This window comes from Apilactobacillus ozensis DSM 23829 = JCM 17196 (assembly GCF_001435995.1).
In the GTDB taxonomy this organism is placed as follows: domain Bacteria; phylum Bacillota; class Bacilli; order Lactobacillales; family Lactobacillaceae; genus Apilactobacillus; species Apilactobacillus ozensis.
This window is the reverse complement of sequence record NZ_AYYQ01000002.1, coordinates 1-57,671: the sequence shown is the minus strand read 5'-3', so window position 1 is coordinate 57,671 and position 57,671 is coordinate 1. Positions and strand designations below refer to the sequence as shown.

Annotated in this window: 54 protein-coding genes (1 of these 54 running past the window's edge); 20 read left to right on the top strand and 34 right to left on the bottom strand. The window is 31.3% G+C overall.

All coding sequences use genetic code 11. The features are described 5' to 3' along the window. A protein-coding gene (locus FD06_RS00915) for an LTA synthase family protein (RefSeq protein WP_082605237.1) crosses the window boundary here: on the top strand, positions 1 to 1,066 show its 3' portion. The gene continues 1,061 nt to the left of window position 1, outside the view; 1,066 of the gene's 2,127 nt are visible here — the last part of the coding sequence; the start codon falls outside the window, past its left edge; the stop codon is at positions 1,064 to 1,066. A 107-nt stretch (positions 1,067 to 1,173) separates the two neighbouring features. Next, positions 1,174 to 1,911 carry a potassium channel family protein gene (locus FD06_RS00910; protein ID WP_056965611.1) on the top strand — a complete coding sequence of 246 codons (738 nt, stop codon included), beginning with the start codon at positions 1,174 to 1,176 and terminating at the stop codon, positions 1,909 to 1,911. Positions 1,912 to 1,914: 3 nt separating this feature from the next. Here the strand turns inward: FD06_RS00910 and FD06_RS00905 are convergent, their stop codons facing one another. Continuing rightward, positions 1,915 to 2,907, bottom strand: coding sequence for an NAD(P)/FAD-dependent oxidoreductase (locus tag FD06_RS00905; RefSeq protein ID WP_056965610.1), 993 nt, complete (start codon positions 2,905 to 2,907; stop codon positions 1,915 to 1,917). Positions 2,908 to 2,987: 80 nt separating this feature from the next. On the opposite strand from FD06_RS00905, the gene FD06_RS00900 reads away from it, so the two are divergent. Together FD06_RS00900 and FD06_RS00895 are read left to right on the top strand one after the other, a co-directional pair. Next, the gene (locus FD06_RS00900) at positions 2,988 to 3,761 is read left to right on the top strand and encodes an alpha/beta hydrolase (RefSeq protein WP_054657485.1); all 774 of its coding nucleotides are present in this window, start codon (positions 2,988 to 2,990) and stop codon (positions 3,759 to 3,761) included. Positions 3,762 to 3,880: 119 nt separating this feature from the next. Then, complete coding sequence (locus tag FD06_RS00895) at positions 3,881 to 4,843, top strand: nucleoside hydrolase (protein WP_056965609.1); 963 nt, start codon at positions 3,881 to 3,883, stop codon at positions 4,841 to 4,843. Between the two features lie 42 nt (positions 4,844 to 4,885). Here the strand turns inward: FD06_RS00895 and FD06_RS00890 are convergent, their stop codons facing one another. Both FD06_RS00890 and spx read right to left on the bottom strand, forming a co-directional pair. Next, positions 4,886 to 5,686: a Cof-type HAD-IIB family hydrolase gene (locus tag FD06_RS00890; protein ID WP_056965608.1), complete on the bottom strand. Its 801-nt coding sequence runs from the start codon at positions 5,684 to 5,686 to the stop codon at positions 4,886 to 4,888. Positions 5,687 to 5,785: 99 nt separating this feature from the next. Further along, positions 5,786 to 6,184 (bottom strand): transcriptional regulator Spx, encoded by a 399-nt coding sequence (gene spx / locus FD06_RS00885; RefSeq protein WP_056965607.1) that lies wholly within the window; start codon positions 6,182 to 6,184, stop codon positions 5,786 to 5,788. Between the two features lie 232 nt (positions 6,185 to 6,416). Here spx and FD06_RS00880 point away from each other — a divergent pair, with 232 nt between their 5' ends. Next, a complete protein-coding gene (locus FD06_RS00880) occupies positions 6,417 to 7,961 on the top strand; it encodes a bifunctional metallophosphatase/5'-nucleotidase (protein WP_056965606.1) in 1,545 nt (514 codons plus the stop codon). A gap of 27 nt (positions 7,962 to 7,988) precedes the next feature. On the opposite strand, the gene rny is transcribed toward FD06_RS00880, so the two are convergent. The 3 genes from rny to FD06_RS00865 all read right to left on the bottom strand — a co-directional run bounded on the left by rny (position 7,989) and on the right by FD06_RS00865 (position 12,033). Continuing rightward, positions 7,989 to 9,566, bottom strand: a complete 1,578-nt coding sequence (gene rny, locus FD06_RS00875) for a ribonuclease Y (protein WP_237757213.1) — start codon at positions 9,564 to 9,566, stop codon at positions 7,989 to 7,991. Between the two features lie 80 nt (positions 9,567 to 9,646). Next, on the bottom strand, positions 9,647 to 10,609 hold the full coding sequence (locus FD06_RS00870; RefSeq protein WP_420834742.1) for an alpha/beta hydrolase: 963 nt from the start codon (positions 10,607 to 10,609) through the stop codon (positions 9,647 to 9,649). 95 nt (positions 10,610 to 10,704) lie between these two features. Next, on the bottom strand, positions 10,705 to 12,033 hold the full coding sequence (locus FD06_RS00865; protein WP_056965604.1) for an ammonium transporter: 1,329 nt from the start codon (positions 12,031 to 12,033) through the stop codon (positions 10,705 to 10,707). Between the two features lie 190 nt (positions 12,034 to 12,223). Here FD06_RS00865 and FD06_RS00860 point away from each other — a divergent pair, with 190 nt between their 5' ends. After that, a complete protein-coding gene (locus FD06_RS00860; RefSeq protein WP_056965603.1) occupies positions 12,224 to 13,069 on the top strand; it encodes a hypothetical protein in 846 nt (281 codons plus the stop codon). A 208-nt stretch (positions 13,070 to 13,277) separates the two neighbouring features. Here FD06_RS00860 and FD06_RS00855 read toward each other — a convergent pair whose 3' ends face one another. Together FD06_RS00855 and FD06_RS00850 are read right to left on the bottom strand one after the other, a co-directional pair. After that, positions 13,278 to 13,751, bottom strand: coding sequence for a hypothetical protein (locus FD06_RS00855; protein WP_056965602.1), 474 nt, complete (start codon positions 13,749 to 13,751; stop codon positions 13,278 to 13,280). Positions 13,752 to 13,774: 23 nt separating this feature from the next. Continuing rightward, positions 13,775 to 14,179, bottom strand: coding sequence for a hypothetical protein (locus tag FD06_RS00850; protein ID WP_056965601.1), 405 nt, complete (start codon positions 14,177 to 14,179; stop codon positions 13,775 to 13,777). A 91-nt stretch (positions 14,180 to 14,270) separates the two neighbouring features. Between FD06_RS00850 and FD06_RS00845 the strand changes: the two genes are divergently transcribed. Then, positions 14,271 to 15,146 carry an RluA family pseudouridine synthase gene (locus tag FD06_RS00845; protein ID WP_054657493.1) on the top strand — a complete coding sequence of 292 codons (876 nt, stop codon included), beginning with the start codon at positions 14,271 to 14,273 and terminating at the stop codon, positions 15,144 to 15,146. A gap of 19 nt (positions 15,147 to 15,165) precedes the next feature. Here the strand turns inward: FD06_RS00845 and rpiA are convergent, their stop codons facing one another. Beyond that, positions 15,166 to 15,864 (bottom strand): ribose-5-phosphate isomerase RpiA, encoded by a 699-nt coding sequence (gene rpiA / locus FD06_RS00840; RefSeq protein ID WP_056965600.1) that lies wholly within the window; start codon positions 15,862 to 15,864, stop codon positions 15,166 to 15,168. Between the two features lie 197 nt (positions 15,865 to 16,061). On the opposite strand from rpiA, the gene rbsK reads away from it, so the two are divergent. Both rbsK and rbsD read left to right on the top strand, forming a co-directional pair. Beyond that, complete coding sequence (gene rbsK, locus FD06_RS00835; protein WP_056965599.1) at positions 16,062 to 17,036, top strand: ribokinase; 975 nt, start codon at positions 16,062 to 16,064, stop codon at positions 17,034 to 17,036. Next, positions 17,008 to 17,430 (top strand): D-ribose pyranase, encoded by a 423-nt coding sequence (gene rbsD / locus FD06_RS00830; protein WP_054657495.1) that lies wholly within the window; start codon positions 17,008 to 17,010, stop codon positions 17,428 to 17,430. The genes rbsK and rbsD overlap by 29 nt, the downstream gene beginning before the upstream one ends. A gap of 128 nt (positions 17,431 to 17,558) precedes the next feature. Here rbsD and FD06_RS00825 read toward each other — a convergent pair whose 3' ends face one another. Both FD06_RS00825 and FD06_RS00820 read right to left on the bottom strand, forming a co-directional pair. After that, entirely contained in the window at positions 17,559 to 19,949 is a 2,391-nt protein-coding gene (locus FD06_RS00825) for a phosphoketolase family protein (RefSeq protein WP_056965598.1), read from the bottom strand. Between the two features lie 238 nt (positions 19,950 to 20,187). Further along, positions 20,188 to 20,916, bottom strand: a complete 729-nt coding sequence (locus FD06_RS00820) for a GntR family transcriptional regulator (RefSeq protein WP_056965597.1) — start codon at positions 20,914 to 20,916, stop codon at positions 20,188 to 20,190. 122 nt (positions 20,917 to 21,038) lie between these two features. Between FD06_RS00820 and FD06_RS00815 the strand changes: the two genes are divergently transcribed. After that, positions 21,039 to 21,542, top strand: a complete 504-nt coding sequence (locus FD06_RS00815; protein ID WP_056965596.1) for an aminoacyl-tRNA deacylase — start codon at positions 21,039 to 21,041, stop codon at positions 21,540 to 21,542. Here the strand turns inward: FD06_RS00815 and FD06_RS00810 are convergent, their stop codons facing one another. The 3 genes from FD06_RS00810 to FD06_RS00800 form a co-directional block, all read right to left on the bottom strand. Further along, on the bottom strand, positions 21,543 to 22,184 hold the full coding sequence (locus tag FD06_RS00810; protein ID WP_054657497.1) for an HD domain-containing protein: 642 nt from the start codon (positions 22,182 to 22,184) through the stop codon (positions 21,543 to 21,545). 65 nt (positions 22,185 to 22,249) lie between these two features. Beyond that, positions 22,250 to 24,268 (bottom strand): copper-translocating P-type ATPase, encoded by a 2,019-nt coding sequence (locus FD06_RS00805; RefSeq protein ID WP_420834743.1) that lies wholly within the window; start codon positions 24,266 to 24,268, stop codon positions 22,250 to 22,252. Positions 24,269 to 24,342: 74 nt separating this feature from the next. After that, positions 24,343 to 24,780, bottom strand: coding sequence for a CopY/TcrY family copper transport repressor (locus FD06_RS00800; protein WP_056965595.1), 438 nt, complete (start codon positions 24,778 to 24,780; stop codon positions 24,343 to 24,345). Between the two features lie 174 nt (positions 24,781 to 24,954). Here FD06_RS00800 and FD06_RS00795 point away from each other — a divergent pair, with 174 nt between their 5' ends. Further along, a complete protein-coding gene (locus FD06_RS00795) occupies positions 24,955 to 25,788 on the top strand; it encodes a phage integrase N-terminal SAM-like domain-containing protein (RefSeq protein ID WP_056965594.1) in 834 nt (277 codons plus the stop codon). 29 nt (positions 25,789 to 25,817) lie between these two features. On the opposite strand, the gene FD06_RS00790 is transcribed toward FD06_RS00795, so the two are convergent. Continuing rightward, positions 25,818 to 26,315: a DUF1836 domain-containing protein gene (locus FD06_RS00790; RefSeq protein WP_056965593.1), complete on the bottom strand. Its 498-nt coding sequence runs from the start codon at positions 26,313 to 26,315 to the stop codon at positions 25,818 to 25,820. Between the two features lie 40 nt (positions 26,316 to 26,355). Next, positions 26,356 to 28,695, bottom strand: a complete 2,340-nt coding sequence (locus FD06_RS00785) for an HAD-IC family P-type ATPase (protein WP_237757212.1) — start codon at positions 28,693 to 28,695, stop codon at positions 26,356 to 26,358. A gap of 119 nt (positions 28,696 to 28,814) precedes the next feature. Between FD06_RS00785 and FD06_RS00780 the strand changes: the two genes are divergently transcribed. From FD06_RS00780 to FD06_RS00770, 3 genes are all read left to right on the top strand, one after another. Next, entirely contained in the window at positions 28,815 to 29,657 is an 843-nt protein-coding gene (locus FD06_RS00780) for an aldo/keto reductase (RefSeq protein ID WP_056965591.1), read from the top strand. Positions 29,658 to 29,832: 175 nt separating this feature from the next. Beyond that, a complete protein-coding gene (locus FD06_RS00775; RefSeq protein ID WP_056965590.1) occupies positions 29,833 to 30,276 on the top strand; it encodes a hypothetical protein in 444 nt (147 codons plus the stop codon). A gap of 29 nt (positions 30,277 to 30,305) precedes the next feature. After that, positions 30,306 to 30,764, top strand: coding sequence for an FUSC family protein (locus tag FD06_RS00770; RefSeq protein ID WP_082605233.1), 459 nt, complete (start codon positions 30,306 to 30,308; stop codon positions 30,762 to 30,764). A gap of 14 nt (positions 30,765 to 30,778) precedes the next feature. Here the strand turns inward: FD06_RS00770 and FD06_RS07475 are convergent, their stop codons facing one another. The 4 genes from FD06_RS07475 to FD06_RS00750 all read right to left on the bottom strand — a co-directional run bounded on the left by FD06_RS07475 (position 30,779) and on the right by FD06_RS00750 (position 36,227). Then, a complete protein-coding gene (locus tag FD06_RS07475; protein WP_082605232.1) occupies positions 30,779 to 31,381 on the bottom strand; it encodes a helix-turn-helix domain-containing protein in 603 nt (200 codons plus the stop codon). A 129-nt stretch (positions 31,382 to 31,510) separates the two neighbouring features. Then, complete coding sequence (locus tag FD06_RS00760) at positions 31,511 to 32,485, bottom strand: S66 family peptidase (RefSeq protein ID WP_056965588.1); 975 nt, start codon at positions 32,483 to 32,485, stop codon at positions 31,511 to 31,513. Positions 32,486 to 32,489: 4 nt separating this feature from the next. Then, on the bottom strand, positions 32,490 to 33,479 hold the full coding sequence (locus FD06_RS00755) for a D-2-hydroxyacid dehydrogenase (protein ID WP_054657505.1): 990 nt from the start codon (positions 33,477 to 33,479) through the stop codon (positions 32,490 to 32,492). A 153-nt stretch (positions 33,480 to 33,632) separates the two neighbouring features. Beyond that, a complete protein-coding gene (locus FD06_RS00750) occupies positions 33,633 to 36,227 on the bottom strand; it encodes a lectin-like domain-containing protein (protein WP_056965587.1) in 2,595 nt (864 codons plus the stop codon). 286 nt (positions 36,228 to 36,513) lie between these two features. Between FD06_RS00750 and FD06_RS00745 the strand changes: the two genes are divergently transcribed. Further along, complete coding sequence (locus FD06_RS00745) at positions 36,514 to 37,464, top strand: YdcF family protein (protein WP_156403064.1); 951 nt, start codon at positions 36,514 to 36,516, stop codon at positions 37,462 to 37,464. A 40-nt stretch (positions 37,465 to 37,504) separates the two neighbouring features. Here the strand turns inward: FD06_RS00745 and FD06_RS00740 are convergent, their stop codons facing one another. The 3 genes from FD06_RS00740 to FD06_RS00730 all read right to left on the bottom strand — a co-directional run bounded on the left by FD06_RS00740 (position 37,505) and on the right by FD06_RS00730 (position 41,082). Continuing rightward, on the bottom strand, positions 37,505 to 37,894 hold the full coding sequence (locus FD06_RS00740) for a DUF1093 domain-containing protein (protein WP_054657515.1): 390 nt from the start codon (positions 37,892 to 37,894) through the stop codon (positions 37,505 to 37,507). A gap of 21 nt (positions 37,895 to 37,915) precedes the next feature. After that, on the bottom strand, positions 37,916 to 40,573 hold the full coding sequence (locus FD06_RS00735) for an HAD-IC family P-type ATPase (protein WP_056965585.1): 2,658 nt from the start codon (positions 40,571 to 40,573) through the stop codon (positions 37,916 to 37,918). A gap of 227 nt (positions 40,574 to 40,800) precedes the next feature. After that, a complete protein-coding gene (locus tag FD06_RS00730) occupies positions 40,801 to 41,082 on the bottom strand; it encodes an ArsR/SmtB family transcription factor (protein WP_056965584.1) in 282 nt (93 codons plus the stop codon). Positions 41,083 to 41,221: 139 nt separating this feature from the next. Here FD06_RS00730 and FD06_RS00725 point away from each other — a divergent pair, with 139 nt between their 5' ends. Then, positions 41,222 to 42,118: a metal ABC transporter solute-binding protein, Zn/Mn family gene (locus tag FD06_RS00725; protein WP_056965583.1), complete on the top strand. Its 897-nt coding sequence runs from the start codon at positions 41,222 to 41,224 to the stop codon at positions 42,116 to 42,118. Positions 42,119 to 42,149: 31 nt separating this feature from the next. On the opposite strand, the gene FD06_RS00720 is transcribed toward FD06_RS00725, so the two are convergent. The 7 genes from FD06_RS00720 to FD06_RS00690 form a co-directional block, all read right to left on the bottom strand. Next, entirely contained in the window at positions 42,150 to 42,536 is a 387-nt protein-coding gene (locus FD06_RS00720) for an Hsp20/alpha crystallin family protein (protein WP_056965582.1), read from the bottom strand. A gap of 19 nt (positions 42,537 to 42,555) precedes the next feature. Beyond that, positions 42,556 to 42,966, bottom strand: coding sequence for an Hsp20/alpha crystallin family protein (locus FD06_RS00715; protein ID WP_054657525.1), 411 nt, complete (start codon positions 42,964 to 42,966; stop codon positions 42,556 to 42,558). A gap of 122 nt (positions 42,967 to 43,088) precedes the next feature. Beyond that, positions 43,089 to 44,390: a GH25 family lysozyme gene (locus tag FD06_RS00710; RefSeq protein ID WP_054657527.1), complete on the bottom strand. Its 1,302-nt coding sequence runs from the start codon at positions 44,388 to 44,390 to the stop codon at positions 43,089 to 43,091. Between the two features lie 87 nt (positions 44,391 to 44,477). Next, positions 44,478 to 45,791, bottom strand: a complete 1,314-nt coding sequence (locus FD06_RS00705; RefSeq protein ID WP_056965581.1) for a sensor histidine kinase — start codon at positions 45,789 to 45,791, stop codon at positions 44,478 to 44,480. Further along, the gene (locus FD06_RS00700) at positions 45,791 to 46,480 is read right to left on the bottom strand and encodes a response regulator transcription factor (RefSeq protein ID WP_056965580.1); all 690 of its coding nucleotides are present in this window, start codon (positions 46,478 to 46,480) and stop codon (positions 45,791 to 45,793) included. Before FD06_RS00700 ends, FD06_RS00705 begins: the two co-directional genes overlap by 1 nt. A gap of 92 nt (positions 46,481 to 46,572) precedes the next feature. After that, complete coding sequence (locus tag FD06_RS00695) at positions 46,573 to 47,124, bottom strand: DNA-3-methyladenine glycosylase I (RefSeq protein WP_054657529.1); 552 nt, start codon at positions 47,122 to 47,124, stop codon at positions 46,573 to 46,575. Between the two features lie 66 nt (positions 47,125 to 47,190). After that, on the bottom strand, positions 47,191 to 47,544 hold the full coding sequence (locus tag FD06_RS00690; RefSeq protein WP_056965579.1) for a hypothetical protein: 354 nt from the start codon (positions 47,542 to 47,544) through the stop codon (positions 47,191 to 47,193). 185 nt (positions 47,545 to 47,729) lie between these two features. On the opposite strand from FD06_RS00690, the gene FD06_RS00685 reads away from it, so the two are divergent. Both FD06_RS00685 and nrdI read left to right on the top strand, forming a co-directional pair. Then, positions 47,730 to 49,070 carry a hemolysin family protein gene (locus FD06_RS00685; RefSeq protein ID WP_420834741.1) on the top strand — a complete coding sequence of 447 codons (1,341 nt, stop codon included), beginning with the start codon at positions 47,730 to 47,732 and terminating at the stop codon, positions 49,068 to 49,070. 56 nt (positions 49,071 to 49,126) lie between these two features. Continuing rightward, on the top strand, positions 49,127 to 49,588 hold the full coding sequence (nrdI, locus tag FD06_RS00680; RefSeq protein WP_056965578.1) for a class Ib ribonucleoside-diphosphate reductase assembly flavoprotein NrdI: 462 nt from the start codon (positions 49,127 to 49,129) through the stop codon (positions 49,586 to 49,588). Positions 49,589 to 49,600: 12 nt separating this feature from the next. On the opposite strand, the gene FD06_RS00675 is transcribed toward nrdI, so the two are convergent. The 3 genes from FD06_RS00675 to FD06_RS00665 form a co-directional block, all read right to left on the bottom strand. Continuing rightward, complete coding sequence (locus FD06_RS00675; RefSeq protein ID WP_056965577.1) at positions 49,601 to 50,776, bottom strand: MDR family MFS transporter; 1,176 nt, start codon at positions 50,774 to 50,776, stop codon at positions 49,601 to 49,603. Positions 50,777 to 50,878: 102 nt separating this feature from the next. Continuing rightward, complete coding sequence (locus FD06_RS00670) at positions 50,879 to 51,607, bottom strand: hypothetical protein (RefSeq protein ID WP_056965576.1); 729 nt, start codon at positions 51,605 to 51,607, stop codon at positions 50,879 to 50,881. A gap of 88 nt (positions 51,608 to 51,695) precedes the next feature. Continuing rightward, positions 51,696 to 52,445: a restriction endonuclease gene (locus FD06_RS00665; protein ID WP_056965575.1), complete on the bottom strand. Its 750-nt coding sequence runs from the start codon at positions 52,443 to 52,445 to the stop codon at positions 51,696 to 51,698. Between the two features lie 286 nt (positions 52,446 to 52,731). Between FD06_RS00665 and zwf the strand changes: the two genes are divergently transcribed. Continuing rightward, a complete protein-coding gene (gene zwf / locus FD06_RS00660; RefSeq protein WP_054658821.1) occupies positions 52,732 to 54,210 on the top strand; it encodes a glucose-6-phosphate dehydrogenase in 1,479 nt (492 codons plus the stop codon). A gap of 89 nt (positions 54,211 to 54,299) precedes the next feature. Then, positions 54,300 to 55,739 (top strand): NADP-dependent phosphogluconate dehydrogenase, encoded by a 1,440-nt coding sequence (gene gndA / locus FD06_RS00655; protein WP_054658819.1) that lies wholly within the window; start codon positions 54,300 to 54,302, stop codon positions 55,737 to 55,739. Positions 55,740 to 56,351: 612 nt separating this feature from the next. On the opposite strand, the gene FD06_RS00650 is transcribed toward gndA, so the two are convergent. Continuing rightward, complete coding sequence (locus FD06_RS00650; protein WP_082605231.1) at positions 56,352 to 57,557, bottom strand: IS3 family transposase; 1,206 nt, start codon at positions 57,555 to 57,557, stop codon at positions 56,352 to 56,354. Between the last annotated feature and the right edge of the window lie 114 nt (positions 57,558 to 57,671).

Sequence of the window (57,671 nt, the reverse complement as noted above, 5' to 3'; positions counted from 1 at the left end):
TAGTTTTTGGAATCGTAATAATGTTTACAAAAACATGGGTTATCAATACTTTTTTGATGCTAGTTATTACGATGTTTCTGGCGATAAGTCCCTTGGATATGGCCTTAAAGATAAATTATTATTTAAAGATTCAATTAAGTATCTGCAAGAACTGCAACAACCTTTTTATGCTAAATATATTACCGTAACTAATCATTTCCCATATAGTTTGGATAGTGAGGATTCCAAATTTAAAGTACCTAATACTGGTAGTACTTCAACTGATAATTACTTTAAAACTGCCAATTATTTAGATCAAGCTGTTAAAGAATTTTATGCCTATCTCAAAAAATCGGGATTACTTAAAAATTCAATGATTATGTTATACGGTGACCACTACGGAATTTCCAATTCTGAGAATAATAACTTGGCTAATATATTAGGTAAAAATCCAGACGACTGGAATAATTTTGATAATGCTCAACTACAAAGAGTCCCATTAATGTTTAATATTCCCGGTATTAAAAATGGCCATGTTAGTCATACTTATGGCGGTGAAATTGATGTCTTACCTACATTGATGCATTTGTTAGGTATCAATACTAAAAACTATATTCAATTTGGAACCGACCTATTTTCCGACCAACATGATTCAGTGGTAGCATTTAGAGATCGTGACTGGGTTACCCCTGACTATACTGGAATTAATGGCAATATTTATAGCAATAAAACTGGCAAATTAATATCACCTAATAAGCAACAAGATAAAAAATTTAGTAAAATTCAAGATAAAGTAAATAATGAGTTAAGTTTATCGGATTCTTTAAATCAGGAAAACTTACTAAGATTTTACAAATTAAAGGACTTTACACCAGTCGATCCAAGAAAATACAATTATTCTAATGGATTATCTAAAGAACGCAAAATCGAAGATAAATTAGGTAAAAAATCGACTAGTTTAGTTTCAAAAAATGGTGATAAGTCTACCACTGGCTTGTACAAAACAGATGCTCCAGAGGCTAAACATCAAGTTACTGATTCTAATCGAATTAAAATTGTTAATCCAGATACTAATCAAGGTAAATAATAAAAAAACCAATAATATTTATTATATTATTGGTTTTTTTATTGCTTATTTATTAAAACAGGTCTATTTTTAATTGTTAGTATATAAATATTTAACAGGTGTGATATATGAAATATAAATCTGCATATAATTTAGAACTTTCATACGATATATCTATCGTAATAATCGCTTCATTATCATCAGTAATGGTCCTATTAGACTATTTAAAAGTTGTTGATATATATGAGAATCCCATTAAATGGATTTATTTTGGAATTTGGATTTTTTATATTATTGACTATTTAGTTAGGTTTGCGATTGCTAAAAATAAAAAACATTATTTGTTAGAAACCGCTTTAGATTTAATATCACTAATTCCAGGTCACCCTATTTTTGTATTTTTCAGGTTATATCGAATTATTAGAATAATTAGAAAATATAACTTACTTTGGAAAATAGGTATTGATGGCAAGTTCACGAGTGAAACACATCGATTTATATACGACACTGGATTCATATATTTATTTTCAGTCAGTATTTTAATTTTAATAATCAGTTCACTACTGTTCGCACATTTTGAGAATTACGACTTAGCAACTGCTTTATGGTGGTCAATTACAACTGCTACTACTGTCGGTTACGGTGATATTTCACCACATACGTTAGGTGGAAAATTAGTTGCTGCATTCCTAATGATTGGCGGAATTGGTTTTATTGGTTTGTTAACTTCTACGATTACTGATTTTTTCACTAATAGTGATAAAAATAATAAAGACTATAATGATCAAATGACCCAAATGATGACTCAAATTAATAATTTAACTAAAGAAGTTAAAAAATTAGAAAAAGAGATTAAACATAAATAGGAACTATTTAGACAACTGTGTACTATGAATGGGAACATTACTGTCTGGATACAAGTTTTGCATGATTCCATTGACTGCCAATGGGACTTCTCCCAAGCCAGTCGCAATAATAGTCTGTTTACCTTGATAGGTAGCTTGATCTCCAATCGCATAAATATTTTTTATGTTAGTAGCCATGGTTTCATCAACCACGAGTAGTCGATGGTTAGATTCCAAATTAATTTTCCAAGCTTGCATGGCTTTATTGTTTGCGATAAAGCCATAATTTACAATCATTTTATCAACATCAATGTTGATAAATTCATCATCAGTACGCATCTTTTTAGCCATTAATTCAATTTGACCATTGTCAATTTCTTCAACTTTTTTAATTAAATACGGTGTAATAAGTTCTACTGATGAATCTTTTAACGTACTAACCATTCGTTCTAAACCGCGAAATTCATTTCGACGATGTAATAAGTAAACTTTTTTAGCAACTTTTTCTAACATCAGAGCCTGGTCAATTGCTGAATCTCCGCCTCCTGCAACTAAAACTGTTTTATTTTTATAATCATCAAGGTTTTTAATGAAGTATTGAATTTGCTTATTCTCAAATTTATCAGCATTTTCAGCTAGCAGTTTACGTGGCTTAAAGGAACCATTACCTGTAGCAATAATTATTGCACGACTTTTAGTAATTTCCTTATCAGTTGTTATTTTAAATAAGTTATCAACCTTTTCCACATCATTGACGGTTGTATTTAATTTTATTTCCGGATTCATGGTCAATAATTGAGACTTTAAATTTTTAATTAACTCTCTTCCAGTAAGACCAGTAAAACCAGCTACATCTAAGATTGTCTTTTCCGGATACAAAGCATTAACTTGTCCACCCAATTCTGAGAGACTTTCAATTATCTGAAACTTAGCATTTCGAAGGCCTGAATAAAATCCGGCAAACATTCCAATTGGCCCTCCACCAATAATTGTAATATCATAAATATTTTCATTCATTTTGTTTATCTCCTTTTATTTGACTTTCATTTAAGATATTATTAGTCATATAATTATACTTTAGCAAAGGAAGTACAATAATGCACAATAAACGTAAAAAGATTCTAATTGGTTTGGTACTACTAGTAGAATTTATAGTTTTTATTACGAGCACTCTTTGGATATTTAGAGGAAGTGTCCTAAACGATTTAAAAGTAAAACAAACTTCTACCGCAACCATATTCATACCTGGATATGGTGGAAATGCTGTATCAACTAATGATTTTATTGAACAGTTCAACGAACATAAGGTAGCTAAAAGAACTTTAAGATTACACATCTCTAGTGATGGAAAAGTTTCTACGATTAAGCAGTATGCTAAAGTAGGCAATAATAATCCATTAGTACAACTACTATTTTCTGACAATACGCATCCCATCAAAGAAAGTTACCAAATGTCTAATGTGATGAAATACTTATATAAAAATTACCATATTAAATCTGTTAATTTAATTGGACACTCTTCCGGTGGACAAATTGCATATGAATATATGGTTAACCATCCAAATGAAAAAAATGTTCCTAAAGTAAATAAGTTTGTAAGTATTGCTAATGACTATCCCAAAAAAGATCCCCGTGTTAAAAATTTACCTAAAAATTTAGAGGTATTAAACATTGCTGGTGAGATTTATAACTTTGGAACTGACGCTGAAGAAGCAGTTGATATTGTAAAGCCAATGGGTAAATTAGTTGCCCCACATGTTAAGAGCTATAAGTTCCATTTATACAAAGCTGGACCACTATCTGCCGAACATTCTATGCTACATGAAAATCCAGAAATCGACAAGATAATTGCCGAATTTCTATTCAAATAAAAGGTCGTTTAAGGACGACCTTTTTTATTTTATACTTTAAGTTTTTCTAATTTAGCAATATAATACAGCTAACATGTTATTACATGTTCAAACATATTTATTTGGGGGTTCTTTGGATTATGGCAAATAAAAAGTTAATTTTAGACTTGGACACAGGAGTAGACGACGCAATGGCAATTGCTTATGCAGTCGCTGCTCCTAATGCTGATTTAGTAGGAATAGTTAGTTCCTATGGTAACGTTGTAGTAGAACAAGCTGCTAAAAACTCTTTGAAAATTTTAGAATTATTAGGCGCAACGGATGTACCTGTTTACATAGGTGAATCGCATTCGGAAATGACAGACCATTTTGATGTAATGCCCGTTTCCGCTCACATTCATGGTAAAAATGGTATCGGTGAAGTTGATTTGCCAGAACCACAAAGAAAACCTGAAAAAGAATCAGGAGTTGATTTCTTTATCGAAGCTGCTCGTAAATGGGGTAAGGATTTAACTATTATTCCTACCGGACCATTAACTAATTTGGCTGCAGCTTTGAAAAAAGACCCTGAAATAGCCGATTTAATTGGCAATGTAACTTTAATGGGTGGTGCTTTAACCGTACCTGGTAACGTGACACCATTTGCAGAAGCTAACATTCAACAAGATGCTGAAGCTGCTAACTATGTATTCACAAATAAATTACATGATACTATGGTTGGTTTAGATGTTACTTTAAGAACCCTACTAACTAAAAAAGAAACTCAGCAATGGAGAGATTTAGGCACTGCTGCTGGTGAAAAATTTGCCGATATTGTAGATTACTACATTAATATTTATGATGAAATGTATCCTGAACTTGGCGGTTGTTCATTACATGATCCATTAGCAGTTGGAATTGCATGTGATCCATCATTTGCCACTACCTTAGATATTGATATGGTTGTAAATTCTGACAAAGAAAAATATGGCCGTACAATTGGTGATACTGCAAGATTAAGTGATGCTAATCCTTCCGTAAGTGTGGCTATTCAAGTTGAAAAAGACAGATATCTAGCTACATTCATGGAATACTTAACTACCCTATTCAAAAATAATAAATAAAAACAACACAAAAAGATGTCTAGTGTAAGCTAGACATCTTTTTTATTTAAAATATTTTTCTAAATAGTAAGCCACCCCATCTTGATCATGATCAAGTGTAGTATCATTACCTATTTTTTTGATATTATCTTTGGCATTATCCATCACTACCCCCAGTTTAGCCGCTTGTAGCATTTCTATATCATTTTCAGCATCGCCGAAGGTCATTAAATTATTAAAATCTAAATCTAATTTACGCAAAAGATGTTCCAGTCCATTTGCTTTATTTACACTTGGCTTTAAAAATTCCATAATTTGAGGCTGTGAACGGACAATGTGGTAATTATTTTTAATATCATCAGGCATTGTACTTCTTACACTATCTAATTTTTCAGCACTTGCTGACATAATAGCCTTACTGTATTTTTGATTAGGTAGTTCCTCAAATTTAGCGTTAACAAATTTTAAATTAGCATTCAAAACTTCTTTATAATCAGATTTCACTAAATCAGTTAATGAATAAACTTGTTTAAAATCTAATACATCTAATGGTAAATTATTAGCCTTCGCAAAATCGTGAATTAATTTAAAACCTTTTAACTTTAAACTATCTTGAAACAAAACCTCTTTGGTAGCATTTTTAATCACCATACCACCATTAAAAGTTACAGTATAATCATTGGGCCCTAATAAGTCTAATTGTTCAACATAACGCCAAACCGCATTGATTGGACGGCCTGTGCAAAGCACTACTTTAATTCCATTTGCATGGAGTTCTTTTAAAACTTTTTCATTACGCTCACTAATATTTTTATTTGAATTTAATAAAGTATTATCTAAATCCAAAGCAATTAATTTAATCAAATTACTCAACTCCCTAATGATAATTTTAAACTAAAAATAAAAAAAGCACTAACTAAACATAGTTAGCACTTCATTAAAAGTTCATTATTAAGTTTTAGATTAAGCTCCTAGCTGTGATTCTAGTTCGCGAAGTTCAGCTTCACGCACAGATCTAGGTAAGAATCGACGGATTTCTTCTTCATTGTATCCAATTTCCAAACGTTTATCATCAAAAATGATTGGACGTTTAATCAAATCAGGATATTTAACCACCAAATCGACTAATTCAGACAATGATAATTCATCTAAGTCTAAGTTTAGTTTTTTAAAAATATTTGAACGAGTAGAAATAATGTCTTCACTGCCATTTTCAGTTAGACGAAGTATTTGCTTAATCTCATCCACATTTAGAGGATTGGAATTAATGTTTCTTTCCTTAAATGCTATATTGTGAGCTTTTAACCAAGCTCTAGCTTTACGACTTGATGCACTACTAGGTGCTACATAAAGATTCAACATACTTATCACTCCTCAATCGTTAAAAAAACGATATAATGTCAATTTACTTACAAAAAATACGTAATATTGACTACTTCAATAGTATCATAAATAAAGTAATTAGTTCATAATGTTTATTTATTTAAACATTCCTTAAACATTTTCTCATAAAAGTAGTGAATAAATAAATTTACACGACCTTAAAATAAGATTATAATTTTACTAACAATCTTATTTAGCAGGGAGTGACTAAATGAAAATAAACATTTTAACTACAAGCGATACACATGGTTTTATCTTTCCTACTAATTACGTAAAAAATAATGAAGAAATGCCCTTTGGGATGCTAAAAGTTGCTAGTTGTCTAAAAGATTTGAAAAAAAAATTAGATAATGTGGTAACTATTGATAATGGAGATTTTTTAGAAGGATCACCACTTGCGTATTACATAGCAAAGGTTTTAAATCAAACTTCACCAAAACAAATTGATGACGTTTTTAACCTAATGGATTATGATTATGGAATTTTAGGCAATCACGAATTTAATTACGGAATTAATTACCTTAAAAATACGATTAAAGAATCTAATCGTAAATTTTTATGTGCTAATATTTTAAATGAAAAAGATGAACCTGCTTTTGGCACAGCCTATAATATCAAAAGTATTAACGGAGTTAAGGTCGGTTTTTTAGGTTTAACTACACAAGGAACTAATAAGTGGGCTAATTATGGAAATTTAAATGGCTTAAAAATTGTTTCAGCAGTACAAGCTGCCAAAAAATACATACCAATTATGAAAAAAGAAGCTGACGTTATTATAGTTAGCTATCACGGTGGTTTTGAACGTGATTTAAAAGGAAATTTAACGGAAAAGTTTTCTGGAGAAAATGAAAGTTATCAACTACTAAAAGAAGTTAAAGGCATTGATGCGTTAATAACGGGACATCAACACCGTAAAATGTCTGGCAAATTATTTGGCGTCCCAATCGTTCAAGAAGGTCGTAGAGGCCAATATGTAGGCAAAATAACTTTGAACGTTAACAAAGAACATAAAGTAACCAGTAGCAACGCTGAATTAATTTCCACTGGTGATTACACTCTAGATGCTCGCATTAAAAAACAAGTGACACCAATTCAAAATCAATTAAATCAGTGGTTAGATAAACCTCTAGCTAAAATTGATGGGTGTATGAAATTCAGTAACCCATTTGAAGTCAGATTAAATAAAAATAGTTTTATTCAGTTTGTCCAAAAAGTTCAAATGGATAAAATGGGCGTGGATATATCGGCTACCGCACTTTTTAATAATGAAGCTCATGGATTTGAAAATCCTATCACCATGCGCAACATTATAACTAATTACGTCTATCCTAATTCCTTATCTGTCTTAGAAATTAATGGTAGTGAATTAAAAAAGGCCATTGAAATTAGTGCCAACTATTTCGCGGTTGATAATAATAAAATTATAGTTAATCCTAATTTCTTATATCCTAAAGCTAGACACTATAACTATGATATGTATGAAGGCATTGATTATACAATTAATGTTAGTAAACCGGTTGGCGAACGTGTGGAAAAAATAACTTATCACGGAAAAAATATTACTAAAAATCAAAAGTTAAAAATCGTTTTGAATCAATACCGAGCCTCTGGTGGTGGGCATTTTCCAATGTTCAATGATGCAAAAGTCATAAAAAGTGACCCAACTCCGATGAGTCAAGTGATTGCTGAATATTTAAAATATCATAAGCTGATAAAAGCTGAAAATAATCATAATTTTAAAATAATAAAAAAGTAACTCCTTTGACGTTTTGGAGTTACTTTTTTATTTAGCTATTTTTTTACGTTTACCAACATACTGAACTGCTCTTAGTTTTCTAATCGTAGTAACTTTAATTTTACCAGGGTATACTAACTCAGATTCAATCCTATTCTTTACATCATTAGTAATTTTTTTACTTTGATTATCATCAACTAATTCAGGGTTCAAAATAATTCTAATTTCACGACCAGCTTGGATTGCATAGCTTTCTTTAACACCACTTTGTTCATTAGCTATATGCTCTAAGCTCTTCAATCGATTTACATATTCTTCAACTGACTCACTTCTAGCACCAGGACGTGCTCCAGAAATGGCATCCGCTGTAGCCACTAATTTTGAAATTAAGTTAGTTGGTTCAACATCCCCATGATGAGAAGCAATCGCATTAATAACTACTGCATCCTCATTGAAGGCTGTTGTTAAATCAACCCCAAGTTCCACATGTGTCCCATCAATTTCATGGTCAATAGCCTTACCAATATCATGAAACAAGCCTGCTCTGCGAGCTAAACTAACATTTAAACCTAGTTCAGATGCTAAGATTCCAGATATTTGAGCTACTTCAATCGAATGTGATAAAACATTTTGACCATAACTGGTTCTAAACTTAAGTTTACCTAATATCTTTAATAAATCAGGATTAATGTGCTTAAGATTGAGAATACGAGCAGCATGTTCACCAACTGCTCTTAATTCATTATGCACATCTTGGGTAGAAATGCTTACTTGTTTTTCAATTCCATTAGGAGTTATTTGACGAGAAATAATTAATTTTTCTAAGACATTTCTAGCTATTTCTCTACGAATTGGATCATGTGTCGCAATTTGTAGCAAAAGTGGATCGCGTTCATCAAAAATCAAATCAGTTCCCGTTAATGATTCGATAATTCTAAGGCATTGCTCATCATGCATAATTAATTTTAATTTGATATCACCATTTGGCAATAAAATCGATTTATCAATATGATTACGTGGCTCATCTTTGGGCCCTCTTTGAATTGAATCAATAATTAAATCATTAGCTATTTTCTTAGCATTAGCCCTAATCTCTTCATTTTGATAACGAACTTCAACGTCTTTTTCACGACTTAATTCGTTCTTAGCTGCATTAATAATGCTTTCCCTAGCCTCACTTTTACTAGTTTGACTTTGATTTTCTAGTAAAGATGCTCGCTGTGACAATAATGATTCTGCCTCATTTTTTAAATTATCTAGTTCTTGTTGAACATTATCATTCGCTGTTTCTTGTTCCTTAAGGTATTCAGAATAATCCATCAAACGCTTTTTAGTTTGCGACAAATAGCGCTCTCTTTGCTCGATTCTTTGCTGACGGTTATCGTTTTCTTTAGCCTGATAATCAATGTCTTCTTGTGTACTTAAACGATACTTTTCAGTTTCTTGCTTACTTTCGTGAATAAGTGTCGAACATTGTTTTTTTACATCTTTATCATTTTGAACTAAATAATTTTTAGCCGCTTGCTTAGATTTTTTAATTTTTTGATTAATTTGTCTTTTGTCGAAAATAATTCCACAAACAACACTAATTAAACCTAATAATAACAAAATACTTGTTTGTGCCAATCCATCTCCTCCTTCCTAAATAATATTAACAGGATTAATTATACTATTAAAATAGTACGATTTTAAATCGTTAAAAGATTTTAATGCATGTATTTATTGATAAATTGTTTAACTTTATCAGTATATAACTTCGGATTAGTCTGATATGATGACGCATGTTTAGCATTTTTAATGATCAATAGTTCTCTAGGTCCACGACTAGCCTGATATAATGGATAAACCATTTTAGTTGGCACAAAGGTATCCTTTGAACCATGTATGAACATCATTGGTAAGTAATTCTTTTTAACTTGTTTTAAAGCAGAACCGTCGTACATACTGTAACCCGCTCTAACATGTGTAATACCACTCAAAATAGGTATTAACGGCCATCTAGGAAATGCTGGCAAACTATATAATTGCTGAGCTTGATAGTTTAATTCGTCCGTAATACTTGTGTATCCACAATCCTCAATATAGCCCTTAAGTTGTGAAGGAACCCTTTCACCTGAAACCATCATAGTAGTGGCTCCGCCCATACTAACACCAAACATAAAAAGTTTAGAATCTTTACCAGTGTAATTAATGACTTTATGCATCCATTTAATATAGTCTAAACGGTCTGGCCATCCATAACCAATATAGTTTCCCTCACTCTTACCTTGACCACGAGTATCAGGAGTTAAGACATTATAGCCCATTTTGTGGAACATATAGGCGTATGGGGCCATTTTCTCTTTATTTCCCATAAAACCATGTGCAACAATTACAGTTTTATTAGTTTTTTGGTTAGCTGGAATAAAATTAGCATCTAATTTTAAATTGCCGCCTACTGATTTTTGGGTCCATAAAATTTTATGGGCATCGTTTTTATACCATTGTTCTCCAGGATACAGTGGAGATGATTTAGCAACGGGTTTGTTAGATATAAAACTTTTTTGTGAAGGTACTACTGCGACATTATAAAAGTACATTCCCGCCCCAAAAAGTAATACTCCTAAAATAATAACGACACTCAAAATTCCAATTAATATATGTTTTAGCTTTTTATTCAAAAATTTCACCTTCAACGCTTTTTATTACATACAATATAGAATATTAAGCTAATTAAGAACAAATTAAAAGTCCTACATATATTTATGTAAAGCTTTTAGAGTTATTAATGATTTTTTGAATGCGAATTAAGTTGTGCAAACTGACCTTGAAATTCATCTGAATGCAAGTACATGTCTCTTTTACGTTCATCGATACCATCGGATATTTCAACAGTGTAATCAGCATCTTCACCATGTTCACTACGATCTAGCCCAACTACTTCATCCTTGTGGTTAACACGCATTGGCATGAATAACTTAAGGAATAATATGATTATAGCTGTAAAAATAGCAACAAATAAAATTGTTAGAACTGTAGCAAAAGTTTGAACGCCTAGTAGTTTAAAACCACCGCCATAGAATAATCCATTATGAATTACTGCACTGTTAACGCTCTTGGTAGCAAATAAACCAGTCATGATACTACCCAAAATTCCGCTAACTCCGTGACAACCAAAGGCATCTAAAGCATCATCAACCCCAATTTTGGCCTTTAGATAATTTACAAATAAATAACTAGCTAAGGTTGCACATATTCCAATTATAAATGATCCAAAAACGGTTACATATCCTGCCGAAGGAGTAATTCCCACTAAACCACATAAAGTTCCTGTACAAGCACCTATTAATTGTGGCTTTTTAACAAATATAACATCTAAAATTACCCAAGATACCATAGATGCAGCAGCTGCTACGGTGGTAGTTACGGTCGCTTGCATGGCTACATTGTTCAAACCAAAAGCAGATCCGGCATTAAATCCATACCAGCCAATCCATAAAATAGTGGTTCCTAATAAAATCCATGGAAGGTTATAATGACTATTTGAGTTCAAGTTTTTCTTTATTCTACGTCCCAAAAATGCTGAAAGAACGAAAGCAGTTACTCCGGCATTAATATGTACTACCGTTCCACCTGCAAAATCTAAAGTTCCTAATTTGGCTAAGAACCCATTTGTAGACCAAACCATGTGTACCATTGGATAATAAATAAATAACGACCATAAGATTATAAATAAAGCTAAAAATTTGAATTTAATTCTTCCTACTACCGCACCAACGAATAGTGCTGGAGATATGATTGCAAAAAACATTTCAAATATAGAATAAATACTAGTTGGAATTTTATAAGTAGTAAGCGAATTTAAATCAATCCCATTCATAAAAACGTGTTTAAAATTACCAATCATGCCGTAATAGTCACCTTCGAAAGATAAACTGTACCCCACTAATATCCAAAGCAAAATTGAAATTCCTGTAATGAAAAATACCGAAAGCATTGTGTTTACTACATTTTTTCTAGAAACTAAACCTCCATAGAAAAATGCTAAGCCTGGCGTCATAAATAAAACCAAAATACTAGCTAAAAACATAAAAACAGTACTTGCCACATCCATTTTATATCGCATCCTTTAAGTTTATGTTATAAATTATAACATTGTTTTTATAAAAAGATACTAAAATGTTAAATTAATCCAATGAGAACGTTTCAAAACACAAAATTATGTAACTAAAAGTGACATGAATTGCAACATATTATCTTTTAACATAGAATTATAAGTAACAAATTTATATTAGGGGAAAATTATGGATAAACGAAAACTATTAAAAAAATTAAAAAAACAAAACAAAATCATAAAATCAGAGCCGAAGTATATAGAACGACTAAAAAATTATCAAAAAATATACGCGGATTTTCCAGAAATAAAATTTTTAGTTAATAATATAATTGAGGCCAATCGCTTAATTAAACAAAACGAACTTCCTCAAGATTTACCACCTTTAATTTTAAATGATGATATTCAAGACCACATTTTTGAATATGTAAATTCTAAATATGCACAAGGCGACCCCGAAGGCGATAGGTTGTGGAACAAATTATCTGATAATTTACCTAAATTAGATAAGGACTTAAGATCATTTAGAGATTATTTAGAAACCGAATATGGCATGTGGGCATACATTTCTGCCCCCTTTATTCATGACATCAGCAAATATGTAAACAATAAAAAAGGATTGGAAATAATGGCCGGCAATGGCTATATTTCTAAAGGATTACGGAACTTAAATCAAGACATAATCGCTACAGATAGTATGGAATGGGTTAATGAAAACGAAACTGGCAAACATTTGTTAACCAACGTTGAAAAAATAGATGCCCTTAGTGCTATTGAAAAATATAAAAACGATATCGATTATATAATTATGTGTTGGTCGCCAGATGGAATCGAAATTGACGTCGATATTTTAAATAAAATAAGGTCAATAGATAGAGACATTGATTTCATTGTAATTGGAGAAAAAAATGGCGCAACTAATTCAAAAAAGTTCTGGAAAATGGCCGATTTAATAGAAAATAAACAAACTGAGTCATTAAATAAGCACCATAAACCATTTGATTTAATTCATGATAAATTATACTTGGTAAAATAAAAAGCACCCAACCGAAGTTGGATGCTTTTTTAACGGCACTTATAAATAAGTGAATCCATTAGATTTCACATATCCAATGAATCAAATACCCTACAATACGGTAGGAAAACGTACTCCGCTTGAAAATATCACTTAATCGCTTATAGCGAACCATAAAATGGCGTGATCTTCTCGACTCATCGCACTTAAATAATAACACATTTCAGCTTTATTTACTATCTTCTTTTTCTTTCTTTTCTTTTTTGTTAGATTCAATTGCGTCTAACTGAATTTTTAGCCAAGAAACAAAGTCAGCAGTGAAGTCTCTTTCCAAAAATATTTTATCATCAGCTAACTTATCAATTCTAAGCTTAGAACGGTTTACATCGTCAGACTCAATAATCATATAAACTGACATTTCTAAATTATCACTATCTTTAATGATTTTACCAATGTTTTTGGCATATCTAAAAGGTAAGTTGATAATATTATTCTGTAGATAAACAGTCGCATCTAAATCTTCAATTTTAAGCTCACAAGACTTTATTTCACCAGCTGTGATTCCATTTTGCATACTCTTAACTAACGAATCAAGAATGCTATTAGCATCTTTTTTTAAAGTACTTTGCTTAGTAGTAAATTTATCAGTTACAAAATTATCTTCAGATAATAAATCTACCATTTCTTTCGCATTCATTTCCATTTTTTAAAACACCTTACCTGTTTTTACTTTTTTATATTTCGCTTGACTATTCTTACATAGTCACTACGAATTTGTCCCCATGCAATACGATACCACATTAAGTTAGTTAATATTCCTAAAATCGCAATAACAATCATTAAACTTTTTAATACTAAGCCAACGTTAGTGCTTTGTAGCATAACTATAAAGACAGCTGAAAAGTTTAAAGTGTAAATGGCAACTATTATTCCTAACAAGTGATACGCAAATTTCCAATTCAAATACCCCAGAGCAATAGGCACTAGATATAATATAATTGCTAAAATAATAGTTCTAAGTACTCCATTACTATTATCAATACCAATCCATTTGGTACTCATCATTATATCGACTAAAACAAACATTAATAAAGATAAAACGGATATTAATGTTATTTTATTTTTATCCATAATCATCCTCCGCCAAAATTATTGTAGTTGTTATTTTATTTTGAAAGCATTACATTAAATATAACATACAAAAAACTGAAGGAATTTTAAAATGAAAACTTGGTCATACAATTTAACTGTTAATAGTGAAAAAGACGTTAACCTTAAAAGTTATCTTGCTAACGAACTATTAATCCCCAAACATTTAATTTACTCGCTAAGAAAAGACAAACGGATACTAATAAATGAAAATTATTTACCAATGAATTTCAACGTAAAAAATAATGACAAACTGACTTTAATTTTCAAAGAAAATGACTTTACTTTGCCAGTTCAAAATATATTACCAGATAATTCAAAGAATATATCCATAATTTATGAAAATGGCGACTTAATCGTTGTAAATAAGCCCCACGGAATTAAAACTCATCCTAATTATAAATCAGAAAAAGGAACTTTATTAAATTTTGTTGAATCCTATTTAAATCAAAATAATCAGCATGCCTATATGATTCATCGGCTTGATAAGGAAACTTCTGGAGCCATCATTATTGGTAAAAATCCAGCAGTAGTACCTATATTGGTTAGATTAATCAAAGAAAAAACAATTAAAAGATACTATCTAGCATGGGTAAATGGTACTCTTGTAAATAATCACGGATTATTAACTGAACCAATTGGCTTCGATAATCAAGACCCACGAAAACGTAAAGTGAACGGGGCTAATGCTAAGCAGGCGCTCACTCAATATAAAGTTATCAAAACTAAAAACAATAATTCATTATTAGAAGTGGAGCTACAAACTGGTCGCACACATCAAATTAGAGTTCACCTAAGTCACATTGGTCATCCTATCATCGGAGATCCGCTTTATAACAAAATTAATGATAATCATCAAATGTTGTTACAGTCATGGAAAATGAGATTAACTTTACCGTTCAGCATGAAAACTATTACTCTAAAAATAAATGAAGATAATCTTATTTAAGACTATCTTCATTTTTGCTTTAGTTTAAAACGAGACCTTTAGATAATTTTGATCTTCTTATATCTTTATTTAATCCGCCAATAAGTAATTCGTCACACACATTTAGGAATAAGCCATGTTCCACTACGCCTACCATGCCTTCAATTTTTCTGGATAATGAATTTAAATTTTTAAACTTATTTATATCAACATCAATAATATAGTTATGAGAGTCAGTTAAAAGTCTAGTATAATCATCATTTAAACGATAAGTAGGATTCAAGCCCATTTCTTGTAAACTATCAAATATGCGCTGAGAGCCAAATTTTATAACTTCAATCGGTAACTTAAACTTGCCTAGCTTATTATGAAATTTACTAGAATCAACTATCCAAATGTTATATTTAGATTTACTAGCGACTATTTTTTCGAACAGTAGCGCTGCTCCTCCACCCTTTATACCATTTAAATTAGCATCAACTTCATCAGCTCCATCAACGGTTACATCAATCGACTCTACATCATCAATATCAACTACGTCTAGTCCTAATTTAGAACCTAGCTCTGCAGATTTAATAGAAGTAGCAACACAAACTACATTCATATGTTCTGCTTTAACTCGTTTAGCAAGTAATTCAATAAAAATGGAAGCTGTAGAACCAGAACCTAATCCTACCACAGAATTATTAACTATTTTTTTAACGGCCATTTGAGCAGCTTGATTCTTTTCAACATTCATAAAATCACCCCAAAAACTATAAAATTAACTCAACTAAAATACTATACTAATCTTCAAATTAATCAAGTGAAAAGTTTCACTTGATTAATTTTGCAAACGTTTTCATAAAACTCTTTACAAACGTTAAATACTGTTGTATATTGTTTTTAGGTTAAGTGAAATACTTAACAATATACTTTTGGAAGCTGGTTTTATTTATGACAAAAACTATTACGGTTTTAGGCTCAACAAACATTGATAAAGTTATAAAAGTTCCTAGATTTGCAAAAAGTGGCGAAACTTTAAAAACTAATAGTCACATAGTAGAAGCAATGGGTGGAAAAGGACTAAACCAAGCAGTTGCAACGGCTAGATCAAATGCCAAAACAATTATTTTAACCAAAGTAGGCAAAGAATTTAATATAGAAAAAAATATGAAAGTAAAGAACTTAGTTACTAGTAACGTTATGCGTTCAGAAAAAGAACAAACTGGCCAAGCATATATCACGGTTTCTGAAGAAACTGGTGATAACATAATTCATATTTATGGTGGTGCAAATATAGATATTACCCCAGTAGATGTCTTAAAGAACGAAGAAGTCATTAAAAATTCAGATTTTATTATTGCTCAATTAGAAATACCAATCGACGCAGTTATTGAGGCATTCAAAATTGCGAAAAAATATGGTGTCAAAACAATTTTAAATCCAGCTCCAATGCCAGAAAAAGGTGGATTACCTGAAGAATTACTTCAAAATACTGACATGATAACTCCTAATGAACATGAAACATACCTTCTAACTGGAATTCAAGCCGATAATTTTGATAATTTAATACGAAATGCTAACTATTATTTCAATGACGGAATTAAACAAGTTATTATTACTTTAGGAGCTAGAGGTTCATTTTACATGAACGCTAACGGTGAAAATGGTATAGTTCCTATAATTGATTCTAAAGTAGTTGATACAACAGCTGCTGGCGATACTTTTATTGGCGCCATGGCAACTAGATTAAATCATGACATGTCAAACTTGAAAGAGTCTATGGAATATGCAACTGCAGCATCTTCAATCACTGTATCAAGAAACGGTGCCCAACCTAGTATCCCTTCGGAAAGCGAAGTATTAGTAGTATTAGGTAGAAATATGGAGGTGTTTAATAATGCGAAAAACCAACTTGTTAAACACTAAATTATCCGAAGCTATATCTCAAATTGGACATACACAGTGGCTAACAATTGGAGACTGCGGATTACCAATTAAAAATGATGGTAGGAAAATAGATCTTTCAGTAGTCAGAGGCTTACCCAAGTTTATTGACGTTTTAAAAGCCACTTTATCCGAAATGAAAGTTCAAAAAGTATATTTAGCACAAGAAATTAAAACCAAAAATCCTAAACAACTAGAAAACATCATGAAACTTCTAGACGACGATGTAGATATTGAATGGGTATCACACGAAGAACTTAAAAACATGTGTCATAGTTCTAATAACATCGCAAGTGTAAGAACCGGAGAAATCACCCCTTACTCTAATATAGTTTTAGAATCAAATGTTGATTTTATTGGTGAAGCCATAAAATAATTTAAATGTAAACAATAAAGGACTGTAAAACTACAGTCCTTTTATTTTTATAGTAAATAAATGTAAACAAAAAAGGCTTGCTCAAATATTTGAGCAAGTCTTTTTCATATTTCATTGAAATAATTAAATTACTTCAATGGTTTCCATTGCCAAGCGTTAACTTCTGGTAAGTCAGTACCAACTTCACGAATGTAAGCATTGTGCTTGTCAATCATGTCGTTCATACGTTGTACGAATGAAGCACCCTTAACTGAGTATTCTGGAATGTCGTTAACAACTTCTTTAGCTAAGTCGAAACGATCTAATTGATTCAATACACGCATGTCAAATGGTGTAGTGATATCACCGTTTTCACGGTAACCATGAACGTGTAAGTTATGGTTGTGACGATCGAAGAATACATCTTTAACTAGACCTTCGAAACCGTGGAATGCAAATACAACAGGTTTGTCAGTTGTAAATAGACGGTCAAATTCTTCGTCAGTTAAACCACGAGGGTCAACCTTAGGAGAACGTAGTTTCAAGAAGTCAACAACGTTGATGTATCTGATCTTCATTTCTGGGAATTCTTCGTGCAAGATTGAAATTGCAGCAAGAGTTTCCCAAGTAGGTTCAGTACCTGCAGAAGCCATAACAACGTCTGGTTCTTGACCTTGGTCAGTTGAAGCCCAGTCAACGTAGCCTAAACCATTGTTAACTAAGTTAGTAGCTTCTTCAATTGAGAACCATTGTGGACGTGGGTGTTTTGAAGTAACGATTAAGTTAATCTTTTCTTGACTAGCAAAAGCAACGTTACCAACAGCTAATAAAGTATTAGCATCAGATGGTAAGTATTCACGAATGAATTCAGGTTTCTTTTCAGCCAAGTGAGTTAACATACCTGGATCTTGGTGAGTGTAACCATTGTGATCTTGTTGGAATACAGTTGAAGTATCAACAAAGTTCAATGATGGGTACTTTCTTCTCCATTTTTGGTCAGCAGCTTTACGTAACCACTTGAAGTGTTGAGTTAACATTGAATCTACAACACGACCGAAGGCTTCGTAAGTTGCGAAGAAACCGTGACGACCAGTTAGAACGTAACCTTCTAACCAACCTTCATCTTGGTGTTCAGATAATTGTGAATCGATTAAACGACCTGAATGAGCAACATATTGGTCATTAGGTTCCATAATGTCTTCCATCCATTGACGGTTAGTTTCATTGAACACACCGTACAAACGGTTTGACATTGATTCGTCAGGACCAAAGGCACGGAAGTTGTTAGGGTTTGCTTCCATAACAGCACCCAACCAGTTTGACCATACACTCATATCTTCAGCAATAGTTTCACCTGGTGTCTTGATTTCAACAGCAAACTTCTTGTAGTCAGGTAATACTAATGGCTTAGGATCGATACCACCATTTGTAATTGGGTTAACAGACATACGTTGGTCACCCTTAGGTGCTAATGCCTTGATATCGTCTTTAATAGTAGCGTCGTCATTGAATAATTCTTCTGGCTTGTATGATTTTAACCACTTAACAAGCAAGTCAGCATGTTCCATGTTGTCGCTTGATACAGGAAGTGGAATTTGGTGAGCACGGAATGAATTTTCAATTGGTTGACCATCTAAGTCCAACTTAGGACCAGTCCAACCTTTTGGTGTTCTAAGAACAATCATTGGCCATACTGGTTCTGTAGCAGTTTCAGCAGTTTCGTTTTCACGAGCATTCTTTTGAATAGCTTTGATTTCTGGAATAACTTGATCCATAACTTTAGCCATTTTTTCGTGGTAAGCCATGTGGTCATCGAAATCTTCTTCGTTTTCAACGAAGTAAGCTTTCCAGCCCATACCCTTGAAGTAATCTGATAATTCTTCATCACTCATACGTGACATAATAGTAGGGTTAGAAATCTTGAAACCGTTCATGTTAATGATAGGTAAAACAGCACCATCAGTAACAGGGTTGATGAATTTGTCAGAGAACCAACTAGCAGCTAGAGGGCCACTTTCAGCTTCACCATCACCAATTTCAACAGCAGCAATTACGTCTGGATTATCAAGGATAGCACCAACACCGTGTGATAGTGAGTAACCTAATTCTCCACCTTCATGAATTGAGCCTGGAGTTTCAGGGGCAGCATGTGATGCAACTCCACCAGGGAATGAGAATTGTTTGAATAATCTAGCCATACCTTCTTCATCTTGTGAGATGTTAGGGTAAATGTCTGAGTAACTGCCATCAATGTATGAGTTGGAAACCATAACTTGGCCACCGTGACCTGAACCTTCGATGTAGAACATGTTCAAGTTGTACTTGTTGATAGCTCTATTCAAGTGAGCGTAGATAAAGTTTTGAGATACGATAGTACCCCAGTGACCTATAGGTTTAACTTTAACGTCATCTGATGTTAATTTTGTCTTTAATAATGGGTTTTTCTTTAGATATAATTGACCTACTGATAAGTAGTTAGCAGTACGCCAGTATTTGTCTAATTGTTCCAAATATGCTTTGGAATCAAAATCTTCTGCCATTAATTAACACTCCTTTTATTGAAAATACTATTGAAATTAATAATGATTAGCAAAACTACTAGTTGACCCAGCAGTTTGTTTACAATGAATATGATAAAGGGTTTTCATAAAAAGTCAACCTTTTTAATAATTGATACGGTCCAATTACCACATTACACGCCAATCATCTTAATTATCGAGACTATTATGAACGATTGAGCGTAAATAGTCCAATTTTTTTAATTGTTTTTGCATTTTTTTAATAATCATCTAACATTACAAAAGTGTTATATCTTAAATATTTATAATGTAATCGCATATTAGAAACTTCGAAGGGAGTTCCATCATCTAGAAAAAAGATTCCTTCCATAATACCAACCGGTTCATTTGCTGATAAATCTAACAGTTTTTGATCTTCTTTATTAGAAGGACTAGCCAAAATTGAAAGAAAAGAACGAGTTACCCGCTTATGCATCTTTTCTTCGATATAATTAAAAATAGAGCCTGAGACTATCTCTTGAGATAATTCTGGGGCTATTTTTATTGGGATATAACCAGTTTCAATCATAAACGGTTGATTATCAAAAGAACGTAAACGCTTTATTTCATAAACAAAGTCACCCTTTGATAGAAATAAATCTTGTTGTAATTCTTCACTTGCAGGAACTACTTTGAAACTCAACAATTTTATTTTAGGGGTCATCCCTTGGCTTTTTAAACTGTCGGTTATCCCTAGATTGGAACCTTCATAATGAAAAATAGTTTTGTTTTTCATAAATAGCGGGTTAATGAAAGTTCCTGAACCACGTTTTTTAAAAATAATTCCTTGATCCGCCAAAATCTTCAAAGCACGCTTTATTGAACTACGACTGACTGAATACTGTTCACTAAGGCTTCGCTCATCAGGCAATCGTTTGTTTGGAAAAGCATTTGCAATAATTTTTTGCTTTAAATCATGCATGACCTTTCGATAAACTAAATCTGCCATATTTTCTCCTCAAATCGCACTATAAATTTACAAATAAAGTATAACAGATTTTTATATTTACGTTTTCAATATTTATAGACACCGATGTGATTATGATAAAATAACAAATGAGGTGAGTTTGAATGTCAAAAAAGAAAAAGAAAAATAACATTCATAAAACGCTAGTAGAACAAATTTTAGATAAAAATAAAATACCTTACCAGCAGCACATTTTCCCCACACATGAAGAAGGCGATGTAGCTCAAATGGATGTTAAAGATGATACTGTCGATGAGCATATGATTTATAAAACATTAGTTTTAAATGGAAAAACTACTGGTCCAGTAGTCGGGGTGGTTCCACTAGATGCCCATTTAGATGAAAAAAAATTAGCTAAAGAATCGGGAAATAAAAAAGTTAACATGGTGCCATTAAAAGATTTATTAAAAACTACTGGTTACGCACATGGTGCCAATACGCCTATTGGAATTTATGAAAAATTTGGTTATCCAATTTATATTGATGATGAAGCCAAAGAACAAGGTGATATTTTTGTTTCATCTGGTCAAATTGGTCGTTCAGTAAAAGTTAATGCTACTGAAATTGCTAGATTAACCAAAGCTAAATTCGTGGATATTAAAAAATAATCACCTTTTAGCTTTATATTCCAATTTAAATTCTTTTAGAAAATCTTGCATATATTGAGTCCGACGAGCCGCTATTTCAATAGCGGTTTTTGTGTTCATTTGGTGCGATATTTTTAAAAGTTTTTCATAGAAATGATTAATAATCGTTGTGTGTTTACGATACTGTTTAGCGTTTTCTAAAGTTCGCGGTCGCTCATTTTCATCATAAATAACATCACCGAAATGTCCCCCATAATAAAAAGCTCGCGCAATTCCAATGGCCCCAATCGCATCTAATCGATCGGCATCTTGAACAATCTGCCCTTCTAAACTTAATGTTCGTTTAAATTTTAAATTTTTGCTAAAAGACATGTTATTAATGATATTAAAAATGTCGTCAATTTCACCATTACTAAAATCACATTTAATCAAATATAGTCTTAATTTTAAGCTTTCAATTTCAACACTATCAACTAACTTATCGTCAATTACATCGTGTAAATATGCGGATACAATCGTAAGCTGTGCGTTGGCAGCCGGCTCGCTTTGCAAAATTAACTTAGCCATTTTAACAACTCTTTGAATATGATCAATATTATGGCCAGTTTTATCATTAGCCAGTTTGTCGTTAACATATTTAGCGACCAAATTTACTTTATTCATAAAAAATGTACTCCTACAAAAAAGGTTATAGCTTTATCTTATCAGATATGGCTATAACCTTTTTACTATTTTATTTTTAAAGTCATAGCATTAATGGCTACAATTACTGTGCTTAATGACATTAAGATAGCACCTAACATTGGATCTAATAAAAATCCAGCGAATGGATAAAGAATTCCAGCTGCTATAGGTAATGCAATAATATTATATCCAGCTCCCCACCATAAATTTTCAACTATTTTGCGACGTGCTTTTTTAGCTAGTCTGATTAAATTAATCACATCTTTAGGATTACTGTTAACCAAAACCACATCGGCAGAGTCAATTGCAATATCAGTTCCCGAACCAATTGCAATCCCAATGTCAGCCTGATTAAGACTTGGGGCATCATTAATCCCATCACCGATAAATATAGCATCGCCAGTTCGTTGATACTCTTTAACTATTGCTTGTTTATTTTCCGGTAATAGTTCTGATTTATATTGGTTGATTCCAAGAATGTTGGCTACTTTACGTGCGGCATTCCTATTATCACCAGTTAACATAATTGGTTCTATATGATTCTTCTTTAGAAAATCAATCATCATTTTAGAACTGGGTTTAATTGAATCACCTTCAGTTATTATCCCAATCACGTCAATATTCTCAACTAGATAGCTAACGGTATCTTCTGGATTATTATTGTGATTAGGAATGTTAAAACCATTTTGCTGTAAATATTTTTGTGAAACTATTTTATAATTATTTGAATCAATATTAGCACTTAATCCCGCACCATTTATCTGTTGTAAATTATCAGCTTTGATAAGTTTAATACCTTTACTTTTAGCTAAATCGACAATTCCCTTCGCTAATGGGTGATTAGATTCTGCTTCTAAACTAGCGGCCAATTGTAGAATTTTGGTTTCAGAAATTGTATCGTTAAAACTTTCAATCGTATTAACTTTAAAATCACCAGCAGTTAAGGTGCCTGTTTTATCCATGAAAGCATACTTAATTTGGTTTATTTTTTCCAAACTGGTGCGATTGCGAATTAATAAACCATTAGTAGCGGCAATACTGGTACTCCGAGCAGTTATCAATGGAATCGCTAAGCCTAGTGCATGCGGACAGGCAATAATTAAGACCGATACGACAATTGGCAAAGTAAAACTAATTCCCTTGATAGGTAGCCAGCTTATTAAGGCAATTAAAGCTACTAATAACGCTGCATAAAATAGATATCCAGCTACTTTGTTCGCTAAATCTTCAGAATTGCTTTTATCACTTTGCGCATCTTGAACCATTTGCATAACTTTTGATAAATATCCATCATTCCCAGTTCCTGTAACTAAAATTTTAATGCTACCAGTACTGTTAATGGCACCACCGATAACTTTATCGCCTTCATTTTTAGCTACCTTATTTGATTCACCAGTAATAAAAGACTCATTTACAAAAGTATTGCCACTTTGCACGATTCCGTCTGCCGGAATTTTTTCACCAGCCTTAATCAAAAGTACCTGGTCATTTTTAATATCATTAACGGAAATATCTAAAACTTGATTATCATTAACTAGGTGTGCATTATAAGGCAATAACTTAGCTAAACTGTTCACCGCCGAACCAGCACTGCTGACAGAACTCATTTCAATACGATGCCCAAGCAACATAATTACTATTAAGGTTGATAGTTCCCAGAAAAAGTCATTAACGGGGCCAAGCCTCGTAAAAATATTATTCACTAAAACTGCATAAATACTGTATCCATATGCTACCGTTATGCCTAAAGCAATTAAAGCCATCATCCCAGGCTTTTTAGCACTAAACTCACCCTTAGCACCACTGAAGAATGGCTTCCCACCGTAAAAAAACAATATAGTACTTAAAATGGCTACTAAATATTCAGAACCAGTAAAGGTTATTTGAAATGGTAATCGCATGCCCATCATTGGTGACATCAGTAAAATTGGTATCATTAATATCAATGATACCCAAAATTTTCTTTTAAGATTTCCCATATGCATCATATGTCCACCATGCATCATCATATCTCCATGATTAGACATATCATGGTGCATAGATTCCATATCACAATGATTCATGTTGATTTCATGATGCATTTCTTCATGATGTGCATCATGATGCATATCCATATTTTTCATGTTGTTATGATCACTCATAGTTTTTCCTCCTTCGGACAACTTAGACAGTTACAATTGATTTCTGTTTTAGCGTCTTTTTCTTTACGCTTTAAAATTTCAATCAAATCTCTGATATCACTTTTTTTTATTTCCAAATTATTAATTAAATATTTAATTACGGTTCCTTGTTGCATACAACAAACATTGTTAATAGCATTAATGGCCATTAATTCACTAGCATCTTGTTCATCAATATTTGCAAAATAAATATTTTTTCTTTTTTGTTTATCCGATTTCAAAGCATTTTTAGTTAATAAACGGCCAATTAGAGTTTTTATGGTGGAAGCACTCCAACCTTTTTTACTGGATAATACTTCAATAATTTTTTTGCTGTCAGTTTTTTTGAGCGTCCAGACTATCCGCATTACTTCCCACTCAGCAGAAGTAATATTTAAAGTAATATCATTTTGCATATTTATACTCCTTAAATAATTTATGATTATAGTTTACAACTGTAAACAAAAAAATCAATAAAAACGACTTATCCAATTAAACATAAATCTTTTACGCTGAAAGTCTGATACAATAAAATAAATTGTGCAATAATCAAATTATTTAAAAATACTATTTAGAAAGGAGCTATTAAATTGTCTACTAATAACTACCCCTACCAAGATGGGTTTGAAAAATATTTATCGATTCAGGGTCTCGCCCCAATTACAATTGATGAATATACTGCTACCTTGATTGATATGTTTGAGTATTTATCTAACTTTAACCTTAGCTATCAAGAAAACCACCGCGTTAGTCAACTATTAGATCGAGATGTTGAGCAATACATGCAGATGCTAGTAGATAATCGTTCGATTCAAAATTTAACTTACAATAAAATCCTTTCGCATATTAATATCTACTTTAAATTTCTATTTACACACGGGTTTTCTAACAATTTACCCACTTTAACTTTAAAAGGTAAACCAAAGCCACAAAAACTCAAGAGATTATCAACTAAGTGGTTAAACGCTCTGTCAGAAATTCTCAGTGATGAGAAGGTTAATCAATACACTAAATTAACTTTATTACTAATTAGTAAAGGCTTTTCGGTCAAAGAATTTTTAAAACCTGGCTTTTACAAGTTAATGAGCAAAATTGAATTTAGCGAAAATGAAAAACAATTTTTGAAATGTTTTGACGAATTCATCAAACCCATTCAAATTAAGCAAAATAGTTCAGATATCTTTTTGAAACAAAGATATAGCGATAACCCTATTTTAACTTTACCGGGTTTGCACAAGTATCTAAATCCTAGCGAAAAAATGTTAGGTATTGAATTAGACCCTAGTGTGTTATACCAAAGTTATGTTATTAATTATATGGTTCAAATTGGTCACAATTTACCTGATGACGTTATTTCACAAAAATTAAATTTAGATCCAACTTCAATTATCTACTATCGTAGAGAAGCTGAAAAATATATGTAAAAAGCCTTGGAATATATTCCAAGACTTTTTTAGTAGTGTGAAATTGAACTATAAATATTATTAGCCTTCAAACGATCTACAATCGTATCTGCAATAACACTTAGCAGTTCATCAGTGTCACTCTTAAAATCTACATTAGCTTTATTTTGAGCTAAGTTATGGAGTTTAGAAACTAACAGCGTAATAAACTCATCGTATGCTTGTTTAGGAAAATTATTTTTAGTAACTGCATCAATCCCAGCTCGAATGTCACTAATTGAAAAAATTGGCTTTAATAAACTAATAATTATGATATCAGCAATGTGAGCCGTTTGATATTTTTTCTTAACTGGTGCAAAAGTAGCTTTATTTTTAACATAATTATTAACCATCGTTTTAGTGACCATATCCGCACCTAGTGGCACGACCGCTTCATTAACGACTGCAATTAATTGATCCATGTATAAGTCAAACTTAGGTAAGTCATCCCACTTTGGCAATGTAATATTTGCCATTTGCGATTGCCAACGCTTATATTCTTCGTTCATAAAAGCACCTCATTGAGATAATTATATCATAGTAGATTATCTAAGATTTATCATATCGATGAATAACCTTAACCACTAATTTTTGTACAATGGTTAATACTGGATAAGCAGTTAAAACAATTATTAACGCAATTGCCGCAATTGGTAGTTCGAACATGGAAACATAGTCGAATAGTTTGCCTAAGAAAAGAAATACGATCAAGAAAATAACTCCCGTCGGAATTATAATCATCAACTTATTTTTGTTAATTGGTTTAGAAACTAGAAAAAGTGCTATCCAGCAAATAACTCCCGTAATCAGCACATTTAAAGATGAACGATCCATGTAATCAAAACCAAACATTTTTCCAGCATACATAATCACTAGAATATAACTGACAATCGTAATTGCAGCGGGCAAGGCTACGTTAAAAATCTTACGGTAAAATTGGTCGGTTACTCTTTGATAATTTGGTGCTAAAGCTAGTAAAAATGATGGTAAGCCCACCATAAACGTACTAATTGGCGTTAACTGAATTGGTTGAAATGGATAATCGTGGCTTGAAAAGATGAACAAAATACTCAACGCTAAAGAGAACATTGTTTTAATCAAATATAGTGAAGAGACACTGCTGATATTATTGATAACGCGACGTCCCTCACCTAAAACATTTACCATTGATGAGAAATTAGAATCTAGTAACACAAAGTTAGAAATTCCTTTGGCACTTTCACTACCTGAAGCCATCGCAATTCCACAGTCGGCCTGCTTTAGGGATAAAATATCGTTCACTCCATCCCCAGTCATTGCAACAGTATGTTGATTATCTTGTAAAGCTTTAACCAATTTTTTCTTTTGAACTGGAGTGACTCGGCCAAAAACCGTATACTTGTCAGCAATCTTCACAAAGTTATCATCATCACTAACTGTTGACATATCAATCATCTTATCGGCGTTAGGAATATTAACTCTTTTGCCAATGTTAGCAACTGTATTTGGGTCATCACCAGAAATTATTTTTAAGTTAATGTCTTGTTCAGCAAAATACTTTAGCGTATCAACTGCATCTGGACGAATTAAATCATTAATTAAGATTAAACTTAGTAGCTTGGGGTTATCTAATTTTTCTTGTAGTAAAGATTGATTTTTAGCTAGACATAAAACTCGATAACCATTTTTAGTGTAACTTTCAATTTTTTGTCTAGTGTCATCTGACATGTTTGGCAAGACAAATTGTGGTGCGCCAATCACAAAACTTCCTAAGTTTTCTACATCAGCACCACTCCATTTTCTTTCGGAAGCAAATGGAATATACTTATTAATTTTTAAATCAGGCTTTTTGAAAGCGTTCTTTAAAGCTAGTGCAGTTTCATTAGAATCTTCATCAGCGTAAATAACTGCCCCAATTGTTTTATCTAAATATTCATCTGAAACATCACTCATGTTAACTTTTCTAGCAAATTTTAGCTGACCTGTCGTAATCGTTCCGGTTTTATCAAGACATAAGGTATCCACCCGAGCTAAAGTTTCAATTGCTGGTAAATTCCTAACTAACACTTTTTTACGTGCTAATTTTAAAGCTGAAACAGCTAGCGTTACCGTGGAAAGTAATACCAATCCCTCTGGAATCATCCCCGTCATCGCAGCTACGGTTCCAAGAATTGAATTGTTAACATCATTACCATGCATTAAGTTAGAAACAAACAAAATAATTCCTAAAGGAACTATAATAATAGTGAGAACTTTAATTATTTTGTTGATAGTATTAAGTAACTTACTGTTGTTTTCATTGCCGTTGTCATGTTTAACTTCATTAGTAATTTTGTTAACAAAAGTATCAGCTCCCACTTTTTCAACTAAAATGTAGGCACTACCACTGATGATAAAGCTACCCGAAGTGATTTGGTCATTAGTATGTTTAGCAATTGGTTTCGATTCACCAGTAATTTGTGATTCATCAACACTTACTAAATTGGTTTGAACAATTTTACCATCAATTGGAACTTGATCCCCATGATTGAGTAGTAAAACATCATTTAAGACAATATCGTTTTGACTAATTTCAACGAGTTTATTGTCACGAAGGACTTTTACGTTACTTTTAGAGAGAATAGCCATCTTATCTAGTTGACGTTTAGAACGAATTTCTTGAATAGTTCCCACAATTGTATTAACAACTGCGACAACAATAAATAACAAATTCTTATAATCGCCGGTATAAAAGACCATAGCCGCTAAAACAATATTGATCAAATTAAATAAAGTCCAAGTATTAGACTTTATGATTTGCGGAATGCTTTTAGTTAAATTAGAATGATTAGTATTATGAAAACCCTCTTCAAAATATTTTTGAGCTTGGGATGTAGTTAAACCTTTTTTTAAATAATTATTTTCAGACAATTCCCATACCTCATTTCTGTAAATAATTAATTGAATAACTATTTTAATATATAGTTTTCTTTAATTTATACTTATTATATTAAATTATCATAAAATTAAGAATTAAGGAGTGCTTACCAATGGAAAAAAATATAAAACTATCAGATGGAAACATTATGCCAATAGAAGGCTTTGGAACTTATAAATTAGATACACAAGAAAAAATGGACGTAGCATTTAAAGCGGCATATAAAAACGGATATCGTCTTTTTGATTCCGCTCAACTATATAAAAATGAAGACCTATTAGGTAATTCGATTAAAAAATTTGGTGTTGATCGAGAAAACCTTTTTATCACCACTAAAATACCAGAAACTAAGCAAGGATACGATTCAACACTACGTGCAATCGATGAATCCTTAGAGAAATTACAAACTAACTATTTAGATTTATTATTAATTCATTGGCCTATTCATTCTAAATTTTTTGAAACTTGGCGTGCGTTAGAAGATGCTAAAGAAGCCGGTAAAGTAAAGTCAATTGGGGTTAGTAACTATCACCGCGCACACCTAGAGCTTTTAAAAACCCAAGCTCGTGAAATGCCAGTAGTGAATCAAATAGAAAATCATCCCTACCTAAGTCAACCCGCTCTTATTGAATATGATAAGAGTCAAAACATTATTACACAAGCCTGGAGTCCAATGGGACGTGGCAGTGTGTTACAAGATGCCACGATTAAAGAGATTGCTGAAAAGCACGGAAAATCCACTGCTCAAGTCGTTTTACGCTGGCATCTTCAACGCGGCGTCGCAATTATTCCAAAGTCTAAAAATGAACAAAGAATTAAAGAAAACCAAGCTATTTATGATTTTGAATTATCTGATAAAGAGATTGGTATGATAAACAACTTAAACAAAAATCAGCGTAATGGTGATGACCCCGAATTAGTCTATGAAATTGAACATCAATATCCTACGCATTAATAATAAAACTATCGCTAAATTAGCGATAGTTTTTTAATTTTAAAAATTATAGTTAAAGCATGTGGTATAGTCAATATTGTACATTAATTAAAAGGGGTTATTTCATGCATAAAAAAAATAAATTTAGGCAATTGTTCTTTGAAAATATCAAATTTTTTTATCATTAGCAATATCAATGACAATTATGCAATTAGTATCTAATATTAAATTAGGTACTTTAGTAGTTTTAGGGTCTTTATTTTTTTACTACTATATTCCACAAGAAAACTATCAAGGGTTAAAAAATGTATTTATAGCAGGATTTTCAGGCATCATAGCATTTTTGATAATGACTATTTCTAACATATTTCCGTGGATTACCGCTTTAATTTTAGGAACAATTTGCTGTTTTTTCTTTTTCTATAATAAATTATGGAACTTAACCGGACCCGGACCATTTTTCTTAGTTATGATATCTTGCATTGCCGGAGTACATAAATATATTAATGCTTATACTACAACCGAATCGGTACTTTATTTATCGGTGGGCATACTAATTTCAATTATTTTAGCAGCTATTAACGAACTTATATTTAACTATTTTAAAATAAACAAAAAGCAGATACCACTAATAAATTAACTTTTTCCGTAGATAAAGTATCTTATGATATTATAATTAAGTCTTTTGTATATGGATTTGCGGTCTTTTTATCGTATTATGTTGGACAAAACTTAGGCATTTTAAACTACTATTGGGTAGTTATTGCATGTTCATCTATTTTGCAAGCTAAATCAATGTCACACGCATTTAAACGTCACCAAAACTATGTATTAGGTACAATTGTTGGTTGTATAATTTCGTATGCTATTCTATCAATTAATTTTTCACCAATCGCTATATCAATATTGTTAGTAATATTTAACTCACTTATTTATTGGAAAATAAACACTAACTTTTTAGTTGGAAACTTTTTTACAACTCCTATGGCTATTTTAATTTCTAAACTTAGTAACCCATTATTAAATAACGAAGCTATTCCTGAACGTTTTGCTGCTATTTTAATTGGGACTAGTATTGGGATTTTAAGTGTATATGTTCTAAATTATTTACAGAAAAAATGTATGTAAAAAGCACTGCTTTATTAACAGCGCTTTTTATTTTTTATATATACAGTAAGATTATTTAAAGTGATAGCAATAAAACACAATACGCTAACCCCACCCAACATAATTCTAATAAAATTATTAGTCTGTATTGCATTTAATATAGATTTAATTCCAGAAGATATAAATATTAATGGTAATCCGATATTTAAAGCGAAATTAAAAATATTATCCCCTTGAATTTGTTTACGCCATTTATTAATTAAAATTGACGCAAACTCGCACACAAGTGAAATAATCATGGTAATTATAAACACATGCAAATCAGATGGGTTTATAAACATCCAATAAAAGAAACTAATAACGAAGGCGACGTTTATTAACCACTCAAAAGTTTTTATATTATGAATTACATCTTTTTTGCTTAGATAGTCTTTCATTCCGATATCTTCTTTTAGAAGTGTGTCTAATGAAACATTATAATAATCGCTAATTTTAACTAAACTATCAATATCCGGATAACTTCGTTCATTTTCCCAGTTAGAGATAGTGTTACGAGAAACATGTAAATATTTAGCAACTTCTGACTGACTAACATTTTTATTTTTACGTTCATTTTTTAATCTTTCACCAAATCGCATGATTAATTTCTCCTTTAAATAATTGGTAAAATTATCATAACTAAATTACCCATAAAAGTAACGCTCATTTTCTTGACAACATTGATATATCAATAAAAAAAGCAGATATTTATTATCTGCTTTTAATAGTTAATATAGAACTTTAATACTTAAATTATTATCTATTTTAATTTTACTTCCTAAAGGAATGGTGAAAATTGGTTGAGCATGACCGACATTTAAATTATATATAACTGGAATTTCTTTTAAAATTGGAAATTTATCCAAAACATACATCAATCGACTATGTGTCATTTTACATTCTTTAGGGAAACGACCTATAAGCAATGCTTTTGGATTTTCAGCTGCTTGCAATAGTGAGGCTAAATCCCTAGAAAATTCTTCCCAAGGATTGTCTTCTGAAAACTCTACTAATAATATTTTATTAGACAAATCAGGTTGATAAGGAGTTCCTTGTATTAAAGTAAAAGTATCCAAATTACCACCAATTACAATTCCTTCAGCATCGCCTGGATTATAAACAGACCATTGGTTTTTGTATAAAGTTATTTTCCCATTGTCATCATACCAAGGTCCACTAGACCAAAATTTAGATGGAACGATTTCAAAACTATTATTAGTTAGAGCAGTTAAAAAATAATTATCTTGATAATCACCAAGCTGCCCTAACATTTTTAAAGAAGCAAAAGCGGGACCATAATAAGTAACTAAACCTGTTTTAGCGTGAATTGCATTAGATAAAGCTGTAAAATCAGAAAATCCACAAATTATTTTAGGATTTGCTTTTATTATTTCATAATTAACATATGGCAAAATTTCATTGGAGGTTAATCCACCAATAACTGTAATAATTGCTTTAACATTTTTATCTAAAAATGCAGCGTGAATATCAGATACTCTAGATTGAATAGCAGAAGTATTCATCATATCATGCTCAAAAATATGTTCTCCAAAAGTTACTTTAAATCCCCAATTCTCTAATTTTTGTTGCGATATTATATTAGCATCCATACCACCAACTCTATATATAGAATCACTGGGTGCAATAATTCTGATTTCATCACCAGGTTTAATCCTATCCGGAATTATTGTATTTTTTATCATATTTTTAATTCACCTGATTCAAAGGTTTTTCACCTTTTATGACTCTGCTAGTTTCATCTAGTGCAATATCTACCATGTTTTTAACAGCCATGTCGGTATAAAAGCCTGTATGTGGCGTAACTTTAACGTTTGGCATGCACATCAATTCGTTCAGAGCTTCATTGTCTGATTTATTATCGCCTAAGTTGGTATTGAAAATTCCAGCTTCGTTTTCAATAGTATCAATTGCAGCTCCCGCAATTTCTTTACTCTTTAATGCTGAAATTAACTCATCGGTAACTACGACGCCACCCCTTGAATCGTTGATAAAGAAAGCTGTAGGTTTCATCATTTCGAAAACTTTTGCGTTAATCATATGTTCAGTTTCTGAAGTTAAAGGCGTATGCATTGTGACTATATCAGATTCTTTGTATAAAGTATCGTAGTCCACATAATATAAAGTATCACATAGTTCAGGTCGAAAAACTGGATCAACCGCAATTACTTTAGCGCCTAAAGCTTTAAATATTCTAGCTACGGCACTCCCAATTTTACCAGCACCAACAATTCCAATCGTTAAGTTGTGAATTTCATTAGCTTGTAGTCCAAACCATTTAAAATTATTGTGATTTAATCTATCTTCAATTAATCCCAAGTTACGCACCAAATACATAGCTTGTGCTAAAACTAATTCACTAACTGAACGCGGTGAATAAGCAGGAACATTGGTAACTGCAATGCCATTTGCTGTTGCAGCCTCCAAATTAGCAATTTCATAGCCAGTAGTTCGAAATGCCATTTGCTTAATACCATGTTTAGCTAACTTTTCATATATTTTAGGGTCTTTTAAAGAATTTAGTTGTTGAACTGATACTCCATCATAACCTTGAGCTAAATCAGCAGTTTCAGCATTTAATTCCTTTTTAATAACATCAACTGTAGCATTGTTATTAGCTGCCCATTGATTAATTTCAGGTTCTTCATCTTCTCGAACATTGTAAACTAGAATTTTCATCTTAAACATCGCCTTTAAAATATTTTTAATCATTTTATCATTATTTTTTAATTTTACAAAATAAAAAAAGCATCTCAAAATGAACTGTCCTATTAAAAGTTGACTTTAGTGTTCAACCCTATAGGTATCATTCATAATTGAAATGCTTTTTAATTATTTAACATTTTTTATATATTTACTGTTAGCATAAACATAGCCACCAGAAACACGATATCTTAAACTACCATGCTTTAAAGTATTATCTTTATCTGAATAATCCCAGTTTTTAATTAACATAGTCTTAGCTTTTTTAACGGTTTTTACTTTTTTGCTTAGCTGAGCATCATTATAGATGGTTAAACCTTTTTTAGCAGTAAACGATTTAACTTGTTTGTGAACACCTTTAGCAACTAAAGTCTTGTTAGCTGTAATGAATGTTCCATTGTTTAAGATGTAACGTGTTGAACGTTTATTCCAAACAATTCCCTTCACGTCTAACGTTTGACCTTGTTTGTAATGTGCAACTTTACCAGTTAAATTCTTGTTATTGTATTCATTGATGCCACCAGCACTAATTACAGTAACTTTACCTTTAAAATTAGTTTCGTAAACTGGTAATACATAATCTTTTCGAACTGTAATGTAACCAACACGATTTTTATGATTCATTTCATGAACTTTATATCTTAACAATCCAGTTTTACTTTTACCATGACCATCTACCACGAAAATAGGTTTATTAACCATTGGTTTATTAGTGTAGTGTCTTAATAAATTAGTCTTGCTGAATCGATTACTTTTATATAAGTTCATGGACTTAGTTGGATAAACAATTGTGTCTTTTTTTAGTAGACCATTATTATCATAATTACTATTGTTGTCATTTTTGATAATTTTGTAATTCAAATAAACATCAATATTGCCGTCAATGTAATTACCATTTAAATTACCCTTAGAAACTGAAGTAAATTGATAATTTCCATCATTTGGCATTGATACTGAATAACTATCACCAACATTTCCTGAGGTAACTTGTTTGTTGAACTCTTTACCATGTTCATCTAAATAGTGAACGGTCACCGTTCCTTTGCTTAAAGGAGGTGTTGGAACTGGATCAATCGGAGTGATGTTCTTTTTATACTTTAGTATTACCACGGTTGCTTCATCGGAATAAGTTCCTAATAAAGACCCTTTAACTATTGAATCATATACATAATTATCTATTTTATCAGGATGAATATTATACGGCTTACCAAATTCATCTGAAAATTCATCCGTCTTTATAACATTATTGTCTTCATCTTCGTACTTTACAATTAATTTACCTTTTTTTACCAAAATAGGTAAATTCTTTTTGCTTAGATATATTTTAGCATCTGAATGCATATAATTTTCATTCTCTCTGGAACTTAAATCACTTAATTGGTACGTCTTTAAATCGTTTTCATATTTAGCAATAGCTGATTTAATAGAATAGTCATTATACTCAAACTCAGTGCCTTCAGAATTGTCTGATTTTTTAAATATTTTAGAGGTAGGTACTTTTTTTTCGTAGTCATTACCAACATTAAAAAGTAATTTATTATTATCATCATAATCAAATATTTGTAATTTATTAGCTTGATATTTCAATGTTAAATTCTTTATTTCATCGTTTTTTAGACTACCCGTCAAAATATTATCGGAAGGAAGTGGAATATCTTTTTCTCCATCAGATACTGATGTCAAGTGGTAACCACCAATTTGAGGTATTTTAATTTTATACTTGTCATCTTCTGAATATTCAACATCAACGTTGTATTTTACTGTATCTGCTCCTATGTCTGTAACGTTAAGAACTTTATCTTCACCAAAGACATCTTTGGTAAAATCATAAATAGGTTTTTTATTATTATCCAAAACATTAACATTAACTGAGCTTTTTTTATAATACGAAACCTCATGGAACTTAAATGCTTGTTGCCCTGTCTTTACACCATTGGAACCAGCAATAAGAAAAGATTTGGGCATTTCATTACCTGAATTAATTTTACTAACGTCAATAGACCAATGCATGTCGCCTAAATCGATAGATAGCTTTCCGTCTTTATTTCCTGAATATTGAATGGTAATAGGGATATAGCCATCTGAAGCATTTAATTTACTTGTATCATTAATACTTTGTGGATTAACAGTTCTATCCTGATTTTTGTCATAATAAGTAACGGAAGTGTTAGAATTATTATTTTTATTGTAGACAAAAGATCCAAATATACTTTTTGGTTCGTAGTAATCACCATTTTGATCACTAAGTTTATCAACTGGGTCTGATTCATAATCTCCCTTGTTTATTTCAGTATTATTAGTACTTTTACTGTTGTAGTAAGTATCAATTTTAAATCCAAAAGCATTATCCAGACCGCTAATGCCTAATCCTCCACCTGCTAATCCAATTGAATTTGTATTTCCAGTACTAAATACAAAAGATATACCATCACCAAGAGTTGTTTTATTATAATCACCAGTGCCACTAATTTGAACGTCACCTTTCATAGTAAATCCCTTGGAAAAATCAACTTTATTTTTTAACGTTGCGACACCTCTTACTTCACCATTTTTACCATCATGAGTAAGAGTTATAGTGTTTCCATCAACATCTTTTTTATCAACATCAAAAGCTTTATTTATATCTGTAATTGTTTGCTGTTCAGATGCTTTAACTGAATTACTAAAAGAATATAAAAATGTAAAAATAGATAGGAATGTTACAATTAAAAATGACTTTTTCATATATGTTCTCCTCTACATTTTATTAAGAGTTTAATTTAAATTATTACAAAAATCGTCATAACCATACTATGGTATAATAATTTTATTAATCATACAATAAAGAAATATTACATTTTATTAACATTAATTTAATAATAAATATAAAATTATGATAATATTAGCAAGGTGTAATATAATGTTCATACATATATTAAAGGAGTGATTTCATATTTTAATCACATTTATACTTATCTCAATAGCCGGATGGATAGGTACCTATCTAAGCTATTCAGAAAATAAGGCCAGATTGTTAAATGGTTTTTTGCTAATATTTAGTTTATTTTTCACACTAATATCTCTAGCTCTTTTCGTAGTTAATATCGATAATGACATTTTAACAAGATTGTCATTAATTATATTCATAATTATAGCTATCCCGCTTATATTTTTATACACACTACAGTGGATATTATGGTTATGGAATGCTTGGATTGTCTGGCGCAAGGAAAGTCATTCAATTGCAAACATGTTAACCTTAATCATTGGAGTTGGAATTCTGATTTCACCATTTATCGTCAATTTGATTAAGGTAACTTTTGATAACAAATTTGGTGATTTTGTTATTTCATTGATTCAACTCTCAATTTTTTACATTGTATTTTGCTTCATTGCATTCATTAGTTCTGCTGTCATGTGTCTACTATATAAACCGAAGAAAGATAAAGATTACATCATCGTATTAGGATCTGGATTACTAAATGGCAATCAAGTATCTCCTTTACTAGCAGCTCGTATTGATAAAGGAATTGAGTTTATGAAACAACAAGTTAAAAGCGGAAACAAATCACCTATTCTAATTTGCTCTGGTGGACAGGGAAATGATGAGAGTATCCCCGAAGGAACTGCTATGCAAAATTATGCAATCAAGCAAGGCATCGATGAAAAATTAGTATTAGCTGAAACACAATCTAAAAACACCTTACAAAATATGCAATTTTCCAAAAGGGTTATAGAAACTAAAAAACTTAACCTAAGTAATGGAATTTTTGTTTCTAATAATTATCATATATATCGAGCCAGTGGATATGCTAGATTGGCCGGATTGAATATTAATGGGATTGGTGCTAAAACAAGTTACTTCTTTATTCCAAACGCTATAATTCGCGAGTACATCGCTATTTTAATGTCTCATAAAAAATTACATTTATTCATTGGAATGGTGATATTAATACTTTCGATTTTGAAAGCCATAAACTAAAAAAATAACCTATTACTCATTTGAGTAATAGGTTATTTTTTTAGTTTAATTTATCAACAATATTTTTAGGCACATCTGATTTATTAACCTCGTTAGGTCCTTTAACAATCAATTGTTTGCCAACCTCAGCTTTAACAATTGAACCTGGCGTCAATGGTTTAACGTCTTCACCAGATAAATAATGTTCCATATTTATGACTTTGCCATTCTTAGTTACGAACCTAAAGTTATATTTATACGTATAAATACCTTCAACAACTTTATTCTTTGAATTCTTCGCTTTTTCTTTAACTGGTATTTTATTAGGAACTTTCGCATAAGCAATCTCACCGGTGTAACGGTTTTGATAATAATCATTTCCATTTTTAAAAATTAAAAAACCAATCAAAAGCACTACTATTCCAAGAATTCCGAATATAAACTTTTTCATATGAAATTTCCTATCTAAATTTTACTCACTGATTTTTTTAGAAATAAACTTATCTATTTCGGCCAAAGCTAAAACAATGATTCCTGCGACTACTGCAATAGTCCATCCGATAACACCAATACCTGTGGTGTAGAATGCACCTTGCATGAATGGAATGTAAGTTAATCCTAGCTGCAATAGAATCATTATTCCAACAATCATAAAGGCCTGTGGATTACTAAATAGAGTTTTAGAGAACAACGGCTGTTTAGTACGAATACTGAATAGATAGAAGATTTTAGCAAATACAATCACGTTAACTACAACCGTACTTGCAAAAACATCACTAAAGCCATTTGCTGTTAGCAATTCAAAGGCTATGATACCTAAAATAGCCATTAAAGCAGCTAACCAACCAATTCTAATGCCATCCCACTTGTTCAACAAACTACCACTAGTTTTACGTGGCTTTTGTTTCATTAAATCTTTTTCACCCGGTTCAAATATGAACGCAAATTGAATGGTGATAGCAGATACCATGTTAATCCATAACAATTGAGTTGGTTGAAGTGGCATATCATTTTGCATCAAAATAGTAAAAGCTACAATCAAACCTTCGGCAAAGGAAGTTGGCAATAGGAATTGAATACTTTTCTTAATATTGTCATATATGCGACGACCTTCTTTAATTGCTGGTGAAAGAGTTCCAAATTTGTCATCAGTTAAAACCATGTCAGCTGATTCTTTGGCAATATCAGTTCCTTTATTACCCATGGCAACCCCAATATCAGCTCGTTTCAAGGCAGGCGCATCATTAATTCCATCACCTGTCATCGCTGTAACCTTGCCACTATCTTGTAAAGATTTTATGATATCAAATTTATTTTGCGGAGTAGTACGCGCAAAAACTTGGTTATCTAATACTGCTTGTTTAAACTCTTCTTTATTCATACCATCTAATTCAGCACCAGTAACTGCATGAATATTTTCAGCTAAGCCTAATTGTTCACCAATTGCCTTAGCGGTTACAGGGTTGTCACCTGTAATCATTTTAACTGCTATGCCTGCTCCGTTCATTTCACGAAGAGCTTTCATAACACTTTCACGTGGTGGATCAATGATTCCAGCTAACCCTAATAGGTGTACACCTTGTTTTATTTGTTCATGGGTTATTGCTTGAACCGAGTCATCGACATTTTGATATCCAACCGCAATTACTCGCTTACCTTGAGCAGATAAAGTTTCTACTTGACGATTCCATTTATCCATATCAAAATCTTTATCCACTTTTTTAGCTAAGGATAGCAACTTATCTGGCGAACCCTTAATGAATAATTTACGTTGTCCATTTTTATCATCTACTAATTTAGCAATATATCTAAAATTAGAATCAAATGGTAGTAAATCGATTTCTTTATAAAAATCATTATTTGAAGTACCCAAAGCTTTAGTATAAGCCGTTAAGAAAGCTCCATCGGTCGGTTCACCATTTAATACCCATTTATCATTTTCCTGATTTAATTGGGCATCGTTTGCTTCATTTCCAGCTTCTAAAAATAATTTTAAGGTGTCATTCATTTGTACTGAATTACCATTTTCGATAATTTCTCCCTTAGGGGTATAACCATTACCAGTCACCTGATAAGTATGATTATTAAGAATGATATCCTTAATTGTCATTTCATTTTTAGTTAAAGTACCAGTTTTATCAGTAGCAATTACATCAACTGAACCTAAAGTTTCTACAGCTGGTAAGCTTTTAATAATCGTATTTTTATTTTTAGCCATGTCACTAACTCCACGTGACAAGACAACTGAAGTGGTTGCTGGTAATCCTTCTGGAATAGAACCTACTATCATCGCAACTACTGATAGTGACAACACACTTAATGAATAAGTTTCTAAGAAGAAACCAAGTAAGAATAGTAAAGCTGAAGCAAATATAATTACGTATGAAACCCATTTACCTAAGCCATCTAGTTCACGCATAAGTGGTGTTTTACTATCTTTAGTTTGACTAATATTTTCGGAAATTCTACCAATTTCGGTGTCCTTACCTGTAGCAACTACTACCCCAGTAGCACTTCCAGACGTTACTGAAGTATAGGCAAATGCCATGTTAGTTTGTTCAGCTAGAGCTGGATTATCACTACTAATAACTTCCGCATTTTTTGCGATAGAATCAGATTCACCAGTTAAAGATGACTCCTGAATTCTTACGTTATCGGTATCAAATAATCGCATATCAGCTGGAACTTTATCGCCTGCTTCTAGGAAAACTACATCCCCCACTACTACATCTTTAGTTGGAATATCAACTCGATGACCGTCACGATAGACCGTTGAATTAGTAGCTAGAATGCTTTTTATTTTATCTAAGGCATTAGATGCATTAGCTTCTTGGTAATATCCAATAAAAGCATTGATAAAAATTACCAAAACAATGATAAAAGAATCCGAAAAGTGTTGTAATAACAATGTTAAAATGGCTGAAAAAATCAACACATATATGATAACGTTGTTAAATTGTCTTAAAAATAGTTTTAATTTCGAATCCTTTTTAAATTTTAACTCATTAGTTCCGTATTTCTCCAATCTCGTTTGTGCCTGCTTAGAATCTAAACCAGAGTTAATGTCTTTTATGTCGTACTTAGATTTGAGTTCACTCAAAGTCAAATTAAAGTCTTTTGAATTATTCAAATTAATCGTTAGCTCCTTTTTGTATTAGTATCTAAATTATATTGTCGTACTAAAAAAGTAACTATTCAATTAAAAAGAATGGTAAAAGCTTATAGTTGCTTCGCTGCGGAACTTCATCCATTTAATGTTTCCCCCTTAAATTTAGTAGCCATATCATATCAAATTATGTTTATCTATTTAATTATATTAATATTTTTTAAAGATATATTTAAGATAAACTTAACATTTCATTCACTAAAGTGATCTTTTAAAATTTGTAGTATGGTTTCGACGTGCTTATCAGAAATTGAATAATAATGATTACGACCCTGTTTTTGAATTTTAGCTAAACCTGAGTCGGTTAAAATTCTTAAATGATGTGAAATTGAAGTCTGACTTTTTTGAGTATGCTCAACTAGAGTTTGTACGTTAGTATCCCCATTTTGAATTAGATAATATAATATGTTGATTCTAGTTTCGTCATTAAGTGCTCTGCCGAGAGTCTTCAAGCCTTTTTTAAATGTGTTCATAAATGATTGCTCCTAACATATTTATATATTTGAATATTTATATATATGATTATATCACACATATGTGTTGACAGTTCATATATTTTTAAGTATGATTACTTCTGCAATATAAAATAACTTTTCTAGGAGCGTATCTAAATTGAAAAAATCATTAAATAAATGTATCGGTCTTGTTGGTATTATCGTAACTTTCACTTTATTATTAACTGCATGTGGAAATAACAAAGAACAGTCCAAGTCAAATAAAATTAATGTTGTTACGTCTGTTAACTTTTATAGTGAAGCTGCTAAAGCTGTACTAGGTGATAAAGGGGAAGTAACTTCCATTATTAGTTCACCATCTTCTGATCCACACGACTTTCAACCTACCCCCAAAGATTCCAAAATAGTTGCTAAAGCCGACTTTGTAATCTACAACGGCGCTCATTATGATTCATGGATGAAGAGCTTATTGAACAATAATTCATCAGCAAAAGTAACCAACGTAGCTGCTGACTTAATGCATAAAGATGAACATGATAATGCGCATATTTGGTATGATTACCGCACTATGCCTAAGTTAGTAAATAGCTTAGCTAAACAATTTAGTGAAAAAGATTCCAAAAATGCTAAATTATATAAAGAAAATGCCAAAAAATACATTGATTCATTGAAACCAATTGAAAAAGCAGTTAAACAAATAAAAAATGAACATAAACACAATAACAAAGTTGATGTTACAGAACCAGTATTTAACTACATGCTATCTGATATGGGCTACACGATTAATGATGCTGGATTTTCAAAAGCAGTTGAACATGAAATTGACCCTACTCCACAAAATATCCGTGATTTGCAAAACGATATCAAACAAAAAAGAATTTCTTTCTTAGTAGTTAATAGTCAAACATCAGATACAACTGTACAAAACATGATTAAGTTAGCAAATGAAAATAATTTACCAATTGTCAAAGTTAGCGAAACTATGCCTAAAAATACTAACTACAAAGATTGGATTATGAGTGCTTTAAATCAAGTTCAAAAAATAAATAAATAAAAAAGCATCCCTAAGGGATGCTTTTTTATTGTTAATCAATGCTAATGTCATAGCCTTCATTGTTGTCTTTATTCATCTTAGGAAGAACTACGTCTAAAATGCCATTTTCATAAGAAGCTTTAATTTGTTTGATATCAACGTTTGGTAAGTAAAATGAACGTTTAATATTGTTAGATGATATTTCACTAAAAAATACTTTCCCATTTTCATTATCGTGATTAGTATCTTTCTTAGCACTAATGCTTAAAGTATTTTCACGATAATCCATATGGATATCATTCTTATCGAAGCCAGCCAATTCAGCATTGACTTCGTAACTATCACCATTATCAATAATGTCAGTCTTCATATTATTATTATCATTGAAAAAACCGTTGTCTAACAAATTTTGAACTGGGTTTACAAATTCATTTCTCATAAAAAAACCTCCTCAAAAATTAATCAATATCGATGTTATCAAGTTTGTTTTCTTGTCTATCTTTTGGAAGCGTTATCTTTAAAATACCACCATCGTAACTAGCCTTAATTCCATCTGCCTTAACATTTGGAATTTGGAAAGAACGAGCAACGCTTTGAGTAGAACGTTCGATGCGTAAGTATTTATTATCATTTTTATTAATTTCGTGATTAGCTTTAACGCTTAAAGTATTGTTACGGTAATTCAAGTGAATATTTTCTTTCTTGAAACCTGGTAATTCAGAGGTAACCACATAGTTATCTTTATTTTCAATAACATCTGTTCGCATTTGATTACCGGCAAATGAACTAAAGAAATTATCATCAAAGTCACTCATAAAATTGTTCATTGGACTGAATAAGTTCATATTATTTCTTAATTCTCTAGCCATAATCAAAACCCCTTTAAATGTTTATTTGTTGATCTCTTTATCAATCAACAACTATATAATAGTCAGAATTGGTCAAACATTCAAGAATATAGCTCAAAATAAAAAGAAGTCTTTACGACTTCTTATTTAAAAGCAGATTGGTAAATCCATCCCATGTTTTGACCACGATAATAACATAGATAATAATAACTCTTCCAACCATCTTTTTTAGCACGTGAAACAATGGTCATCTTTTTATTACCATAGTTTTTACCATAGTGTTTAATAGAGGTATTTGTAAATTTGCTGCTCGTAACATGATTATAAAAGTTAACTTTACTGTTAATTTTCATCGTTTTAATTTTGTTATATTTTTGATAATTAATATATATACCTAACGATTTGCCATTAATCCAACCTAGTAACTTACCGTTGTAGTAACATCTATAATAATTATTACCATTGACCTGAGCCTGACTGTTGAAAGTTAAGTTTTTACCAGCATAATTTTTGCCACTATATTTAATTTTAGAATTATTCTTATATTTATTATCTTCGGGCACATGATTATAAAAGTCATCAGAAACACCGTTAGATAAAGTTTTAACCCCATTATTAGCATAATAACTAGTATTGTTTACTATCGGCGCTTGATTAGAATTATTGTTGTTGCTGTTGTTACTATTGGAACTGTTATTATTGTTGCTGCTGTTATTATTGTTATTGCTATTTTGATTACTATTGTCAGCATTATTATTTGGAGTAAAATTATTATCTCCAATAAACCAACTACTATCTTTATAAGTTAATAAGCTTGAATCAATATATTGATTCAAAGCTGGTGAATAATAGTTATCTGTATACTGCCATAAAACATGTTCACGACTAGGTTCATTAGTTTGATATGCTGCCAACCAATAGCCATCATAATTACTAATAGCTTGTGATGCATATTTAAGCATAAAGCTTTGATATGAATAAAATAAGATTTTACGATTGCCTACTAACGGTCTTAATGCTTGAAGCCATGCATTAGCGGCATCATTAGTATCTCCATTAGTCACGGTTTGGGTCTCATAATCATTCACATAAAATTTAGCATCTGGCGCTCGATCATATAAAGTACGTGCCTCATCTGCTGCATCAGAAACACTATCATACATACTGTATGAATATACTCCGTAAGGTACGCCGTATTTATTCATTAAATCACGATTTTGTTGAAAGGTCTTGTCAGCATACGCACTGCCATATTGCACTCTTAAAATGACAAATGGTACTTCGTTTTTTAAATTTTGTACCTGACTATCAGTAAATACACCCTGGTGTTCTGATAAATCATAAACGTTATTAGAATCTGCATTAGCTTTTAGTTGAACATGCTTAAACGCAAAAATAAATGTAATAAATGCTAGTGTTAGTAAAATATACTTATGTTTTTTCATTAAAAAACTCCCGCTATTATAAATCGTTTTACAATTTTTCTATTAAAGCAATACTACTATTATTTAGCATATTTTTAAAGGGCTCTTTTATTTTAAAGAAATAGTTACATTGAAAACGGTTCCCTCTGGTTTATTATCAACAACGGATATTTTACCTTTATGTTCATCAACAATCCATTTAGCAATAGAAAGTCCTAAACCATTACCACCAGTTTTGGAGTTCCTAGATTTATCAGTTCGATAAAAACGATCAAAAATATGCACCTTATCTTCATCAGAAATTCCAATTCCATTATCAGCAACTTTAATGTCTAAGCTGTCCTTAATTCTACTAATTTGTACTGATATTTTACCTTCGGCAGGTGTATATTTCATGGCATTATCTAATAAAATAACTAAAAGTTGTCGAATTAAATCTTGGTCTAACATCCCACTACCATCAACATTTATTTGAGTGTCAAAATATTTATTTTGACTATTAACAATTTCAGAATAAGGTGAAATGACTTGTTTAAACCATGTTTCCAACTGCGTGTTTTGTAAATTAACTTGAATTATGTTTGAATCGGAACGTGCTAGCATAAGCAAGCGGTTCGTCAATATTTTTAAATGTTGAATTTCATCTAAAGATGTAGAAATTGGTTGAATCTGTTCCATAACTGTATCTTTAGGCTTAGTTAATAAATACTCCATTTGGTTTTGAATAACGGTTAATGGTGTTCTAAGTTCATGAGCAGCGTTAGAACTAAAGTCACGTTGACGTAACCATGATTTTATAATTGGTTTCATACTAGATTTTGATAAGAAATAAGAAATAGCGATTGCCAATATCCAAAAAATAACCAAAGTAATTATTAAAGACTCGATAAAACTATTAATCGCTAACAAATCAGCATCAATATTTTGCAGAATTAAAACATAATGACCAGCATATAAAACATTTTGATTGTTTTTAGGAACTTTAATTAACAATGATCGAAAATGTGCGCTCAATTCATTTGATGCTAAAGGCAAGTCGACAATCTTATTTAATTTAGAAACATCCAGCGTGGTATTACGTAATAACGTAAAATTTCTTTCTCCTAGCATCGATTGGTTTAGAATTCTTCCATTATCGTCAAAAACAATTAAATTAGTTTGAAAAGAAGCATTTTTTTCTGGGGGCATAACTCCAATATTTGCGCCATTTTTATTTTTTTGAATGTGTAATGGAAATTGGTGTGAATTCTTAATTATTCTGTTTTTTTGTTCTCTCATGGCTGAGTCTATATTTCCGTAAACTGAGTTTTGAAATAAATAATAAACAATTAGTCCTAAAGTAAAAAACAACACTGCAAAGGTAATTAATTCTTTAATGAATAGTTTGAGTTGTTGTTGATTTTCTGGATTACCCTTTTTCACTAATCATCATCCTTTTCAAAAATATATCCTACATTTCTTAAAGTTTTAATCGGGTTACTATCGGACATGGTCTTAATTTTTTTACGTAAATTACTCATGTAAACTTCAACCACTGTCAGAGCAGTATCGGAATTAAAGCCCCATAAGCGGTCAAATATTTGCTCTTTGGTAATTATCGTATTTGGATTTTGCAAAAAATATATTAATAAGTCATACTCTTTCCCATTTAATTTCAATTCTTTGCCGTTTAAGTCTACTGAACGGTTGTTTAATTTTGCCACAAAATTACCTACCGTCAGTTCATTATTAGTCCCTAGCCTTCCATATCTTTTCAGAAGTGCCTTAACTCGCATCAATAGTTCTTCACGATGAAAAGGCTTAGTTAGATAATCATCGGCACCCAGCTGAAATCCATGAACTTTATCAGAAAGAGTATCTTTAGCCGTTAAAATTAAGATTGGCATATCTAGTTTATCGTCATTTCGCCAGCTTTTTAAAATATCATATCCACTAATTTCAGGCAGCATCAAATCCAAAACTGCTATGTCATAAATACCTTCTTGGCCCATCATTTTACCTTCAAATCCATCACAAGCTACTTTGGTATTCCCTATTTCACTTAAAAATTGGTTTAAACTGTCAGCTAAAGCTTCATCATCCTCAACTATTAATATATTTAAATCTTTCATAAAATAATCACCTCTAAAATACAATTTACTGAGATTAATACTACTACATTCTAGCGAATGAAACTTAAAAATCTTTTAAGATAAAAAACAACTTATCTAAAGTCACAAAATTGTTCGTGACCATTTATTGTTCCCACTGCTTGCATAAATGAATGCATAACTACTGGTCCAATAAACTTAAATCCATCTTTTTTCATTTTCTTAGACATTTCAAGCGATAAATATTTTTCTGCATTTATAGAATCATAGCTTCTATTTTGAAATTTTGATTTTATAAGTTCATCAAGATTAGTATTTAAATAGTCATTGAAACTGCCATCTACTTGTTGCATATTGGAAATGATTTTAGCATTATTAATAATTGCCTCAATTTTTAAACGATTACGAATAATATGTTTATTATTCAAAAGAGTAGAAACCTGATTATCCATTAACTTCACCTGATTAATTACAAAATTTTGAAAAGCTTCCCTAAAATAATTTCTTTTATGTAAAATTGTTTTCCAACTCAATCCTGACTGCATTATTTCTAGACTAAGTATTTCAAATAGTTTGTCATCATCATGCACAGCATTACCCCATTCATTATCATGATATTTAATCATTTGTTCATCTTTTAAATCTACCCATCCACATCTTTTCATAAAAAGCACTCCCTAAATAAAAAGGATGTAGTAATTAGCTACATCCACATTTTAAAAATTAATATTTTATCTAACGATACCTTCGCCTAATTCTCGTGATAGTGTTTTTAGAGCATCTTCACGAGTAGTTATCTTATCCATATCAAATATAATATCGTCTAATTTGCCACCCTTAAAATCAAATCTTTCAATATACAAGTATGGGTCTACATCTTCCATATCTTGGAATTTTTTATCTAAATGTTTTTCAAAACCTCTGGCCCAAACATCATCTTCCATGGATTTAAAATCTTTTCTAGTAACAAAACCCTTTTTTTGAATTAAATCAATTCCGCGATTAATATCTTCATCAGAGTATGTAATTGTTGCTTCTCTAATTTCGTCTTGAGTTCTGTTATCTTTCTTAGTATCTGTAGCCATGATGAAACTTTACTTCCCTTTAATTGAATTTTGTTTACAATTATAGATTATCACTAACACAGTAGTTCGTTAAGCAATTAGCAATGGACTTTGTTTTACTAAGACTTAAAAAATTAGCAATTCCGCTGTATAATATTAAGGAAAGAAATTATTATAATATTTTTTATGAAATGAGGAATGTTCTGTTGGATAGTGGCGCGGTATTTTTACAAATTATCGTAATTTTAGTTTCATTCTTCTTCGCTGCTTTTTTTGTGGCTTGTGAGTTTGCGTTAGTACAAACAAGATATAGTATGCTGGAAGAAGAAGTCGAAAAAAAGGGTAAAACTAAAAAGTTATCCCGTGAAATGCACATGGTTACAAACTTAAATGATTATTTATCAACAACACAAGTAGGTTTATCATTATGTGGTATTTTAATGGGTTGGATTGGTGAATCTTTATTCGTAGATGCTTTATTCCACGTTTTAGAACTTGATTCTAATCTTATCAATCCAGGTACAGCACATGCTATCGGTGGTGTTGTAGGTGTATTCATTCTAACTTACCTAGAAGTTGTTTTCACAGAAGTTGTACCTAAGAATATAAGTATTGCTATTCCAAGAAAAGTTTTAGGTTTAGTTGCAAGTCCTCTGCACTATTTCCATATCCTATTTTATCCAGGAGTTTGGTTAATTAATGTTTCAGCTGCTGGAGTAGTTAAATTATTTGGTATCAAAATGGCCGATGAAAGTGACGAAGCAATGTCACAATCTGAAATTTTAAGTATTTCAAAGGATGCCGTTAAAACTGGTGCCTTAGAAAAATATGATTATTTATATATGCAACGTGCATTTGAATTTAATGATAAAGTTGCTAAAGATATCATGATTGATAGAACCCAATTAAATGTTATTGACATAACTACGAAAGTTAAAGATGCGGTAACTCAATACTTGCAAACTAAATTTAGTCGTATCCCCGTAGTTGCTGATAACGATAAAGATAAAATACTAGGCTATATTTATAACTATGATATAGTACGTCAATCACGAGTTGACTCATCAATTGGTATCGATAAATTACTTCGTGATATAATTACTGTTCCAGAAACTATGAAAATAACCGAAGTATTACAAGAAATGATTAATCATAGAACTCCAATGGTCGTAGTTGTTGATGAATACGGTGGTACTTCTGGTATCATCACTGATAAAGACATTTACGAAGAACTGTTCGGAACTGTTCGTGATGAAATTGATCCAGCTACTAACGAGTACATTTTTAAACAACCTAAGGGTACATACCAAGTTAGTGGTAAAATGACTACTCATGATTTTGAGAGATACTTCCACACTGATATTAAGGAATTCAATAAATCAGATAGTGTGACTTTATCTGGATACATTATAGATGAAAATAACGATATTAAAACTGGCGATTCGTTTACTATTAAACAGTTTACGTTTAAAGTTATCGATTTTGAAAATTCATTTATTAACTGGTTCGAAGTTAATGTGGATCAAGATTATATAGATAAAAAGTAAAAAAATAAAAGTCACACTTAGTGGCTTTTATTTTTTCTATTAGAATGGAGATTTTTATGGATAAAATAAATATTATATATATATCAATTGAAGGTAACACTAGAAATTTTGTTAAGAATTTATCTTCATACGCTGAAGCAGAACATGCTAAGGATGACACAAATCCAGTGATTAATGCTAAAGAAGTTTCTGAACAAACTGACTTTAGTAATGAAGAAGAAAACTTTTTCGCATTTGTACCAACATACTTAGATGGTGGGAATGGAATTGATAATGGTGTTAAAGAATTAATGACTAACGTATTGGGAGAATACATTGATTACAATAATAATGCTAGAAAATGTATTGGTGTTATAGGTTCTGGAAACCGTAACTTCAACGAACAGTATTGCCTAACTGCTCGTAGATATGCCAAAAAGTTCCATTGCGATTTAGTCGCTGACTTTGAGTTAAGAGGGACTAGCAGAGATGTAACTCGTGTTTATAGTGCATTAATAGAAGAATCTAAAAAACATTAAAAAAAGCAGTCATTAGACTGCTTTTTTATTTTTATTGCTTGATATGACATACAATAAAGACCCTAAAATCAAGATTGTCGAAATGACAAATAGAATGTTATAACCTAGATATTCAACAAATAAACCACCATACAGAGGACTTACCGCCCTACCAAATGACATAAATGAGTTAAAGAAACCTTGATACTTACCTTTTTCTGACTTACTAGATAAGTTATCAATCCAAGCTGGAACATCGGGTAATCCCATTATCTCACCAACCGTTAGTATTACCATAACAGCAACAAAACTCAAATAGCTCTTAGTAAACAATAATAGAATAAATGAAATTCCAAATATAAATACTCCTAAAAAGATTTGCTTTTGCATGTTAAATCTACGACCAAAGTAGTTAACGATGGGTTGGCCTAAAACAATTATTAAGCCATTGATTGTCCATAGTGTTGAATATTTTTCGAAAGAAATGCCCATATTAACCATATGAACGGACATTACACTTTCCCATAATGTATAACTTAGGTAAATAAAGAAAACCATTGCACAGATGCTGTAAATAATTTTTTTATTATTTTTATGTGTAGGCTCCTTACTAGGATGAATCAGCTCTCCGTTTAAGGCTTCATCATTATTACTGAAATCAACATCAAATTTTAGTAAAGTCATAATCCAAAGCACTAAGTAGAAGAAACTAGCCGTAATGAAAACCGTATGAACACCAAATTTTAGTAAGTATCCTACCATTGCAGTTCCGATTACTACTCCTAAGTTCAAACCAATATATAATAAATTAAAAACATATCTTGAACTTTTTGACGTAACTTTAGTAGCGTAGGAATTCAACAAAGTTAAATTAATTCCATCTCCAAAGCCCAAAAACATTAGTAGAAAAGCAAAAATTGGCCATCCATGAAAAAATATTAATAAAATAATCGCAATAGATGAAACAGAGATTCCTATCATTGCGGTTTTATAAGCAGACCATCTATCAAATAAATAGCCACCTAAATAATTTCCTAATATCATACAAAGTGACATCATTAACAAAGTAAATCCGGACACCATTAAAGACTTATGTAAGTAATCATTTATGTACATAGTTACTAGTGGCCACATAAAAGAAGAACCCGCGTTCAGTAGTAATGAGTATACAAAAATAGAACTTAAACTAAGTTCTTTTCTTTTTAACATTTTTTCATCCCCTTTTAATATAAATTTAACTTAATTATAACTGCTTTGATAAACAAAAAAAACTCCCAGTATTTGAGAGTTTTTTTATCGTAAATAAAATGACTATTTTGTTCTGCTAAAGTACAAAACATTCTTATTGAAATTATTTTTATCGTTAGATAAAGTAAATTTATTATTAGAAGTAAATTTCATGTATAAAGGCTTTGCGTTTTTAGCCTTATAAGAAAATTCAAAAACATCAGATGAGATGTGCTTGTAGCTATAAGCTGCATATTTAACTAGATTATTCTTTAGTTTGCCATTCTTGTAAACGTCTCTTTGAAAACCATCTTTAGTATCAAAGTTCAAAATTTCATAACTGTTGTCGTTAGCTAATCGTGATTGCCATTTACCAGAAATGTTTTTGATCACCAATTTACTTGTAGAATTAGAGTTTGATTTTTTGGAATGGTTTGTTTGCTTAGTAACTTTGGGAGTATTATTTTTAACACTTACCGTTTTATTACTTTGTAAAGTGATAATTATATATGGTTTTTGCAATGAATTTTTAGTTTGTGCATAAACATATAGTTTACTACCCTTATTTAAATTTTTTAAAGTGACTTTATAACTACCATTACTTTTTGAAGCGTAAGTACTACCCACTTCTTTTTTGTTGTTTAGAAGAACTGAAACTCTAGCTCCCTTAGTAGCGTTACCACTGATATTTGATACGTTGTATTTAGAAATATCTACAAATGTCTTTTCATTTGCTGAACTAGAACTAGCAAATAGCGTAAAAACAGCTAGTATCGAAAGCACAGACAACACAAAACTACTTAACTTTTTCATTTAATAGCACCATCTTTTCTTTTTACTAAATATCAATTATATATCCAAAAAAATAAATATCAACTAAAACTTATTTTTTGCATTAATTTTAATTATCTTTTAATAATTTAAAAATGTAATTCGGATTTTTATACCACTTAACTATCATTTCATGATTAATAGTGACTGTCCCAGATGCCTCCGCTAAATCTTGAGCAGCTTTTGTATAATTGCTAGAGCAAATTACAATTGGCACATCTAGTCCGTAGGCAACGGTTCCTGTAACAGCCTGTTGAATAGCTTCTACACCTACATAACTATTATAAAGTTTACATTGAATTCCATATTTCTTATTTTTATGCGTAGCCACAACATCTAGTCCAAAATCATTAGATTGTTGTGTAACAATAGATTTAAAACCGCTTCTATAAAACAAATAGCCAATCATGTATTCAAAATTGTTGGCCGTTACATTGAAGTGATTTTTTCGCATTGCCTTGCCAGTAATTCTTTTATATTTTAAAGCATTACTTCTTTTGATTGTAGTACCTTTAACTGACAATCCTGAAGAGCCAACTTTCTTTTTTATTTTAATAAAAAAGATTTTTTTGCGCTTACTTAATCTGAAAAAAACACAAAATATAAATAGCATCCCCAAAAATAATAAGCTTAAACCATCGGGAACACTTATATTACTGACAAAATCATTTAAATTATGATTTACATTTATTTTATTATCTTGAGTGAATATATTATATAAACTTAGAATTATATTGTATAGAGCACTAATTAAAAAATACAAAATTAATCCTAGATATTGAATTATAAAATCTAAGCCTGACAACAGCTTATCTAACAAAGGAATTCCCCTTTTTCGAAATTTATACAGTGCTTTATCATTTACACCTTGTTTATTATATTGTTAAAGTCTAGTAAAGTAAATAACACAACATCTTATAAATTCAATAATTATGTTAGCATTGATTATTCTTATTTTTTTATTTTAAGATAGCGTTTTCATTATTGATTGAAAAACGCTTTTGTTAATCTAATTTGTGTTATATAATAATCACGTACATTGACGTAATTCTACATATATTATTATGTCAAATTTGATAAACGATAAATATTAGGGAGTGACGGTATTGGCAACAGAAACTCGTGCCTTGTTCATGCTTTTTGGTGCAACAGGTGACTTAGCTAAACGTAAACTATATCCTTCAATTTTCAATTTATATAAAAAGAATTATATAGATCAAAAACACTTTGCTTTAATTGGTACTGGTCGTCGTAAATGGAGCGATCAAGATTTAAGAGATGTAATCTTAGAATCAGTTAAAGATAGTGCAGAAAGTGAAGACCAAGCAAATGAATTTGCTAGCCATTTCTACTACATGTCTCATGATGTAACAAATCCTGAACATTATAGAGCTTTAAGCGACTACGCAGATAAATTAGAAGCTAAATATGAAACTGAAGGAAATCGTATTTTCTACATTTCAATGGCCCCTAACTTCTTCGGTACAGTTGCGGAAAATCTAAAATCTCAAAATGTACTATCAGATAATGGTGGATTCAACCGTCTAATCATTGAAAAACCATTTGGTCGTGATTACAAGACAGCTGAAGAATTAAACAATTCACTAGGTAAATCATTTAATGAAGACCAAGTTTACCGTATTGATCACTACTTGGGTAAAGAAATGGTTCAAAACATTCAAGCTCTACGTTTTGGTAACCCAATCATGGAATCAGTATGGAACAACAAATACATTAAAAACATTCAAGTAACTTTATCAGAAAAACTTGGTGTTGAAGAACGTGCTGGATACTACGATAACTCAGGTGCTTTGCGTGATATGGTGCAAAACCATATTATGCAAATCGTTACTATTCTTGCGATGGAAGAACCAGTAGCATTTAAAGATACTGACATTCGTAACGAAAAAATTCGTGCACTACGTAGCCTTAGAATTTATGACAAAGATGAAGCTAGAGAAAACTTCGTTCGCGGACAATATGGTGCCAAAGGTGAACAAAGAGATTATCGTCATGAAGATGATGTCCCAACTGATTCAAACACAGAAACTTATGTTGCTGGTAAATTAATGTTTGATAACCAACGTTGGGCTGGAACTCCATTCTACGTACGTACTGGTAAGATGCTTGCTGACAAGTTTACACGTATTGACGTTGTATTCAAAAAGCCATTAATTGATGTTTTTGATGCTGGCGACAAAGATAAATCTGGTTTAGATTCAGATGTCTTAACTCTATTTGTTGACCCAGTCCAAAAAGTAATCTTACATCTTAACGGTAAAGTTCCAGGTCAAGGATTTACTACTAAGGGTATCGATTTAACTCATGTACAATCTGATGAAGACCGCAAGAATACTCCAGAACCATATGAACGCTTAATTCATGATGCTATCAAGGGAGACGCTACTAGTTTTGCTAGTTGGCAAGAAGTTGGTCGTGCTTGGAAGTTAGCTGATGTAGTAAGAAACTTATGGGATACTGAAAAACCAGACTTCCCTAACTACACTCCTGGTTCAATGGGTCCAAAAGATGCTGATGATTTATTAGCCCGTGATGGCAATAAATGGGTATTCACTTTAGATTAATAATTAAATGACATTTAATTATTAAAATGTTAAAATTTACTTGTATGTTTAATAAATAAAAATTTTCTTTAAAAAGGAAGGTTCAAAAAATGGCTGATCAAAAAGCAAACATTGGTGTTGTTGGTATGGCTGTTATGGGTAAAAACTTAGCCCTTAACATTGAAAGCCGCGGCTTCACTGTAGGTATTTACAATCGTAGCTCTTCAAAAACTGAAGAAGTAATGAAGGACCACGCTGAAAAGAAACTTGTTCCAAGTTACTCAGTTGAAGACTTTGTTAACTCCCTAGAAACTCCTCGTCGTATTATGATGATGGTTAAAGCTGGTAAAGCTACTGATGCTGTTATCAATGAATTATTACCTCTATTAGATAAAGGTGATGTTTTAATTGATGGTGGTAACACTAACTTCCACGACACAATGAAGAGAAATGCTGAATTAGACAAATCTGGTATTAACTTTATTGGTATGGGTGTTTCTGGTGGTGAACTTGGTGCATTGCATGGTCCATCATTAATGCCTGGTGGTCAAAAAGATGCTTATGACTTAGTTGCACCTATCTTAGACAAGATTGCTGCTAAAGCTAACGATGGCAAACCATGTGTTCAATACATTGGACCTAATGGTGCCGGACACTATGTAAAAATGGTTCATAACGGTATCGAATATGGTGATGAAGAATTAATCGACGAAAGTTACAACATTCTTCGTAACGGTGCTGGCATTTCAGTTGATGACTTAGCTAACATCTTTAAAGAATGGAACAAAGGTGAACTTAATAGTTACTTAATCGAAATTACTGGTGATATTTTAACTAGAAAAGACGATTTAGGTTCTGACAAGAGCAAGCCTATCGTTGATATGATTCTTGACCGTGGTGCTAACAAAGGTACTGGTAAATGGTCATCAATGGATGCCATGGAAATTGGTGTTGACCAATCAGTTATTTCAGAATCTGTTTACGCTCGTTTCATTTCAATGTTGAAAGACGAACGTCTAAACGCAGCTAAAGTTCTTAACGGACCTAAAGCAGCTGATGTTATCAGCGAAGACGACAAGAAAAACCTTGTTGAAAAAGTTCGTAAAGCTCTATACTTTGGTAAAATCATGAGTTATGCTCAAGGTTTCGAACAACTTCGTTTTGCTTCAGAAGACTACAAGTGGGACTTGAAGTTTGGTGAATTAGCTCAAATCTGGCGTGAAGGTTGTATCATCCGTGCTCAATTCTTACAAAACATCACTGATGCTTTTGAAAAGGATGCTAACTTAACTAACTTATTGTTAGACCCTTACTTCTCAGAAATTGCTAACAAGTACCAAAGCGATGCTCGTGATGTTGTTGCTTTAGCAACTAAGGCTGGTATTCCAGTTCCATCACTTTCAGCTGCTGTTACTTACTTCGATTCATACCGTGCTGAAGTATTACCTGCTAACTTATTACAAGCTCAACGTGATTACTTTGGTGCTCACACTTACGAACGTACTGACCGTGAAGGTAACTTCCATTACCCATGGTACACTGAACAATAATATATAAAAAAGTAGCCATATGGCTACTTTTTTTATTACATAGAAAACAATTAACTTGAATAATTATATAAAATTATATAAAATATAGTTGAGAGAGAAAAAACGAAAGTAGAGGTGAAACAATCATGACAGAATTAACTTTTGATCCTGGAGCGTCTAACGGTCCGTCTATCAAGGGAAAATTACTGACAATGGTTGTTTCTATTCTTTAAAATAAAAAAGAGTAGAGATGACTTTTAACAGTTAATTTTCCCGTATCTGTATAAATATACGAGATGAATATTTTTATTCATAAAAGGAAATTAACTGTTGTTAGTTGTCTCGGTATCCTTTAATTATGAAGAAGTATTGACGTACTTGTAATTAATAAAGTAAATAATTTTGCTCATGATGCTTAACTCTCTAGGGAACTTTTGAGGGAGATATGGCAACAGTTCGTTTAAGATTAGGCAATTAATATTTAACTTCGGATAAAATGAGTAATTATGAGATTACACAGAAATCTTTATGAACCGTGGGAACATGGTTTATGCCAAAGTAATTGCTGTTTATCTGCTAATAAAATAAAAAAGGCTTGAAATGATGTGAACCCCAAAAGTTGGACAACTTTTACTAGGATATTAATCCCAAATATTGATTTGGTGATTGGTATCCTAGTTTTTCTTTTATTCTATTATTATTGTAATCCTTAATCCATGCTCTCATAGCATGGATTAAGGATTCTTTTGTATTATAATGAATATTCATCATTTCACTTTTCATAATATGAAAAAATGATTCCATCTGTGCATTATCTAAGCATGTCCCTTTACGGGACATAGACTGAATCGCATTATATTTTTTCAATGTATTAGCCCAACTATGATGTTGATATTGAAAACCTTGATCACTGTGCACAATAGTTCTATAAGGTAATGATTTTAGATTAAGCATCGCTTCATTTAGTGCCTTTAAAGTAAAACTTACATTTGGATGTTTACTAATATTAAAAGATATTATTTTGTCTGAATATAAATCCATTACTGGTGATAAATAAACCCGATGGTTTATATCTTCATTGCCATATCTAAATTCACTAACGTCAGTAGTAATTTTTTGCCCAAATTTATTGGCTGTAAAATCACCATTTAATATATTATAAGCAATCTTGCCTACTTGACCTTTATATGAATTATACTTACGTTTGCGTCGACTAAACAATTTACATTGCCAATTATTACATTTCATTATCTTTTGTACACGTTTATGATTGATATTTAGTCCGGATTTCCTTAATACTGCAGTTACCCTACGGTATCCATAAGCAGTATGTTTTAGAATGATTTTTTTTATTTGCTTTTCAATACCACATTTATTGAAAGAAAGCGTAGCTTTCTTAAGATTATAATAATAAAGACTCCGAGGATACTCAATAATCTTTAAAATATAGCTCTTGGAGAAATTCTTTAATTGATGAATAAGTTTGTTTACACAAACAAATTGACTACTATTATTATTTTCAATTTTAATTTTTTCATAATGATATTTAACCATATATTTTTTAGCTAAAGCTTTTTGATGTGCGTTTATGATTGATTTAGTTTTCTTCATTTTAGGGCGGCCACGTTTGTTGTACAATGATCGTATGCCTTTGGTCTCCATTCTTCTCTGCCAAGTGAAGATAGTACTACTGGCAGATATATTGAATTGAAGTGCTGTTTCTGGATACGACTTGTGGTGGGTGTGCATCCAATTCAGCACTTTTATTTTATACTCACCAGAATACACTTTACCGTAATTTCTTACAATTAAACCCTTTAAGCCGTAGGCTTTATACATATTAATCCATAGCAAAACAGTACTATTATTCACAATATTATATTTTTTACAAAGATAAGTTGAACCACAAGTATAATATTAATGGTAGTGCCACTGTACTATTTTGGGTACGAA

Bases quoted from the DNA above. Each gene is read 5' to 3' on its own strand.
- FD06_RS00910 (WP_056965611.1), top strand. From the start codon at position 1,174: ATGAAATATAAATCTGCATATAATTTAGAACTTTCATACGATATATCT.
- FD06_RS00905 (WP_056965610.1), bottom strand. From the start codon at position 2,907: ATGAATGAAAATATTTATGATATTACAATTATTGGTGGAGGGCCAATT.
- FD06_RS00900 (WP_054657485.1), top strand. From the start codon at position 2,988: ATGCACAATAAACGTAAAAAGATTCTAATTGGTTTGGTACTACTAGTA.
- FD06_RS00895 (WP_056965609.1), top strand. From the start codon at position 3,881: ATGGCAAATAAAAAGTTAATTTTAGACTTGGACACAGGAGTAGACGAC.
- spx (WP_056965607.1), bottom strand. From the start codon at position 6,184: ATGTTGAATCTTTATGTAGCACCTAGTAGTGCATCAAGTCGTAAAGCT.
- FD06_RS00880 (WP_056965606.1), top strand. From the start codon at position 6,417: ATGAAAATAAACATTTTAACTACAAGCGATACACATGGTTTTATCTTT.
- FD06_RS00865 (WP_056965604.1), bottom strand. From the start codon at position 12,033: ATGGATGTGGCAAGTACTGTTTTTATGTTTTTAGCTAGTATTTTGGTT.
- FD06_RS00860 (WP_056965603.1), top strand. From the start codon at position 12,224: ATGGATAAACGAAAACTATTAAAAAAATTAAAAAAACAAAACAAAATC.
- FD06_RS00855 (WP_056965602.1), bottom strand. From the start codon at position 13,751: ATGGAAATGAATGCGAAAGAAATGGTAGATTTATTATCTGAAGATAAT.
- FD06_RS00850 (WP_056965601.1), bottom strand. From the start codon at position 14,179: ATGGATAAAAATAAAATAACATTAATATCCGTTTTATCTTTATTAATG.
- FD06_RS00845 (WP_054657493.1), top strand. From the start codon at position 14,271: ATGAAAACTTGGTCATACAATTTAACTGTTAATAGTGAAAAAGACGTT.
- rpiA (WP_056965600.1), bottom strand. From the start codon at position 15,864: ATGAATGTTGAAAAGAATCAAGCTGCTCAAATGGCCGTTAAAAAAATA.
- rbsK (WP_056965599.1), top strand. From the start codon at position 16,062: ATGACAAAAACTATTACGGTTTTAGGCTCAACAAACATTGATAAAGTT.
- rbsD (WP_054657495.1), top strand. From the start codon at position 17,008: ATGCGAAAAACCAACTTGTTAAACACTAAATTATCCGAAGCTATATCT.
- FD06_RS00825 (WP_056965598.1), bottom strand. From the start codon at position 19,949: ATGGCAGAAGATTTTGATTCCAAAGCATATTTGGAACAATTAGACAAA.
- FD06_RS00820 (WP_056965597.1), bottom strand. From the start codon at position 20,916: ATGGCAGATTTAGTTTATCGAAAGGTCATGCATGATTTAAAGCAAAAA.
- FD06_RS00815 (WP_056965596.1), top strand. From the start codon at position 21,039: ATGTCAAAAAAGAAAAAGAAAAATAACATTCATAAAACGCTAGTAGAA.
- FD06_RS00810 (WP_054657497.1), bottom strand. From the start codon at position 22,184: ATGAATAAAGTAAATTTGGTCGCTAAATATGTTAACGACAAACTGGCT.
- FD06_RS00805 (WP_420834743.1), bottom strand. From the start codon at position 24,268: ATGAATCATTGTGATATGGAATCTATGCACCATGATATGTCTAATCAT.
- FD06_RS00800 (WP_056965595.1), bottom strand. From the start codon at position 24,780: ATGCAAAATGATATTACTTTAAATATTACTTCTGCTGAGTGGGAAGTA.
- FD06_RS00790 (WP_056965593.1), bottom strand. From the start codon at position 26,315: ATGAACGAAGAATATAAGCGTTGGCAATCGCAAATGGCAAATATTACA.
- FD06_RS00780 (WP_056965591.1), top strand. From the start codon at position 28,815: ATGGAAAAAAATATAAAACTATCAGATGGAAACATTATGCCAATAGAA.
- FD06_RS00775 (WP_056965590.1), top strand. From the start codon at position 29,833: ATGACAATTATGCAATTAGTATCTAATATTAAATTAGGTACTTTAGTA.
- FD06_RS07475 (WP_082605232.1), bottom strand. From the start codon at position 31,381: ATGCGATTTGGTGAAAGATTAAAAAATGAACGTAAAAATAAAAATGTT.
- FD06_RS00760 (WP_056965588.1), bottom strand. From the start codon at position 32,485: ATGATAAAAAATACAATAATTCCGGATAGGATTAAACCTGGTGATGAA.
- FD06_RS00755 (WP_054657505.1), bottom strand. From the start codon at position 33,479: ATGAAAATTCTAGTTTACAATGTTCGAGAAGATGAAGAACCTGAAATT.
- FD06_RS00750 (WP_056965587.1), bottom strand. From the start codon at position 36,227: ATGAAAAAGTCATTTTTAATTGTAACATTCCTATCTATTTTTACATTT.
- FD06_RS00740 (WP_054657515.1), bottom strand. From the start codon at position 37,894: ATGAAAAAGTTTATATTCGGAATTCTTGGAATAGTAGTGCTTTTGATT.
- FD06_RS00730 (WP_056965584.1), bottom strand. From the start codon at position 41,082: ATGAACACATTTAAAAAAGGCTTGAAGACTCTCGGCAGAGCACTTAAT.
- FD06_RS00720 (WP_056965582.1), bottom strand. From the start codon at position 42,536: ATGAGAAATGAATTTGTAAACCCAGTTCAAAATTTGTTAGACAACGGT.
- FD06_RS00715 (WP_054657525.1), bottom strand. From the start codon at position 42,966: ATGGCTAGAGAATTAAGAAATAATATGAACTTATTCAGTCCAATGAAC.
- FD06_RS00710 (WP_054657527.1), bottom strand. From the start codon at position 44,390: ATGAAAAAACATAAGTATATTTTACTAACACTAGCATTTATTACATTT.
- FD06_RS00700 (WP_056965580.1), bottom strand. From the start codon at position 46,480: ATGAAAGATTTAAATATATTAATAGTTGAGGATGATGAAGCTTTAGCT.
- FD06_RS00695 (WP_054657529.1), bottom strand. From the start codon at position 47,124: ATGAAAAGATGTGGATGGGTAGATTTAAAAGATGAACAAATGATTAAA.
- FD06_RS00690 (WP_056965579.1), bottom strand. From the start codon at position 47,544: ATGGCTACAGATACTAAGAAAGATAACAGAACTCAAGACGAAATTAGA.
- nrdI (WP_056965578.1), top strand. From the start codon at position 49,127: ATGGATAAAATAAATATTATATATATATCAATTGAAGGTAACACTAGA.
- FD06_RS00675 (WP_056965577.1), bottom strand. From the start codon at position 50,776: ATGTTAAAAAGAAAAGAACTTAGTTTAAGTTCTATTTTTGTATACTCA.
- FD06_RS00670 (WP_056965576.1), bottom strand. From the start codon at position 51,607: ATGAAAAAGTTAAGTAGTTTTGTGTTGTCTGTGCTTTCGATACTAGCT.
- gndA (WP_054658819.1), top strand. From the start codon at position 54,300: ATGGCTGATCAAAAAGCAAACATTGGTGTTGTTGGTATGGCTGTTATG.
- FD06_RS00650 (WP_082605231.1), bottom strand. From the start codon at position 57,557: ATGTATAAAGCCTACGGCTTAAAGGGTTTAATTGTAAGAAATTACGGT.